General features: G+C 51.4%; 60 protein-coding genes and 4 riboswitches. Of the genes, 4 read left to right on the top strand and 56 right to left on the bottom strand.

What is annotated here, in order from left to right; all coding sequences use genetic code 11:
* Positions 1-105 precede the first annotated feature (105 nt).
* The 9 genes from IEX98_RS26280 to mazG form a co-directional block, all read right to left on the bottom strand.
* On the bottom strand, positions 106-264 hold the full coding sequence (locus IEX98_RS26280; protein WP_188892655.1) for a hypothetical protein: 159 nt from the start codon (positions 262-264) through the stop codon (positions 106-108).
* A gap of 78 nt (positions 265-342) precedes the next feature.
* The gene (locus IEX98_RS26275; RefSeq protein ID WP_188892654.1) at positions 343-849 is read right to left on the bottom strand and encodes a S1 domain-containing RNA-binding protein; all 507 of its coding nucleotides are present in this window, start codon (positions 847-849) and stop codon (positions 343-345) included.
* Between the two features lie 123 nt (positions 850-972).
* Complete coding sequence (locus IEX98_RS26270) at positions 973-1287, bottom strand: FtsB family cell division protein (RefSeq protein WP_188892653.1); 315 nt, start codon at positions 1285-1287, stop codon at positions 973-975.
* 44 nt (positions 1288-1331) lie between these two features.
* Complete coding sequence (yabQ, locus tag IEX98_RS26265) at positions 1332-1943, bottom strand: spore cortex biosynthesis protein YabQ (protein ID WP_229692406.1); 612 nt, start codon at positions 1941-1943, stop codon at positions 1332-1334.
* Positions 1940-2224 carry a sporulation protein YabP gene (gene yabP / locus IEX98_RS26260; protein ID WP_188892652.1) on the bottom strand — a complete coding sequence of 95 codons (285 nt, stop codon included), beginning with the start codon at positions 2222-2224 and terminating at the stop codon, positions 1940-1942. Before yabP ends, yabQ begins: the two co-directional genes overlap by 4 nt.
* 104 nt (positions 2225-2328) lie before the next feature.
* A complete protein-coding gene (locus IEX98_RS26255; protein ID WP_188892687.1) occupies positions 2329-2913 on the bottom strand; it encodes a histidine phosphatase family protein in 585 nt (194 codons plus the stop codon).
* 83 nt (positions 2914-2996) lie between these two features.
* Positions 2997-3275, bottom strand: coding sequence for an RNA-binding S4 domain-containing protein (locus IEX98_RS26250; protein WP_042171271.1), 279 nt, complete (start codon positions 3273-3275; stop codon positions 2997-2999).
* 3 nt (positions 3276-3278) lie between these two features.
* Complete coding sequence (locus IEX98_RS26245) at positions 3279-3551, bottom strand: HU family DNA-binding protein (RefSeq protein ID WP_042171268.1); 273 nt, start codon at positions 3549-3551, stop codon at positions 3279-3281.
* A gap of 210 nt (positions 3552-3761) precedes the next feature.
* Positions 3762-5237: a nucleoside triphosphate pyrophosphohydrolase gene (mazG, locus tag IEX98_RS26240; RefSeq protein WP_188892651.1), complete on the bottom strand. Its 1476-nt coding sequence runs from the start codon at positions 5235-5237 to the stop codon at positions 3762-3764.
* 134 nt (positions 5238-5371) lie between these two features.
* On the opposite strand from mazG, the gene IEX98_RS26235 reads away from it, so the two are divergent.
* Positions 5372-6583 (top strand): glycerate kinase, encoded by a 1212-nt coding sequence (locus IEX98_RS26235; RefSeq protein ID WP_188892650.1) that lies wholly within the window; start codon positions 5372-5374, stop codon positions 6581-6583.
* A gap of 1165 nt (positions 6584-7748) precedes the next feature.
* Here IEX98_RS26235 and IEX98_RS26230 read toward each other — a convergent pair.
* Positions 7749-9047, bottom strand: a complete 1299-nt coding sequence (locus IEX98_RS26230) for an alpha-glucosidase/alpha-galactosidase (RefSeq protein ID WP_188892649.1) — start codon at positions 9045-9047, stop codon at positions 7749-7751.
* 178 nt (positions 9048-9225) lie between these two features.
* On the opposite strand from IEX98_RS26230, the gene IEX98_RS26225 reads away from it, so the two are divergent.
* Positions 9226-10071 carry an AraC family transcriptional regulator gene (locus IEX98_RS26225; protein WP_188892648.1) on the top strand — a complete coding sequence of 282 codons (846 nt, stop codon included), beginning with the start codon at positions 9226-9228 and terminating at the stop codon, positions 10069-10071.
* Here IEX98_RS26225 and IEX98_RS26220 read toward each other — a convergent pair.
* From IEX98_RS26220 to IEX98_RS26045, 36 genes are all read right to left on the bottom strand, one after another.
* Entirely contained in the window at positions 10066-10887 is an 822-nt protein-coding gene (locus IEX98_RS26220) for a DUF3298 and DUF4163 domain-containing protein (RefSeq protein ID WP_188892647.1), read from the bottom strand. The two genes, IEX98_RS26225 and IEX98_RS26220, sit on opposite strands and share 6 nt — an antisense overlap.
* A 214-nt stretch (positions 10888-11101) precedes the next feature.
* On the bottom strand, positions 11102-11641 hold the full coding sequence (gene spoVT / locus IEX98_RS26215) for a stage V sporulation protein T (protein ID WP_188892646.1): 540 nt from the start codon (positions 11639-11641) through the stop codon (positions 11102-11104).
* Between the two features lie 364 nt (positions 11642-12005).
* Entirely contained in the window at positions 12006-12245 is a 240-nt protein-coding gene (locus tag IEX98_RS26210) for a hypothetical protein (RefSeq protein ID WP_188892645.1), read from the bottom strand.
* 16 nt (positions 12246-12261) lie between these two features.
* Positions 12262-13044, bottom strand: coding sequence for an ABC transporter ATP-binding protein (locus IEX98_RS26205; protein WP_188892686.1), 783 nt, complete (start codon positions 13042-13044; stop codon positions 12262-12264).
* A gap of 124 nt (positions 13045-13168) precedes the next feature.
* Positions 13169-13294: riboswitch (guanidine-I (ykkC/yxkD leader) on the bottom strand.
* A gap of 172 nt (positions 13295-13466) precedes the next feature.
* Positions 13467-15275 carry an allophanate hydrolase gene (atzF, locus tag IEX98_RS26200; protein WP_188892644.1) on the bottom strand — a complete coding sequence of 603 codons (1809 nt, stop codon included), beginning with the start codon at positions 15273-15275 and terminating at the stop codon, positions 13467-13469.
* On the bottom strand, positions 15272-18910 hold the full coding sequence (uca, locus tag IEX98_RS26195; protein ID WP_188892685.1) for an urea carboxylase: 3639 nt from the start codon (positions 18908-18910) through the stop codon (positions 15272-15274). The genes atzF and uca overlap by 4 nt, the downstream gene beginning before the upstream one ends.
* 13 nt (positions 18911-18923) lie before the next feature.
* A complete protein-coding gene (locus tag IEX98_RS26190; protein WP_188892643.1) occupies positions 18924-19589 on the bottom strand; it encodes an urea amidolyase associated protein UAAP2 in 666 nt (221 codons plus the stop codon).
* A gap of 36 nt (positions 19590-19625) precedes the next feature.
* The gene (locus tag IEX98_RS26185) at positions 19626-20342 is read right to left on the bottom strand and encodes an urea amidolyase associated protein UAAP1 (protein WP_188892642.1); all 717 of its coding nucleotides are present in this window, start codon (positions 20340-20342) and stop codon (positions 19626-19628) included.
* Between the two features lie 50 nt (positions 20343-20392).
* Positions 20393-20505, bottom strand: a riboswitch (guanidine-I (ykkC/yxkD leader).
* A gap of 53 nt (positions 20506-20558) precedes the next feature.
* Positions 20559-21359, bottom strand: a complete 801-nt coding sequence (locus IEX98_RS26180) for an ABC transporter permease (protein WP_188892641.1) — start codon at positions 21357-21359, stop codon at positions 20559-20561.
* A gap of 6 nt (positions 21360-21365) precedes the next feature.
* On the bottom strand, positions 21366-22379 hold the full coding sequence (locus IEX98_RS26175) for an ABC transporter substrate-binding protein (RefSeq protein WP_188892640.1): 1014 nt from the start codon (positions 22377-22379) through the stop codon (positions 21366-21368).
* An 88-nt stretch (positions 22380-22467) separates the two neighbouring features.
* Positions 22468-22586: riboswitch (guanidine-I (ykkC/yxkD leader) on the bottom strand.
* A gap of 180 nt (positions 22587-22766) precedes the next feature.
* On the bottom strand, positions 22767-22955 hold the full coding sequence (locus IEX98_RS26170; RefSeq protein WP_188892639.1) for a hypothetical protein: 189 nt from the start codon (positions 22953-22955) through the stop codon (positions 22767-22769).
* A gap of 12 nt (positions 22956-22967) precedes the next feature.
* Entirely contained in the window at positions 22968-23840 is an 873-nt protein-coding gene (locus IEX98_RS26165) for an SPFH domain-containing protein (RefSeq protein WP_188892638.1), read from the bottom strand.
* Between the two features lie 131 nt (positions 23841-23971).
* Positions 23972-24298, bottom strand: coding sequence for an alpha/beta-type small acid-soluble spore protein (locus IEX98_RS26160; protein WP_229692405.1), 327 nt, complete (start codon positions 24296-24298; stop codon positions 23972-23974).
* Between the two features lie 107 nt (positions 24299-24405).
* On the bottom strand, positions 24406-25104 hold the full coding sequence (gene urtE / locus IEX98_RS26155) for an urea ABC transporter ATP-binding subunit UrtE (protein ID WP_188892637.1): 699 nt from the start codon (positions 25102-25104) through the stop codon (positions 24406-24408).
* Complete coding sequence (urtD, locus tag IEX98_RS26150; protein WP_188892636.1) at positions 25082-25858, bottom strand: urea ABC transporter ATP-binding protein UrtD; 777 nt, start codon at positions 25856-25858, stop codon at positions 25082-25084. Before urtD ends, urtE begins: the two co-directional genes overlap by 23 nt.
* Positions 25830-26921, bottom strand: coding sequence for an urea ABC transporter permease subunit UrtC (gene urtC, locus IEX98_RS26145; RefSeq protein WP_188892635.1), 1092 nt, complete (start codon positions 26919-26921; stop codon positions 25830-25832). Before urtC ends, urtD begins: the two co-directional genes overlap by 29 nt.
* Positions 26922-26939: 18 nt before the next feature.
* Positions 26940-27845, bottom strand: coding sequence for an urea ABC transporter permease subunit UrtB (gene urtB / locus IEX98_RS26140; RefSeq protein ID WP_188892634.1), 906 nt, complete (start codon positions 27843-27845; stop codon positions 26940-26942).
* Positions 27846-27978: 133 nt separating this feature from the next.
* Positions 27979-29229 carry an urea ABC transporter substrate-binding protein gene (gene urtA / locus IEX98_RS26135; RefSeq protein WP_188892633.1) on the bottom strand — a complete coding sequence of 417 codons (1251 nt, stop codon included), beginning with the start codon at positions 29227-29229 and terminating at the stop codon, positions 27979-27981.
* Between the two features lie 322 nt (positions 29230-29551).
* Positions 29552-30622 (bottom strand): peptidylprolyl isomerase, encoded by a 1071-nt coding sequence (locus IEX98_RS26130; RefSeq protein ID WP_188892632.1) that lies wholly within the window; start codon positions 30620-30622, stop codon positions 29552-29554.
* 69 nt (positions 30623-30691) lie between these two features.
* The gene (gene mfd, locus IEX98_RS26125; RefSeq protein WP_188892631.1) at positions 30692-34225 is read right to left on the bottom strand and encodes a transcription-repair coupling factor; all 3534 of its coding nucleotides are present in this window, start codon (positions 34223-34225) and stop codon (positions 30692-30694) included.
* Between the two features lie 173 nt (positions 34226-34398).
* Complete coding sequence (locus IEX98_RS26120; protein ID WP_188892630.1) at positions 34399-34629, bottom strand: anti-sigma-F factor Fin family protein; 231 nt, start codon at positions 34627-34629, stop codon at positions 34399-34401.
* A gap of 64 nt (positions 34630-34693) precedes the next feature.
* Positions 34694-35254 (bottom strand): aminoacyl-tRNA hydrolase, encoded by a 561-nt coding sequence (pth, locus tag IEX98_RS26115; protein WP_188892629.1) that lies wholly within the window; start codon positions 35252-35254, stop codon positions 34694-34696.
* A 147-nt stretch (positions 35255-35401) separates the two neighbouring features.
* Positions 35402-36052: a 50S ribosomal protein L25 gene (locus IEX98_RS26110; RefSeq protein WP_188892628.1), complete on the bottom strand. Its 651-nt coding sequence runs from the start codon at positions 36050-36052 to the stop codon at positions 35402-35404.
* Between the two features lie 98 nt (positions 36053-36150).
* A complete protein-coding gene (glmU, locus tag IEX98_RS26105; protein ID WP_308421833.1) occupies positions 36151-37557 on the bottom strand; it encodes a bifunctional UDP-N-acetylglucosamine diphosphorylase/glucosamine-1-phosphate N-acetyltransferase GlmU in 1407 nt (468 codons plus the stop codon).
* 162 nt (positions 37558-37719) lie between these two features.
* Positions 37720-38004, bottom strand: a complete 285-nt coding sequence (spoVG, locus tag IEX98_RS26100; RefSeq protein WP_042171213.1) for a septation regulator SpoVG — start codon at positions 38002-38004, stop codon at positions 37720-37722.
* A 130-nt stretch (positions 38005-38134) separates the two neighbouring features.
* Positions 38135-38524: a RidA family protein gene (locus IEX98_RS26095; protein ID WP_188892627.1), complete on the bottom strand. Its 390-nt coding sequence runs from the start codon at positions 38522-38524 to the stop codon at positions 38135-38137.
* 53 nt (positions 38525-38577) lie between these two features.
* Complete coding sequence (gene purR, locus IEX98_RS26090; protein WP_188892626.1) at positions 38578-39402, bottom strand: pur operon repressor; 825 nt, start codon at positions 39400-39402, stop codon at positions 38578-38580.
* Between the two features lie 83 nt (positions 39403-39485).
* On the bottom strand, positions 39486-40340 hold the full coding sequence (ispE, locus tag IEX98_RS26085) for a 4-(cytidine 5'-diphospho)-2-C-methyl-D-erythritol kinase (protein ID WP_188892682.1): 855 nt from the start codon (positions 40338-40340) through the stop codon (positions 39486-39488).
* 128 nt (positions 40341-40468) lie between these two features.
* Complete coding sequence (locus IEX98_RS26080) at positions 40469-40654, bottom strand: small, acid-soluble spore protein, alpha/beta type (RefSeq protein ID WP_188892625.1); 186 nt, start codon at positions 40652-40654, stop codon at positions 40469-40471.
* Between the two features lie 149 nt (positions 40655-40803).
* Positions 40804-41079, bottom strand: coding sequence for a biofilm formation stimulator Veg (gene veg / locus IEX98_RS26075; RefSeq protein WP_188892624.1), 276 nt, complete (start codon positions 41077-41079; stop codon positions 40804-40806).
* Positions 41080-41279: 200 nt separating this feature from the next.
* A complete protein-coding gene (gene yabG / locus IEX98_RS26070) occupies positions 41280-42173 on the bottom strand; it encodes a sporulation peptidase YabG (protein ID WP_188892623.1) in 894 nt (297 codons plus the stop codon).
* A 75-nt stretch (positions 42174-42248) separates the two neighbouring features.
* Positions 42249-43130 (bottom strand): 16S rRNA (adenine(1518)-N(6)/adenine(1519)-N(6))-dimethyltransferase RsmA, encoded by an 882-nt coding sequence (rsmA, locus tag IEX98_RS26065; protein ID WP_188892681.1) that lies wholly within the window; start codon positions 43128-43130, stop codon positions 42249-42251.
* Between the two features lie 35 nt (positions 43131-43165).
* Positions 43166-43717 (bottom strand): ribonuclease M5, encoded by a 552-nt coding sequence (gene rnmV, locus IEX98_RS26060; protein ID WP_188892622.1) that lies wholly within the window; start codon positions 43715-43717, stop codon positions 43166-43168.
* Positions 43718-43918: 201 nt separating this feature from the next.
* Complete coding sequence (locus tag IEX98_RS26055) at positions 43919-45070, bottom strand: 3D domain-containing protein (RefSeq protein WP_229692403.1); 1152 nt, start codon at positions 45068-45070, stop codon at positions 43919-43921.
* Positions 45071-45326: 256 nt separating this feature from the next.
* Positions 45327-45534: riboswitch (cyclic di-AMP (ydaO/yuaA leader) on the bottom strand.
* A gap of 184 nt (positions 45535-45718) precedes the next feature.
* On the bottom strand, positions 45719-46492 hold the full coding sequence (locus IEX98_RS26050; RefSeq protein WP_188892621.1) for a TatD family hydrolase: 774 nt from the start codon (positions 46490-46492) through the stop codon (positions 45719-45721).
* 85 nt (positions 46493-46577) lie between these two features.
* Positions 46578-47873: an HD domain-containing protein gene (locus tag IEX98_RS26045; protein WP_188892620.1), complete on the bottom strand. Its 1296-nt coding sequence runs from the start codon at positions 47871-47873 to the stop codon at positions 46578-46580.
* Positions 47874-48153: 280 nt separating this feature from the next.
* Here IEX98_RS26045 and IEX98_RS26040 point away from each other — a divergent pair, with 280 nt between their 5' ends.
* The gene (locus tag IEX98_RS26040) at positions 48154-48408 is read left to right on the top strand and encodes an AbrB/MazE/SpoVT family DNA-binding domain-containing protein (RefSeq protein WP_028609554.1); all 255 of its coding nucleotides are present in this window, start codon (positions 48154-48156) and stop codon (positions 48406-48408) included.
* Between the two features lie 132 nt (positions 48409-48540).
* Here the strand turns inward: IEX98_RS26040 and rsmI are convergent, their stop codons facing one another.
* The 10 genes from rsmI to IEX98_RS25990 all read right to left on the bottom strand — a co-directional run bounded on the left by rsmI (position 48541) and on the right by IEX98_RS25990 (position 56094).
* On the bottom strand, positions 48541-49440 hold the full coding sequence (rsmI, locus tag IEX98_RS26035; RefSeq protein ID WP_188892619.1) for a 16S rRNA (cytidine(1402)-2'-O)-methyltransferase: 900 nt from the start codon (positions 49438-49440) through the stop codon (positions 48541-48543).
* Positions 49441-49464: 24 nt separating this feature from the next.
* Positions 49465-50175: a tRNA1(Val) (adenine(37)-N6)-methyltransferase gene (locus tag IEX98_RS26030; RefSeq protein WP_188892618.1), complete on the bottom strand. Its 711-nt coding sequence runs from the start codon at positions 50173-50175 to the stop codon at positions 49465-49467.
* Positions 50176-50240: 65 nt separating this feature from the next.
* A complete protein-coding gene (locus tag IEX98_RS26025) occupies positions 50241-50675 on the bottom strand; it encodes an initiation-control protein YabA (RefSeq protein WP_188892617.1) in 435 nt (144 codons plus the stop codon).
* 71 nt (positions 50676-50746) lie between these two features.
* Positions 50747-51550 (bottom strand): PSP1 domain-containing protein, encoded by an 804-nt coding sequence (locus tag IEX98_RS26020; protein WP_188892616.1) that lies wholly within the window; start codon positions 51548-51550, stop codon positions 50747-50749.
* 4 nt (positions 51551-51554) lie between these two features.
* Positions 51555-52532 carry a DNA polymerase III subunit delta' gene (gene holB, locus IEX98_RS26015; protein WP_188892615.1) on the bottom strand — a complete coding sequence of 326 codons (978 nt, stop codon included), beginning with the start codon at positions 52530-52532 and terminating at the stop codon, positions 51555-51557.
* 24 nt (positions 52533-52556) lie between these two features.
* The gene (locus tag IEX98_RS26010; protein WP_188892614.1) at positions 52557-53000 is read right to left on the bottom strand and encodes a YaaR family protein; all 444 of its coding nucleotides are present in this window, start codon (positions 52998-53000) and stop codon (positions 52557-52559) included.
* Between the two features lie 17 nt (positions 53001-53017).
* The gene (locus IEX98_RS26005) at positions 53018-53347 is read right to left on the bottom strand and encodes a cyclic-di-AMP receptor (protein ID WP_012772016.1); all 330 of its coding nucleotides are present in this window, start codon (positions 53345-53347) and stop codon (positions 53018-53020) included.
* A gap of 42 nt (positions 53348-53389) precedes the next feature.
* Positions 53390-54043, bottom strand: coding sequence for a dTMP kinase (tmk, locus tag IEX98_RS26000; RefSeq protein ID WP_188892613.1), 654 nt, complete (start codon positions 54041-54043; stop codon positions 53390-53392).
* A gap of 126 nt (positions 54044-54169) precedes the next feature.
* Positions 54170-55810: an aminotransferase class I/II-fold pyridoxal phosphate-dependent enzyme gene (locus IEX98_RS25995; RefSeq protein ID WP_188892612.1), complete on the bottom strand. Its 1641-nt coding sequence runs from the start codon at positions 55808-55810 to the stop codon at positions 54170-54172.
* A 92-nt stretch (positions 55811-55902) separates the two neighbouring features.
* Positions 55903-56094, bottom strand: a complete 192-nt coding sequence (locus IEX98_RS25990) for a sigma factor G inhibitor Gin (protein WP_188892611.1) — start codon at positions 56092-56094, stop codon at positions 55903-55905.
* Positions 56095-56324: 230 nt separating this feature from the next.
* On the opposite strand from IEX98_RS25990, the gene IEX98_RS25985 reads away from it, so the two are divergent.
* The gene (locus tag IEX98_RS25985) at positions 56325-56855 is read left to right on the top strand and encodes a transposase (protein ID WP_188892610.1); all 531 of its coding nucleotides are present in this window, start codon (positions 56325-56327) and stop codon (positions 56853-56855) included.
* Positions 56856-57671: the final 816 nt, after the last annotated feature.

The raw sequence follows: 57671 nt of genomic DNA, 5'->3' as shown, positions 1-57671 counted from the left end.
CAGTTTAACGTAGTCTGTCCAAAAGTTTTTTCCGACAAAATGGTCTACCCGCGCAGCGCTTGTCGCCTGTGTGGAAACGCTTGCCCCGCGCGGAGTTAAGCAGTCTTACCTGCCTATCGGCCTCTGGCCTGCTTCAACAAAAACCGTCGATGGCGCCTCTTTTTCATTGGCGAATGATGACTTCACGCTGTCGGTAATGACGAAGTTGCGCAGAAAATTTTTCCAAATCATCCATTCTCGCAGCTCTAATTCTGCCAAACTCATACCGCAACGTCCTTGAAGACAGTAAAAAAGCAGAACCACACGGGTTCTGCTTTCCAAAGAATTGTATAAAAAACCGATCTATACCCGTTTAGCTCCGCGTCCGCCGCGTTTGCCTTCGGTGTTTTTCTTCAAGGAAGAGATGCGCTCTTCGCTATCCTTCAAGAAGCGCGACATTTTATCTTCGAATGACGGTTTTCCGTAAGACGGTCTGCCAGAAGATGGCTTATTGAAGGGACGTCCGCCTCGATCTTGCCCGCCGCCGCCGCCTCCGCCACCGCGGTTGAAACGTTCTCCGCCGCCTCCACCACTTGGACGCGGTTCGCGTTGCGGCGGTTGTTGGCCCTCCGGCCGGTCAACTGCCTGTTTAATGGAAAGTCCGATTTTACCGTCTTTATCGACGTTGATCACTTTAACTTTGACGATGTCATCAATTTTCAGGTGATCCTTCACGTCTTTGACGTAATTATCGGCAATCTCCGAGATGTGAACGAGCCCTGTGACACCTCCCGACAAATCGACGAATGCCCCGAAATGCGTAATGCCTGTCACTTTGCCCTCTAACTTGGCGCCCACTTCAATTGCCATAAAATAAAATGTTCCTCCCTAAGATATTTGCTAATTAGCCTCACACCGTGATTATAACCGAACGGTTGAAGGCAGGTCAACAGACGTTCACCCGTTTACAGCGTCTATTTCGATACAGACGCTCTACTTGACGACTTGAATCTGCCGTTCGCCGTCCTTAACCATCCCTTGATCCTTTGTTGCGAGTTGTTCAATATATTCAGGATCGTTCAGCCGTTCGATTTGCTGCTGAAGCCCTTTTGTCTGCACAGTCGTTTCTTCCAATTGCTTCTGGGCCGCGGAAAGCTTCGTCTCCATCACCTTCTGCTCGTTCCATTGCCCTATGAAAGTATAAGCTGCCCAGCACATAAATAGAACACAGGCCATCCCCCAGATCCGAATACGGCGTCTGGAACCGGCGCTGATTATCGTCTTGCCCGTCGCTGCGGCTGTTGCCATTTGCTTACACCCTCCTTCAGGTCGGTCCGAAAAGCTTGAGGCCATCACTCCCGCTTGAACCATCTTTTCCATACATTCGTTAATCGTACCCGAATTTCCTTCCATCTCGCTGGAATTTGCCAGCTTTCAACGATCGGTCCCAGCCAGCGTCCCAGCGGACGAATAAGCGGACCAAGCATCCAGCGAAGCAAAAGCCAAAATGGACGAAGTAATTGTAACACAATTTTGAATAGGAAAATAGTGATCGCAGTCCCAATTCCAACAATTGCCTTGACGAGCTTGTACAGCAGAATAATCGGCTTCACAATAAGCAGATCCAAGCATTTGAGCACAAACAGGATGAGCTTGCGAACGGTCTCGATCACCCACTTCACGATGGCAATGACCGCTTTGCTCAAGAGCCAATAATAGCTCAGAACACCTATAAGCAAGCCAACAAACACATACGCCCGCACCTCGCCGTAGTTGCTGGCGTACAAGACACGGAAGATAATAAGAGCCGCGGCCAGCCAGTACACCATGTCGAGAACAGGAAGCCACCACTTCGGAAAGCGCAGCTCGTTCGATACGACTCGATAGCCGTCGAACACCGCCCCCATGCCAATGCCGGAGAGCAGCATCATCGCCATGGTGAACCATTGCATGCTTAACGTCACTTAAACAGCTTCCCGAAAAGACCCTTGGATTTCGAGGTGCCGGCTCCGTCCAAATAGGCGAGTGAATGGACGTATCCTTCGATAGCCACAAGACCTTGTTCCAGGTTGAGATGCTTAATATGCAGGTTTTGCCCTTTAATCGTCAGAAAACCAAGCTCCGTCTCCAGCAAAAACTCCTCGCTGTCGAAGCTTTCTACGTTCAATACGCCGGTTAATTCAAGCAGCTTGCGGTTCAGCATCTTTACTTCCTGACGCTTCTGCCCTTTGACTTGATCACTCATTCGACTTGTCCCTCCATCCGCTTCGAAAGCTTCGAAACATTGCTTGAGACTAGCCTATGAACAAGGGACAACCGTTAGAACTATTTTTGCTAGATTAGCATGGTTTAGTCCAAGTGCCGGGAACAATTGAACAGCTCACATGCCCAGCCTGCTTGATCCTCATCATTCTTGCAAATTGTCGTGATGGATGTATTGACGAGCGACTCGCCGGTATACGCTTCTGGAATCCACGTCTCCATTGCCCGGCCGATTAGAGCGCCGTGACTGACGACGAGCACATTTTGCCCCGGATGGCGTTCTGCGATTTCATCAAGCACCGCTGTCGCCCTCTCCAGCAACGATTCTCTTGTCTCCCGGTCCAGCTCCAGCTCTCGCCAGTTGTCGCCCCACTTCTGGATCCGTTCCGCCTCTGTGGTCCCTTCGGTTTGTCCGCCGTTCGCTTCGCGCAGCCGTTCGTCGAGTTTAACTTCGCCGAGCTGCAGCCGCCTTGCCACTGCCTCCGCTGTAGCACGCGCCCGCATCAAGTCGCTGGAATAGATCACATCCCACTTCTCCCCGCTAAGCCGCTCGGCCAGACGTTCTGCCTGCTGCACGCCCTCTTCATCAAGAGGAATGTCGGACTGCCCTTGCGCCCGCCCCTCTTTATTCCATGCCGTGCTTCCGTGCCGGATCCAGCCCATTCTCGTCAATGCCATTCTTATTCCCTCCCTATGCTTGGTAAAAAGCAAAAAAGCTGCCCGGCAAGCCTAAGCTTGCGGAACAGCCCTTCCAGCTACCAGCCGAGATCGTTCTCGCGCGGGCGCTGCTCTTCTCTCACTAGCGTGTAAAGCTCACCGGCTTCATCCTTACGAGTCGTATCCGCAATCCGTTCTACTCGAACGGTTACGTTCTTCTGACCGTACTGAATTGTGAGCTCGTCCCCAACCTTAACGGTGCTGCTCGCTTTCGCTTCGCGGCCGTTGATCCAGACGCGTCCTTGCTCGGACACATCCTTCGCGACTGTACGCCGCTTGATCAACCGGGACACTTTGAGAAATTTATCCAATCTCATGAACTACTTAATAGCGTCCTTAAGTTTGTTGCCTGCTTTGAAAGCAGGAACTTTGGATTCTGGAATCGTGATTTCTTTACCCGTTTGCGGGTTGCGGCCCACGCGGCCGGAGCGTTTGCGAGTTTCGAAAGTACCGAAGCCGATCAGTTGTACTTTATCTCCACCGGCAAGAGCGTCAGTTACTTCACCCAGAAAACCGTTCAGTACGGCTTCTACGTCACGTTTAGTCAAACCGCTTTTTGTTGCAATGTTGTTGATCAGGTCTGTTTTGTTCATTATTAAAATCCTCCTAATTTGAAATTGCCCTCAGTTCACTTTCGGCTGTCGGCATAAGCTAGGCCGTCTATCATCTGAGTGGTAATTTTTACTGTTAAATCCTTTATACGAAGAATACATATTCTGCTCGGCTGCAAGAAATCCTGCTGTTATTAAAAATTTTTTACCGAATCGTAGCGGAAAACTTCGATTGTTGACGAATAACGACTGCTATTGTCGCTTCGCCTCTTCCCACCAGCGATCCATTTCTGTTAGATCAGTCTGGTCAAAAGTTTTGCCGTTTATACGAAGCTGCTCCTCAATATACGAGAATCGTTTCTTAAACTTCGCATTCGTGCGGGAGAGTGCCTCTTCCGGATCAGCCTTGATGAAACGGGAAGCATTCACCACGGCAAAAAGCAGATCGCCAAGCTCGCCAGCCTGCTCCTCCGCGTCGCCTGTGCCGACCGCTTCGCGCAGCTCCGCCAGCTCTTCTTCCACTTTGCTGAGCACCGGGCCAAGCTCGTCCCAGTCAAATCCTACCTTCGCAGCTTTCTTCTGCAGCGCGTAAGCTTTCATCAGCGCTGGCAGATCGGCAGGTATGCCGTCAAGCTGAGACTTGCGGACCTGATCTGAGCCGTTGCGCTTCTTCTCCTCCGCCTTCATCTGTTCCCAGTTGCCAAGCGCCTCATCGGCGTTGTTGGCATCCCGGTCGCCAAATACATGCGGATGACGGAAAATCAGCTTCTCGTTCAATGACTCTATAACGTCATAGACGGAGAACGCTCCGTTCTCCTCCTCCATCTGGCTGTGCAGCATCACTTGCAGAACAACGTCGCCAAACTCCTCGCGCATACCGTCTGGATCGTCGTTATCAATAGCTTCGAGCGCTTCGTAAAGCTCCTCGATAAAGTTTTTGCGGATCGATTGATGCGTTTGCTCGCGATCCCAAGGACAGCCTTCCGGACTGCGAAGAATAGCAACAATCTCATGCAGCCGGTCAAAGGAGCGGTTGAGCACGGTATCTTGCTCCGTGCGCGGCACCCAGATCAGCGACAGATTGCCGAAGCCTTCGGTCCGGTCCAATTCATAGAGCGGGACCTTAACGATTGTCTCTTCCCCCGCCACACCTAGTGCGTGACCCACTACAACTTCGAAATCATCGGGGTAACGCTCCATCAGTGCGAGCTTCACATCGGAGGCGGTGAAAGCATCATAAACCTGGCCTATAAGCGTATGAACGCGCGGCTGAAGCTGAGAAGCTTGCAGCTCGGCGGCATCAAGCAAGGCGAAGCCTTCGATCGGATCGAAGCCCAGCCGGACGAAAGCTTGATCCAGGAAGCTTTCGCCGCCGATGATCTCAAGCACTATGCCAGCTTGCGGACAGCGCTCGCGGAGCAGCTGCACCGTGCGTTCAGCCACCATCGGGTGGCCGGGAACGGCGTAAAGCACCGATCCGCCGGCGCTTGCTTCGTCGATTAGCTGCTGAGCAATCGCTTCGTACACCTCAGGGAACGTTTCATGCTGTTCATACACGCTGTCGAAGGAGGTGAAGGCTAGCTTCTCCTCCTGCAGCAGCGCCATTACCGGATGATGCTCCGTGCGTACATAAAGACGCTCAGCGGACTGCAGCCGGCGCCATACGCCTAACGTCAATTGATCGGAATCGCCGGAACCGAGGCCGACGACCGTAATCGAATGTGTCAATGTCATACTCCTCCTTGCCTAATGGCAAAATTACGCTACAGGTAGTATACCATTGCTTGCGGCCCAACTCTAAATTTGGAATACTGAGAATAACATAACCCAAACAAAAATGCGAGAAAAGGCGGTGTCCCCCGATGAAAATCATAGTTGCACCCGACTCCTTCAAAGGCAGCCTGTCCGCCGTTGAAGCCGCAGCCGCCATCGCCCGCGGCGTAAGGCGCGCCTTGCCGCACGCGGACGTTGTGGAAGCGCCCGTCGCCGACGGCGGCGAAGGTACGCTCAGCTGCCTGCTTGCCGCAACCGGCGGAGAGCGCGTGGAAGCCCAGGTGCTCGGCCCAATGGGCAAGCCTGTGCGCGCCGCTTATGGGCGGCTGGGGGATGCTGGTCGGCAGACCGAGGATTGGCCGGAACCAGAAACTGCCCTCACCCGACATAATGCGAAGGTTGGTGACACAGCTGTTATCGAAATGGCTGAAGCGTCCGGTTTGACCCTTGTGCAGCTCGATGAGCGTAACCCGTTGCTCGCTTCTACCTATGGCACAGGGCAACTGCTGCAACGCGCACTCGACGACGGCTGCCGTCGTTTCATACTGGCGCTTGGCGGCAGCGCGACGAATGACGGTGGCGCAGGCATGCTGCAAGCGCTTGGTATGAAGCTGCTGGATCGAGAGGGCAAGCCCTTGGCACCTGGAATTGGAGGCGGCAGATTAATCGATATCGCCGCCATTGATGACAGTGAATGGGATTCACGTATTGCCGAATCCACCTTCATTATCGCCACTGACGTTGGCAGTCCTTTTGTCGGTCCGAGCGGCGCATCGCAAGTATTTGGCCCGCAAAAAGGAGCCGACCCAGCCATGGTTCGGCAACTCGAGGAGGGCATGACCGCTTGGGCTGATCGGATCGCCGGGAAAACCGGCGTCAGCTTGCACGAGCTTCCCGGCGCGGGAGCGGCCGGCGGTCTAGGCGGCGCGTTCCTCGCCTTCTTCCCCGCAGCAGCAAGACGCGGCATCGACGTCGTCATGGACTATGCGGGGCTTCGCCGCCGGCTTGACGGGGCGGCGCTCGTATTGGTCGGCGAAGGCCGGATTGACGGCCAGACCGCCGCTGGAAAAGCGCCTATGGGCGTGGCGCATGAAGCGAGGCGGCTGGGTATTCCGGCCATTGCACTGGCCGGATCGGTCGGCGCGGGCATTGAGCCGCTGTACGATGCAGGCATCGTGAGCGCCCACAGCATCATAAACGGCCCAATGACGCTGGAGGAAGCCATGTCGCGAACGGCTGAGCTGCTGGAGCAGACTGCGGAACAAGTGGTACGAACTTTTGCAGCAAACCTGCCATCCTAGCCATGTGTCCCTACTCAAACTAACTAAAAAAAGAATAATCCTCCTGAACCAACTAACGTCTGGCCGGGGCGTGGAACCTAAAAGAGTGAGCCCAAAACTAAACCAATGTCAGGTCAGGGGGCGAAACCCTAAAGAACAAATCACTTAAACCAAACTAGTGGGACTAGGAAGTGAAACCTAAAAAGCGAACCACCTTCGCAAAATAACGAAGGCAAGTTCGCTCTAGACCATGTGAGCAACCACCACACATATCATTAGCGAACCTTTCTTCGCTACTCGAGAACCTAGGTTCGTGAATTGCGAAGTTTGGTTCGCTATCCCATACTTCGACCACATATCAAGCCTCATTAGCGAAGATTGGTTCGTTATTTAGCGAGCCTGCTTCGCTAACCTGCAGAAGCCATACCCAAACGGCAATAGGACCTTCATTTAGCGAAAACAGTTTCCCCAGCTGTGGTCGTCCAATGTCATGCAACTCCACACCGCGCACTGCTAACGAATCTGCTTCTCCATCCGCTCAAAACAGACCCATTAAGCTCAACCAAAACGCGCAAAACAGCCAACCCCAAAACCAATTAGGACAGACCACAGCGCGAAAGCTAAAAGAGCGAACCTCCTTCGCAAAATAACGAAGGCAAGTTCGCTCTAGACCATGTGAGCAACCACCACACGTATCATTAGCGAACCATTCTTCGTAATTCGAGAACCTAGGTTCATGAATTACGAAATTTGGTTCGCTATCCCATACTTCGACCACGCAGCAAGCCTCATTAGCGAAGATTGGTTCGTTATTTAGCGAGCCTGCTTCGCTATGCTGCAGAAGCTTTGCCAACAACATGTGACCGTGCGCCGGAAGGCGCGCGCGATGCCAGCACGGCATTAGTGCCTTCATTTAGCGACCACAGCTTCCTCAACTGTGGTCGACCACCGTTATTTATGCAGCTCCACACCACGCACTACTAACGAATCTGCTGCCTCATCTGCTCAAAACAGCCCCATCAAGCTCAACCAATCAACCAAAACACCTAAATCACCCAACCTCCAAACCAATTAGGACAGACCTCAACGCCCAACCCAAACAAAGGCCGCCCGAGCAGGTGACACGCAAGGCAAAGTTCGTTGCCTTGCGTGCTTGTCCCGCCTAGAGCAGCCTGGGAAAATCATGTTACTTAAAGGATGGCAGCCAGCTGCCGTGCGCTTCGATCAAGTCGTCGCAGAGAGATACGATATCGTCGAGCGACAGTTCAGCCGCAGTATGCGGATCGAACATCGCTGCGTGGTAGATATGTTCTTTTTTGCCTGTAATCGCCGCTTCGATTGTCAGCAATTGCGTGTTAATGTTCGTGCGGTTAAGCGCAGCGAGCTGCGGCGGCAAATCGCCGATAAAAGTTGGCTGGATGCCAGAGCGGTCTACCAGACACGGCACTTCGACGCATGCTTCTTTTGGAAGGTTCGTAATGAGCCCCGTATTCATCACGTTGCCGCCGATTTTGTACGGAATGTCCGTCTCCATGGCTTCCATGATGTGCGAAGCATATTCTTCACTGCGCTTATGTTCAACCTTCTTGTCAGAAAGCATGGCGTCACGCTGCGCTTCCCAGCCTTTGATCTGGTCGATACAACGGCGCGGGTATTCGTCGAGCGGAATGTTGAACCGGTCCACGAGCTCCGGATAGTTGCGCTTAATGAAATACGGGTGGTATTCGGCATTATGCTCGGACGATTCCGTTACGTAATAGCCGAATTTCAGCATCAGCTCAAAACGTACCATGTCATGATGCTTCTCCTTCTGCAATTCAGCAGCACGGCGCTTCATTTCCGGATACAGATCAACGCCGTCCTTCGTTGCTTCCAGCAGCCAAGCCATATGGTTGATACCGGCGATTTTTGTCTTCACGCCTGTTGTATCCATACCCAAGTGCTCGAACAGATGCGGCACGCAGCCTTGTACGCTGTGACAAAGTCCAACGGTGTTCAAGCCTCCATAGGTAGTCAGCACGTTGGTCAATACAGCCATAGGATTCGTGTAGTTCATGAACAGCGCATCCGGGCATACTTCTTGAATATCTTTGGCAAAATCAAGTACTACCGGAATAGTGCGCAAATTGCGGAAAATGCCGCCGATGCCAACAGTGTCGGCAATCGTCTGACGCAAGCCGTATTTCTTCGGAATTTCAAAGTCCGTAATGGTACAAGGATCGTAGCCGCCTACTTGAATGGCATTAACGACATATTTTGCACCACGCAGTGCTTCTTTACGGTCCGTGTAGGTTTTGATGACACAGGTGCTGCCGATCGATTCCTTCATATTAAGAAGCAATTGCTCCGACTCGCGCAACCGGTTGTTATTGATATCGAACAATGCCAGCTCGAAGCCTTGAAGCGCTTCCGTCAGCATGACGTCACCGAGAACGTTTTTAACAAAAATCGTGCTGCCTGCGCCTAGAAACGTAATTTTGGACATTTCATTCGCCTCCGTCTTATCGTTGGATTTAATACCTTTACTATAAGGCCGAGAGGCACTCGCGAACATGGGTTAAATCCCGAACTACATGTCATAATTCCTTTTCATTGCGTGATTTCACGCATAATACTATAATAATCCATGTCATAATATTGGTCACTTGAGGGGGGACGCAGCAATGGAGATTTATCAGAAAAAAGAGCCGCCGCAGCGGCAAATGGAGCTGCGCCTGCGCTTCTTCGGAGAAGAGCATTGCCAGCCCCTTCATAGCTGGGGGCCCGGTCTGCGGGACCTGTACATTGTCCATTACGTACACAGCGGCAAAGGACAATTCTCGACTGGCGGAGAGACATATAAGCTCACAGCAGGGGCAGGTTTTCTAATCACACCAGGGACACTCGTTCATTACACCGCGGACGATACCGACCCTTGGAGCTACAGCTGGATCGGTTTCGACGGCCTCCATGCCCGAGCTTTCTTGCAGCGCGCCGGACTAAGCGTATCACAGCCGATTTTCCACGCCAATAACGGAAACGATGCGGAGAATAACTGGTTCGAAGATGCTTACCGCCTTCTGATGGACGCTTACCAGCGCGAATCCAGCGATATATGGGAACAGAGCGTCCTATACCGGTATATAGCAGAGCTTGTTGAATGTTCGGAAGCCCGCTCCCCGGAGCCCAAGCGAGCAAATTCAAAAGAAGTGTATATGAGCCAAGCGATCACCTATATCGAAAACAGCTATAGCCAAAAAACGACCGTGCAAGACATCGCACAAGCCGTCGGTCTCGACTCGACTTATTTATCAGGCCTTTTCAAGCAGCAATATGGACTGTCACTGCAACTATTTTTGCTGCAATTCCGGATGAATCGCGCCGTGGAGCTGCTCGCTAACCCGGATCTTACGGTCAGTGACATTGCCCGATCCGTCGGGTATACCGATCCGTTTCTGTTCAGCAAAATGTTCAAAAAAACGATCGGAATCCCTCCTCGCGCGTATCGGGAGCAGCTGGATAAGTTATAAATTCCGTTCCGCTCCCTTCACTTGCACATCGATAATGCCGCCGGCAAACGGGGCGACCTCGTATTCCTGGAACAGCAAGTACACCTTGCCGTCTGCCAGATAGAAATCATGTGCGTTGGTCAATGCGAAGTTCTCGACATCTGTTGCGTTAAAACGGTCGGGATCTTCTGTGAAAGCTTGCTTAAGCGCCCCTTCACCGAGCTCTTTGTAGCGGCTGCCGAGCACTTTCTCCAGTGTCAACAGCTCCGCCTCTTTATCATTGCTTACATTATAAGTATCGACAAGTGTGCCTCCATGAGCCCCTCCGCTATATAAGTAGGTCTGAACCGTCAACGAAAGCTTCCCTCCGGCCGAACGACTGCCATCTGACTTCAAGGCATATTCCAGCTTCATTTCATACGGATGGAAGGTATAGCCTTCAGCCGCTGCATCATCTGCAGCTTCCGCTGCTTCCTGCTTCAGCAGCTTTAGATCTTCCATCGCCTGATTTTCCAGCTTCGCATTTAATTGCGCCTGATAACGCTCGTCAGCCATTCCAGCAATGACGGGAATGCTCAAATCGACCTTATAGAGATCAGTCGTGTCATGAATCGTCTTGGCGCTGACAGCAACTGCTGCAGCCTCCTGCTTCAATTCTTGCTTCTGAGCCTGATCCAGCTCCGTCTGCGTCTCGGCTTGACTCACATTGTGAACGATGGCTGCTTCGTCAGGCAAAGGAGATACGGCCGGATTTCGGGAAAAAGCCGGGGATGCCATTACGGCAGGAATCGCTATGGCTGCAACGGCGAATGCCATCATTTTAAACGGAAACTTCATATGGAATACCTCCAGGTATGGATTGATTAAGGGTATGGTGTCGGCAAGCTAGTCTCTGATATTTCCAATTAAAGCGGCTTGTCTCCACTATAGCTCAGTCCAAAGAGGCAATCGTTACAATAAGGTTAAAAGGAATGCGAGCAAAAAAAGACCCGGCTCCCGATATGCCGCATCGCCGCGCACCGAAAGCCAAGTCTCGTCCATTCTCTTCAATTTATTGCTCCATTTGTTTGGCCAAAAAGCCTGCAGCCGTCTCGGCCATCTTCGTCTCCATCTGAGACATTTTCACACTCTCGTCCTTGCTGAGCAACACGACCGTACCGATCGGATCTCCGCCAGCTACAATTGGCGCAGCCACATAAGCGGAGTAAGCATCTTGCACATCCTTGACGATTTCATAGGTGCCTGCCGCACCTTCTGAAGTCTTGCGGTTTTCCATACAAGTCTCCAGAAGCGAGCCGATCTGCTTATCCAGCAGCTCTTTCTTGGATGCCCCTGCAACGGCGATAACCGTATCGCGATCGGTAATAAGCGTGACATGATTCGTGCTTTCAGACAAAGATTCGGCATACTCCTTCGCAAAGTCACCAAGCTCGCCGATTGGGGAATATTTCTTCAGTATAACTTCACCGTCGCGGTCTACGAAGATTTCGAGCGGGTCGCCTTCACGGATACGCAATGTACGGCGAATTTCCTTCGGAATCACCACACGCCCGAGATCATCGATTCGACGTACAATTCCAGTTGCTTTCATTTCATGTTGCCCCACTTTCCTAGAGGATTTTGAGTCGACTGGATATTTAGGCTATATGCAAGCCTTGAATGACTTGCCTGCCCCTTGCGGTAAAAATACATGTAGCGTACAGCTAACGGATACGTTCGGGCGATGAACAGCTTATTTGAACATCGGACGATGCGGGCTGTCCTCGAGATCGAGCGAGTTCGATAACGAATTCGTTGTGAATCTGACCATAGTATTCATCGGCTCCCATTTTCTTATACACAATACCATGGCAGCAGTTGCGCAACTTGCGGTCTCGCTTCAACAATGTCCGTTCTTCCAGCATTCCCCGAATACCTGTAGAGCTTGCATGACTTATTCGATTCGTCCGTATCTTTTAATCGCGCTTTTTTTCTTCCCGATACCAAAAACATCCTGCCTCTCTGGAAAGAGCGGCAGGATGTCTGGCGAGCAGTATTCTGGCAGTAAGGCCTAACACTTTAAGCAAAATCGGACGCCAACCGCGGGACGGTGCGGCAGCGGGTGAAGCAGCCTCGGTCGTATTGGAGTTAGATGACGCTCCATTAACGCTTTCCAATTCATTCATTGACTCCGGTTTCGTTACGCTAGCTTCCATCTGCTGCTCCTCCTTATTAATCATGCTTCAGCAATCCGGCCAATTCACGCTTTAACCCTAGAAACTCCGGGGTCTCTCGCACATCCGGCGCAAGCCGGTCCGGCAGCTGCACCTTGAATTCCTTCAATATCCGGCCCGGTCCCGCGCCCATCACAACAATGCGCTGCGACAGAAAAATCGCTTCATCAATGTCATGGGTGATGAACAGTACCGTTGTCCGCTCTTTTTCCCAAACCTCCAGCAGCATCTCCTGCATCTCCAGCTTCGTCTGCGCATCGAGCGCGCCAAACGGTTCATCCATCAGCAGCACCTTCGGCTTGTTAGCCAGCGCTCTTGCAATCGCTACCCGCTGCTTCATCCCTCCGGATAACTGCTTCGGAAACGCTTTGTCGAATGACTCCAGCCGAATCGTTCTCAGCCACTCATTGGATATTTTCCTGCGTACCAGCGTCGGAATACCTTTCAGCTTCGGGCCGTATTCGATGTTCTCTCTTACAGTCAGCCAAGGAAAAAGGGTATACCCTTGAAAAACCATGCCCCGATCGGCGCATGGACCGATTATGGGTTCGCCATCGAGCATCAATTCGCCTCCGGTTGCCTCATCGAGACCAGCCACCATACGAAGCAGCGTCGACTTGCCGCAGCCGGAAGGACCCAAAATCGTTAAAAACTCATTGGATGCAATGGTCAAATGAATGTCTCTTAGCGCCTCGAACCGGGACTTCTTCGTCTCATACACTTTTTGAACCCCGGAAATTTCAATTCTGCCTCGTTCAACCATGGTGTCCGCAAGCTTCATTTCCTCCGTTTGAACGGCTGCATCCTTATTCACATTAAGCTTCTTGGCTGCCTGCATGGTCCATGCCTCCATCCCTCGTCGTAGAGTTGCATTATTCGAATAGCAAAAAGCCCGGGAGAAAGTGATCTCCCAGGCTTTTATCCTTCCGTGTATATAGAAGGGCCGCCGTTGCGGGTGATCGCCTGCTATACGCCGTCTCTCGGACCAGACTTGAGCAGCTCAGCCCAACGGAACCCTAGACAACTTTGCCGTTCCCGGTTCATCAATTAACCGGCAACCTTTATTTTATTATTCCTGTCAGCTAAGTTAACTCTCTTTATCATTAGATTAAAGCAGACCCGCTGCTTCGTCAATATTTATGTTAGGTATTCTTACATTTAAATTGAAATTAACCATTAATAAAGAGAATTACCTCACACCTTTCAAACATATCGCCAGCCGCCAGAAGCTGTAATATCCTCGGCTCCTTGAGCAGCGTATCCTTCACATATAAAGCCCGGCACTGCCGATCCGTCCTCAAGCTCTATCTTGCCGATACCGAGCGGTGCCGGAATGGACGCCACAAACTCACCGAACCTTTCGCTCGGCATTTCCCATAACTCTATTTCGATCGAGGAACCCCCTCTATCCACCTTAATCATGCCAGGCTTGGCGGGCACTGTTGGCAGCTTGAACAGCTTATAATTGGCAGCCGATCTCGTCGTACGAATATATGCCGCTTCGCAATTCAGCATCTGCTTCTCCAAAGGAAACCCGCGCATGTGAAGGCCGCATACCGCAATAAGCGTAGTCGCCAACTTCCCACTCAGCAGACTAAGTTCACGATCTACAACAACTGAATCGTCACCCGAAACATGCACAGGCACCTCTACTTTCATAGCCCTCGCCGCAGCTCCAACAATCAACCCTTCATCCTCCGCCAAAGCGAATAACGTAATGCCAAACGGCAAGTCCGCTTCCGCTTCACCTGCCGGAATGGCGACAGCGCATAGATCGAGCAGATTGCAATGATTCGTATACAATCCCATCGCGCTGTTAGTTGCAACAGGGTTCAGACGTACCTCTTCACGCGTCCACGTACCTCCGCAGGTCGGCATCACCAGCACGGCATCCGCCAACAATTGGCGCACCTCCAGCTTGAAGCCTGCCAGCTTGTGCATCGCCCGGAAGACCGACGCAGCCGTCAACGCATCAGACCCCCCCGAACGAAGCACCTGCTCCGTGACCGGAAACACCGTTCCCGGCTGACTCGACTCGACGAAGCCTTCCATTTCTGCCCAGCGCTCAGCAATCCATGGCCCATCGTATAAAATCGCCGCAGCCTCCGAGAATAGCGCATCGTCGATATACTCAATTTGCATACCAAGCTGTCCCTGCTCCTCCAGCCTATTGAGCCGCGCTACCTCCGCATCCCAAGCTTTGCTGTATACATCCGCAAAGGAACCGTAAAAACTCGGCCGATTCTTCGGTAAATAAAGCTTTGACGGTAACTTGGCAGCCGGCTGAGGCAGATTACGTGACCAAGGATCGGAGGCGTGGGCGCCGCGCGCCACTTGATCCACCGCAAGCACATCCTCCAAGGTATGGGCGAATACAGTCACGCAATCCAAGCTTTCACAAGCCGGAACCACCCCTTTGACTGGCCATGCGCCGAGGCTGGGCTTGAAGCCAATCAAGCCATTCAACGCAGCCGGCACGCGGCCGGAGCCTGCCGTATCGGTGCCCAGAGCAAATGCCGCATGACCCAGCGCAACAGCTACCGCCGAGCCCGAGCTTGAACCGCCGCTAATCAACTCAGGGCGAAGGGAATTGGCTGTCTCGCCGTATGGACTTCGCGTTCCGACAAGCCCTGTCGCGAATTGATCAAGATTCGATTTGCCAACCGGTATAGCTCCCGCTTCTACCAGCCGCTCCACGACAGCCGCATGATGAGCAGGCAAAAAAGTATATTCGGCACAGCCCGCCGTAGTGGGCAGACCCGCCACATCCATATTGTCCTTAACCGCGAATGGAATGCCCCAAAGCGGTGCATCAGCGGGAGCCAGATCGGCCAGCCGGTCCAGATAAGGCCGGATGTGCGCGATAGACGGCGGAGTGATCCAAATATTTTTAGCTTCATCCGCCTTAGCACGTTCCACAATATTTGCTATAACAACTTCTGGTGTAAGAAGTCCTGCTGCATACTGCTCCTTCAGCCACCCGATAGATAAAGTGTTTGGTAATTCCGTCATCCTGCCACCACCCCAATTTCTGTCGTAATGCCGACGATGAGCTGCCCCGTATGCACTTCATCGCCCGACTTGACGAAGACGGACGCTACAACACCGTCACAGGACGCCTGCTGCGAGAATTCCATCTTCATGCTCTCAATAATAAGCAGCGTGTCGCCTTTCTTAACCGCCTCACCCGGTGACACTAGCACCTTCCAGACACTTCCTGGCATATTGCAGCGCACCGCTTCCGTACCCGATGGAAGCGTCTCTTCCTCCTCCAATTGTCCCGAATCGCTATCGGACACATATTCAGCCAGACCAAGCGCCTTCCAGCTCTCCCTTTCCGCTGCAAAAGCCGCACGCTGCTTCACGCGGAACTGTTCCACATTGACCTCAATCTCTTCTAAGAAAGCCAGATACTCCCCTAAATCAAAAGTTGTTTCCACAATATCCGCTTCATAGCGGCCGCGCGGAAAATCTTCGCGAAGACGAAGCAATTCGTCGGCACTTACCGGTAAAAACTGAATCTGATCGAAGAACCGGAGCAGCCAAGGCTTGCCCTGCTGAAAACTTTCCGTCGTATGGAGTTTGTTCCACATCTGGATCGTCCGGCCGACAAATTGATAGCCGCCAGGCCCTTCCATTCCGTACACGCACATATAGGCGCCGCCTATGCCAACCGCATTCTCCGGCGTCCAGGTACGGGCCGGATTGTACTTCGTCGTTACGAGACGGTGGCGCGGATCCATCGGCGTTGCCACAGGCGCGCCCAAATAAACGTCACCAAGGCCCAGTACGAGATAACTCGCGTCAAACACGATACTCTGAACCTCGTCGATACTGCCTAGCCCGTTAATCCGGCGAATGAACTCGATGTTGCTCGGACACCACGGCGCATCAGGCCGCACCGTCTGCTGATACCGATCAATCGCAAGCTGAGTAGCCGGATCATCCCACGAGAGCGGGAGCCGGACGATTCGCGAAGGCACTTGGATCGACTCCAGCGGCGGAAGCTTACTGTCGAGTTCAAGAATGATACGGCAGGCTTCGCCCACCGTTATTCGCGAGCGATCCACATGCACTTGCAGCGAGCGGATGCCCGGCGTCAAATCCAGCACAGGAAGGTGCGCACAATCGCGAATGGCATCCATTAAGACATGCACTTGGAAACGCAGCAGCAGATCAAGCTCCAACGCGCCATATTCGACGAGCAGATTCTCGTCGCCGCTGCAGCGGATCGCAATCGGAAAACGCCGCCCCGCGGATTCGTTCACTAACAACGGGTAAGATGGCGCCAACAATCGTTCAGGCTTGGGCGGCAAGCTTAACTCGGCAAGCGCAGACCATTCTCTGCGGCCTATCGCTCGAAGATTGGCCTCTTGAACATTACGCAGCGCATCTGCCTCCTCCAGCGTCAGCAGACGGAAGCTCACTTTATCGCCGGGATGCAGTTGACCCAGCTTCCAGAACTCTGCCGAGGCTGTCGTTACCGGGCAGACGAAGCCGCCAAGACTTGGCCCGTCCGGACCGAGCAGAATCGGCATATCGCCGGTCAGATCAAGCGTTCCAATCGCATACGCATTGTCATGAATATTAGAAGGATGAAGCCCTGCTTCACCTCCATCCTCTCGGGTCCATAGCGGAGCCGGTCCGATTAAGCGCACACCGGTCCGGGAGCTGTTGAAATGCACTTCCCATATCGTCTCGGTAAGCTGTGTCAAATACTCTGCCCGCAAAAATTCCTCCGTGCAATGCGGACCGGGAATAACACCAATCGTCCACTCCCGGACCACAGCCGGGAGGAACGACTCTTCAATATGACCACTCCAAGGCGGCGGCTGATGACCGCCATTCACCCGCAACACATCACCCGCCCGCAGCGCCCGGCCGCCGTGGCCGCCAAAGCCCCCTAGCGTAAAAGTAGCGGAGCTGCCCAATATAAGAGGCATATCCAACCCTCCCGCGAGCTGCAAATACGTCCGCAGCCCTGCGGAAGCCTCACCGAAGCGAAGCACCTGACCCCGGTCAGCGCGCACCGGCCGGTAGAGCGGAACAGGCTCGCCATCCAGTTCGGCACCCATGTCCGCACCGGTGAGACAAAACCATATATCGTCGCGGAACTTATAGGCGCCGCCGCGCAGCGTCAGCTCCAGACCAGCCGCATCGTCGTCATTGCCAAGCAGCTTGTTACCAATCCGGAACGAGAACGGGTCCATCGGCCCGCATGGCGGCACCCCTACATCCCAATGTCCAACCCGGCCAGGAAAATCCTGCACCGTCGTCTGAACACCTCCGTCCAGCACTTCAAGCGCTGCCTCAGCCGGAGCAAATCCCTCCAGCATTCGCGTGTAGACCAGACCGTCCCGGCATTCAGACTCCTGAAGCAGCGCCTGCAAGTATTGCAGATTGGTTGTAATGCCAAACATCCTTGTTTCGCCCAGTGCAACTAGAAGCTTCTCTATAGCCTCTTCGCGATCCTTACCGTGTACGATGATTTTCGCCAGCATCGGATCATAAAGCGCTGTAATTTGAATACCATCCCTCACCCAACTTTCATTACGGGCATTCTCGGAAAATACCGCCCGGTCTAGCTGACCGGCGCTTGGACGAAAGTTCTGCAAGCAATCCTCGGCATAGATCCTTGCCTGCATACTGTGCCCCTCGGGTTTCGGAACCAAAGCCTCCACCCCCCGCAATTCCCCTGCCGCTTCGCGAACCATCCACTCAACAAGGTCGATGCCCAGCACTTCCTCCGTCACACCGTGCTCCACTTGCAGCCTTGTATTCACTTCGAGGAAATAGAAGGAGAAGTTCTCAGGATCATATAGATATTCCACCGTCCCGGCGCTGCGGTAGCCTACTTCAGCAGCAAGACGTGTAGCGGAAGCAAGCAGTCCGGCACGCACCGCTTCCGGCAGATTCGGTGCCGGACTTTCCTCAATTACCTTCTGATTGCGGCGCTGGATGGAGCAATCCCGCTCCCCAAGCGCAACAACCTCGCCAAATTCGTTGCCGAAAATTTGCACCTCGACATGACGCGCTCTGGCGATATATTTCTCCAAAAACAGGCCGCCATTCTTGAAGTTCGTTTCGGCCAGATGACGCACGCCGTCATAAGCGGCGATCAGCGCTCCCTCATCTTCGCACACTCGCATACCAATGCCGCCGCCACCGGCAGTGCTTTTCAAGATGACCGGGTAGCCGATTCGATTCGCCTCACTCAACGCTTCCGCAAGCTCCGTAATGAGCGGCGTGCCCGGCAGCATCGGAACTCCCGCCTTCTCTGCCAGCTCCCGCGCGGAATGCTTCAGCCCGAACTGCTCCATCTGCTCCGGCGTCGGCCCGATGAACACGATGCCTTGTTCACGGCAGGCCCGCGCAAAATCGGCGTTTTCACTCAAAAACCCATAGCCGGGATGGATCGCCTGCGCCCCCGTCTCAATAGCCGTCTTGAGGATGAGCTCCGCATTCAGATAACTTTCCTTAGCCGGTCCATCGCCGATCAACACCGCTTCATCCGCCTCATCGACATGACGACTGTCTTGATCCGCTTGTGTATAGACAGCGACGGACCCGATGCCGAGCCGGCGCAGCGTTCGCTCAATTCGTACGGCGATAGCACCGCGGTTAGCAATTAGCACTTTTGTAAACATCATGTACTCCCCCTTAGCGAACGTCTGCTTCATTCTCCCAAATCAAGACGCGAATCGGCGTCGGATTGTAGCCATTGCAAGGATTGTTCAATTGCGGACAATTGCTGATCAAGACCGTCGTCCGGCAGAGCGATTCAAGCTCCACGTACGCCCCTGGTGACGATACACCGTCATCAAACTTCAAACCGCCATCACTCGTTACCGGTACATTCATAAAGAAATTGATGTTCGGCGCAAGATCACGTTTCGAATACGATCCGCCCCGCTTCGCCAGCTGCAGCATAAACGTATCCCGGCAGTTATGCATATGAAGCTTCTCATGCGCGTAGCGGACGGTATTGCTCTGAGCCGAGCAAGAACCGCCTACCGTATCGTGTCGGCCGCAAGTATCAGCAACCATTCGAAGAAGCGCCTTCCCAGACTCAGCACGCAGGACGGACCCTGCCGTCAAATAAATATTTTTTTGCCCGGCAATTGTCGCCACCGCACTATAGTGGTCCTCCGGATCATCCGCATCGTAAAATATCGTGTCCGCCGCCTGATTTCCTTCCATATCCACGATTCGCAGCACCTGTCCGGGCTTCAGCTCATACATCCAGCCGTCCCCCGCCAGCACTGTCGCCTCATAGACCGCATTCGCCTCATCTCTCACGCTTTCTACCCGATTAAATACCGCCATCGCAAACTTCCTCCCTCGTAAAATGTTCGATTCTAGCTAAATGCCGAGCAGCATCTGGTACTCCCAAGTATTTTCGAACGCCCTTACGTTCTCCGGGCGATAATGGACACAATAGTCGGTGTCCCTATCTACCACATTCGCTTCTGACACTTCAACCAGCACAGGAACAGAAGGATAGACAACGCGAGAATCCAGCGGATTCGGCGTGTTCGACAGAAGCAGCAGCACATCCATCTCCGTGCGGAGCGTGACCGTTGCCCCCGCCGGACAATGAAGCTCGTCATAATGCATATCGCCTTCTTCGTCACAACTAACTTTGGAAAATAAGTTGACGACCGGCATCATATCCCGCATCCCTAGTCCGCTGCGCACCAGCTCGACTGCGAAATTTTCCTGACCACTTCGCAGCCAATCATTGCGCTGCTGCTGATAATTCGTCAGCCCGTATTTCGCATCCGTCAGCGACCGGCTTGTGTAACCAGCTATCGGATCATGCCAGCCCAAGCTATCCTCCACAATACTGGCCAGAACACGGCCGTTGTCGCTCATCAGCGTATGCCCCCGCGTCAAACGCGCTGTATATTGCGCCTTCAACGTATCCGGCATATTGTAACGCTCCGTCAAATCTCTCGCATTGAACAGCAGAATCGATACGTTCGCCCCCGCCTCCTGAGCAGTAAATCGAACGAGCCTCCCTTTGCCGATATTTCCCGACCACTTGCCGCCCGCTTCTATCGTTTTGCTCCACATCATGCCGTGTTCCTCCCGCTTGTTTAAAATAGAAAAAGCCGAGGAGATGCTTGATCTCCCAGGCTTTTATCCTTCCGTGTTATATGGCAAAGCGCCATACGCCGTCTCTCGGTCCAGTCCTGACTGAACGACCCCATTCATCAGCGGAACCCTAGACAACTTTTTTTGTTCCCATTTGCTGCTTAACCGGGAACCTTTATTTAATTGTTCAATCAGCCGCTATGCCCAAGGGAAAAACCGCTTGTTCATGAAGGCGAATATGCGATCACTAATGAGACCAAGCAAACCAATAACGATGATGCCGACAAAAATTTGATCCGTATTCAAAAACCGCTGCGCCTTCATAATCGCATACCCCAAGCCGCTGTTGACGGCCACAAGTTCGGCTACAACCAGATACGTCCATGCCCAGCCGAGAATGAGGCGAAGCGTATGCATTAATTGCGGCTGAATGGCCGGGATCAGCACCGTCTCAATGGCCTTCCAGCGGCTTGCCCCCAGCGTGAAGGAGGCTTGCAGCAAGTCATGTGACACCCGGCGCGTGTTGTCGGCTACCATGAGTACGAGCTGGAAAAAGCAGCCGATGAAGATGAGCAATATTTTCGCCCATTCGCCGATGCCTGCCCACACCATAATGAGCGGAATGAAAGCGACCGCCGGCATGTAACGAATAAACTCCATAGGCGGCTCTACCACAGCTTCGCCGTATTTGAACGTCCCGGCAAATAGGCCAATCGGTATGCCGACGATGCAAGCAAGCAGGAAGCCGGCCGAGACGCGGAACACGCTAATGCCGATATGATGCCAATACGCCTCTGTGCCAAGCTGCCTGAACAATTCCATTAACACTTGATGCGGCTCCGGCAGAAAAACCGGATTGACGAGCTTCATATAACTGAGCACCGACCAGATCAACAGCAGCGTTAGGAAGGAAGCTCCTGCTGTCAGGGCAAATGGCTTTGCTCCTATTTCTTTGAAGATTTGCATACGATACGGCTTGCGTCTGTTGACCCGTTTCATCTCGCATCACTTCCTTGCTGCCGTATTTTTAACGAATTGCGAGTCGAACATGACGCTTACATCCTTGATCTCATCAACCATATCGAGCCCCTTCAAGAAAGCCGCCGTTTTCCCTGCCGTATATTCAAGCGACGTAAACTCATCCCGCTTCTCAAACGCATGAAGATTATCCTCTACCGAGAACAGCTTAATACTGTCCATACCAAGCTTGAAATCATCGGGAGACGTCTCCGCCTTCTCCGCAAGCAAGGAGATGGCCTCCTCCTGATTTTCCTGGAAGTAAGCGACCGCATCGAACCAGGCATCTACGATTTTCTGAATCTCTTCCGGCCTTTCCTTCACCATCTTCTCCCGGAATACGAGCAAGTCAGGAATGAGCCCCGGCGTATCCTTGGACGAGAACAACACCTTGCCCTTTCCTTCCTTCACCGCAATCGTCTGGAAAGGCTCCCACAGCACCGATGCATCGGTTTTACCGGATATAAAAGCAGGACCCGCGTCGTTGACGGTCATATTGACGTAATTAATATCCGTTTCTTTCATGCCGTTCTCCGCGAGAGCGGTCAGCAGCAGCAGATGATCTACCGTTCCCAGCTCGGTCGCAACGGTTTTACCTTTCAACTCTGCAATGGAGCTGATGTTCGCTTTGCTGACAATGGCATCCCCGCCAAAAGAATTATCGTTCACAAGCACTGCTTTGAGCGGGATTCCTTTGGAGATCGGAGCCAGCGTATCGCTGAGCGTCTGGCTGTTAGCGTCAACCTTGCCCGTCGCTAGAGCTTGAAGCGAGTCACTGTAGACGGGGAAAAACTCCAGCTTAACTTGAACCCCGTGCTTTTCGAAAAAGCCCTTTTCCTCCGCCAGATACCACATATACCAGCCAGGCCAAGGACTGAGCGCAATTGTAACCGGACTTCCCGCTCCTCCAGAAGCTTTAGAGCCGCCTCCGCAGCCAGCAATGGTGAACATCGCGATCACAAGCATCAGGCTGCACAGTCTCTTCATCGTCAACTTTTCCATTCTCCCCACTCCTTGTCTATTTCGCTCCGAACAGCCAATCGCCGCTGCCCTTCGGGCTCTAAAATAAACAAAAGCCTGAGAGAATTTAATCTCCCAGGCTTTTATCCTTCCGTGTTATACAGCCCGATCAGACTGTACGCCGTCTCTTGGACCAGCCTTGATTCTCTGCATAAGCAAAGCCTCAACGGAACCCTAGACAGCATTTTCGCTCTCATCCTAATCAAATATGAGGACAGAGCCTTTATTTAATTGTCAGAAAACCTAACGTTTAATCGTAGTATAGTGGCGAACGTATGGATCTGTCAACATTAATGTTAGATTATATTACATAATATAAATAAAAAAAATGGCCGAATCATTCCCATACAGGAACAATCAGCCATCCTTTTATTCTTCTTGTGATTTTGGTTTGCTGGAGGAAGGCTTCGGCAGCCTTCCCGCTTTCCCGAGCACTTCCCTGAGCAAAAATTCGATATGGCCGTTGACGCTGCGGAATTCGTCATTTGCCCATTGCTCCAGCGCACGGTGAATATCGGGATCAAGGCGCAGCGCGAAAGCTTTCTTTTCTTTCCCCATCCCAAATCTCCTTTAGGTATAAAGGGATCCAGTATTTATGACCGGTGTTGCCGCGCGGTCCGAAACGATGGCCACCATCAGATTGTTCACCATCGCCGCACGTCTCTCCGCATCAAGCTCGATCCCATTCTCAATTAATTGTTTCAAAGCAGAGTCTACCATGCCAACCGCGCCTTCGACAATCTTTTGCCTAGCAGACACGATCGCAATTGCCTGCTGCCGCTGGAGCATCGCGCTTGCAATTTCCGGCGCATAAGCCAGGTGCGTCAGTCTCGTCTCCAATACTTTCACACCCGCCACGGACAAACGTGTCTGCAGCTCTTTCATCAGCTCATTCGCCACTTCGTCAGCATTTCCCCTGAGCGACAACGCTTCTTCGTTCTCAAACGTATCATAGGCATATTGAGCTGCGGTATGCCGAACCGCCGTCTCGCTTTGTATCGCAACGAATTTCTCATAATTGTCGACATCAAAGCTTGCTTTAGCCGAGTCCGTCACTTTAAATACAACAACCGCACCGATCTCGATAGGGTTGCCTTCCGCATCATTAACCTTTAGCGTCTGGCTATTGAAGTTGCGTACCTTTAGCGAAACCGTACTCTTGTTCGTGAACGGCAGCACCATCCACATCCCGCTTCTAGAGACCGTCCCAACATACGAACCGAAAAACGTAATGACCTTGGAGTCATTCGGCTGCACGATCGTCAGCGACGACACCGCTACAGCAAATACAGCACCAAGAATAATCCCTAACACAATGAAGACTGTATTCGTTTCGGTTGATGTCGAACCGGCTACAATGAGCGCTACTCCGCCAGCAATTGACGCTAATGCAATGAGCAGCGCCAGAAACCCGTTAACATGCCATGCTTGCTTTTCCTTCATAGAACCAGCCCCTTATATTATTTTGATATTATTATGATATCACTTTTTACATTATAAGTAAACCATAAAACAAGCCGTCCCTCCGATTCGCTGCTGCGATCTTCAGGACGGCCTGTTATTCAGCTCCATATTTATTGTCTGGCTAACTTCTCCTGCGCCAGCCGGATCATCTCGCGCACCATGGAGCCTCCGATTTTCCCGCCTATCTGACCGGCATCCTCCGTCTTCAAATCACCGTTATCTCCTGACTTGAGCGGAATGCCCAATTCGCTCGCCACCTCATACTTTACGCCATCAGGATTATTCGGATCAACCGTATATCCTTCTTGCCGCATCACATCGGCTTTGAAGTTCTGCATCGCCTGCCTGGCCCCCGGCACCAGCAGCCTTCGATTTCTTCTCGCCACGTTGTCACCACCTTTCACTTGCCTATCGTTTGTCACGTCAGTTACCTCCATACTTTTCCCTACCTCCTTGCATTTATGAACAGCAATAGCCTGCCTCTTCGCGAAAACGTCTTTCAACGTTTCCATGAAGAGGCAGGCCGTCACTTACCGCTTACCGTTTACACCGTCAGGTACTTCTTAATGACATCATCCGTCAACGATTCCAAGCCGCCCTCCCAAGCGACTGCACCCTTCTCCAGCACATAAAAATAATCGCCGACGCTTTTCACAAATTCCAAGCTTTGCTCCACAAGCAAGATCGCCGTTTTTCCATCTGCCTTAATCGATCGAATGACATCGCGGATATCATCGACGATAGACGGCTGGATACCTTCGCATGGCTCGTCGAGCAGAAGCACCTCCGGCTTCGATGCGAGCGCTCGCGCGAATGCCAGCTGCTGCTGCTGCCCGCCGCTCAAGTCGCCGCCGCGTCTGGCGTACATGGTTGGCAGCACGGGAAACTTGGCGATCGCCTCTTGCGGAATCGACTTCGCATTTTTATCACGAGCCGCCTCTAAGCCGATCAATATATTCTCATACACGGTTAACTGTCCGAATATTTCACGCCCCTGCGGCACATAACCAATGCCGCTCTTTGCGCGCCGCCCCGGCGCTTGCTTCGTCAATTCCTGCCCATTGTAGGAAACCGCGCCTCTTCGAGCCTTAAGCAGCCCCATAATGCTTTTCATAAGCGTCGTTTTGCCAACGCCGTTACGGCCAAGCAGACAGACGACCTGCCCCGGCTTCACCTTTAGTGACACATTGCGAAGAATAACACTCTCGCCATAACCCGCTTCAAGCTGTTGAACGGCTAACATCCGCATCCCGCCTTTTTCCCAAGTAGACTTCAGCCACACGGTCATCCCGCTGCACTTCCTCCATCGTTCCTTCCTTGAGCAGCTTCCCCTCATGCATGACCGTCACCTTGCTCGCAAAATTACGGACAAATTCCATGTCATGCTCCACAACAACGATAGAGCGCTGGCGTGATATTTCGATTAGCAGTTCTCCCGTTTTATCCGTTTCCTTATCCGTCATGCCGGCAACCGGTTCATCAAGAAGCAGCACTTCCGGCTCCTGCAGCAGCATCATGCCAATCTCCAGCCACTGCTTCTCGCCATGTGACAAACCGCCTGCGCGCCATTCCGCCTTATCCTGCAGCCCTATCATCTCTAATTGATGCTCAATTCGAGCAGCATCCTCTGCCTTCATTCTCGCAAACAGAACGGTAAATACGCTACGCCGCTGGCGCATTGCGATCTCCAGATTCTCAGCCACTGTCATCGACGGAAATATGGAAGGCGCCTGAAATTTGCGTCCAATACCGAGCTCAGCGATCTGATGCTCTTTTTTCTTCGCGATATCGACAGATTCCTTGAACGTAACGCGGCCGGAAGTCGGCCGCACTTTACCGCAGATGACATCAAGCATCGTCGTTTTCCCGGCGCCGTTTGGCCCGATCAGGAAGCGCAGTTCCCCTTTTCTGAGCTGCAAGCTCATGCCTTGCACCGCCTTGAAGCCGTCAAATTCCACTGTCACCTCATCACACTGCAGGATACTCGACTCTATCATGCTCTGGCTCACTCCTTCTTTTGCCTTTGCCTAGCTTGAACTTGCTCGCAAGTCCCATCAGCCCGTTCGGCAGGAATACGACCACCACAATAAATACCGCCCCGAGAAAATACGTCCAGCCTTCCGGATACGTCGTACTGAACTCACTCTTCGCCCAGTTCATCAGCACCGCACCTAACGCTGCTCCAATCAAGGTGCCGCGTCCGCCAATCGCAACCCACAGCACCATCTCAATAGATGGAACGATTCCCATCATCGACGGGGAAATGATGCCGACGTGGAGTACAAACAGCATGCCAGCGATGCCAGCCAACGCAGCGGAAATCGTGAAAATGACCATTTGATAGACAGCCGGATTGTAGCCAATGAAGCGCACCCGATTCTCGCCGTCGCGAATTGCGCGCAACACCTTGCCAAACCGGCTCTTGACGATATAGCGGCAAAGGATAAAAACAGCGATTAGCACCGCCGCAGTAATCCAGTACAGCATCCGCTTCGTATCGGAGGATGCAATGGACTGGCCGAGGATTTTGCTATAGCCGGTAACGCCGTTCGTCCCGCCAGTATACGCCTGCTGACCGACGAGCAGCGTCGTCGTAATAATAACCAAGGCCTGCGTCAGAATCGTAAAGTAGACACCTCGAATCCGGTTGCGGAACGTGAAGAAGCCCAGGAAAAGTGCGAGCACTGCCGGTATGAGAATGCCCATTAGCACTGCGAACCCAAAGTTTTCGAACGGCTTCCAGAACCACGGCAGCTGATTCAGCCCGCTCCAGCCCATAAAGTCCGGCAGCTTGCCGCCGCCCGCCTCCAACTTTAAATACATTGCCATCGCATAAGCACCAAGACCGAAGAAGATGCCATGACCCAAGCTTAAAATACCGGTAAACCCCCAGATGAGATCCAGCCCCAGCGCCACAATAGCGAACGCGAGAAACTTCGCAAGCAGGTTCAATCGAAAATCACTTAAAAACATTGGAGCCGAGAATAGAGCGGCAGCCGCGGCAGCATATCCGATCAACAGCCAAATTCGTGCGGGCGTTAATTTTTTCAGCGTCAACATCCGTCTCCCCACCTCTCTCTATGAATCAAGCGAACGCGAGCGCATCGCCACGAACCCCATCGGTTTCCATTGCAGAAAAGCAACGATACAGAGGAATACGAGCACTTTGCCGAGCGAAGCATTCGTCCAATATTCGAACATCGTGTTAAATATACCGATCCCCATTGCGCCAAGCACTGTGCCGACCAGCTTGCCGACACCGCCAAGAACGACAACCATAAACGCATCGACGATATAGTAAGTGCCCAAAGACGGCCCAATAGGACCCAGCAGCGTAAGCGCACAGCCAGCGATACCTGCTATGCCAGAGCCGATCGCAAAGGTCATCGCATCAACGCGTCTGGTCGATACGCCAAGACAAGCGGCCATATCGCGATTCTGCATCACGGCACGCATTCTGCGCCCCTCAAGACTGCGGTAAATGTAGAAGTACATGGCAAGCAGGCATAAAGCAACAAGGCCAATAATGAACAATCGCTTATAAGGCAGCACGGCACCCAACACCTCTACACCGCCATTAAGCCAAGACGGACTCGTAACCGCAACATTTGGCGCCCCGAAGATCGATCTCGCCAGTTGCTGGAGCACCAATCCAACGCCCCAGGTGGCCAGCAGGCTGTCGAGCGGCCTGCCATAAAGGAACCGAATGAGGCTCATTTCTAAAATAAGACCAAACACAAAAGCAATAAGGAAGCTGACCGGAATCGCCAGCACAAAATACCAGTCGAAAAGCGATGGCGGCAATACGTCTTTGAAAATATTTTGCGTTAAATAGGTGGAGTAGGCGCCAATCATTATAAGCTCTCCATGCGCCATGTTGATGACTTTCATCAATCCGAACGTAATAGCGAGACCTAATGCAATGAGAAGCAGAATCGAGCTGACGCTCAGCCCGTTGAATAACTGCAGCGTAAATACTTCCATATGCCTTCAACTCCTTCATGATTTGCGCAGCGCTGCCCATTGTAACAACAGAGGGAGTATCCATTGCCCTAGAATACTCCCTCCGCTTGTTACCGCTTATGTGACGTGATGCCGAGCGCTGCCGCTTAGCCCGCTATTCCGTAGGCTTGATGCTTGCCGCCCAATCATAGCCTTTCAAGTAAGGATCCGGCTTCACCGCTTCACCGGAATTCCACAGCTCCTTGAACTGCCCGTCAGCTTGCACTTCGCCGATCCGCACCGTTTTGTAAATATGCTGCGTTTCGCCGTCGATCTTCACTTTGCCTTCCGGCGCATCCCACTCCAGTCCCTTCGCCGCTTCCTTCACTTTGTCGACATCGGTGGAGCCTGCTTTCTCTACAGCCGCTTTCCAGAGGTAGACTGCCGTATAGCCCGCTTCAATCGGGTCAGCCGTCACTCTATTCTCGCCGTACTTCTTCTTATAGTTGGCAACGAAGCTTTTGTTCGCCGGCGTGTCTGTCGTTTGATAATAATTCCAGGCTGCCAAATGGCCTTGGAGTACATCGACGCCGATGCCGCGGATTTCTTCCTCCGCTACAGATACAGACAATGTCGTCATGTCCTGCACAGTAATGCCTGCATCCTTCAACTGCTTGAAGAAAGCGACGTTGCTGTCGCCGTTCAACGTGTTGAACACGACATCCGGCTTCGCAGCTTTGATTTTACTAATGATCGTACTGTAATCGGTATGGCCAAGCGGCGTGTATTCCTCACCAGCCAATTCTCCGCCTTTCGCTTTCAGCTGCTCCTTAATAATCAGGTTAGCTGTGCGCGGGAATACGTAGTCCGAGCCAAGCAGGTAAAACTTTTTGCCGCGATTCTCTAACAACCAGTCAACTGCGGGTACGATCTGCTGATTCGTTGTCGCTCCTGTATAAAAAATATTGGGAGAGGATTCAAGTCCTTCATATTGAACCGGGTACCAGAGCAGGCCGTTCAATTCTTCAAATACAGGCTTCATTGCTTTACGGCTGGAGGACGTCCATCCGCCGAATACAGTCGCGACTTTATCTTCGGAAATGAGCTTGCGCGCTTTCTCTGCGAAGGTCGGCCAATCCGATGCGCCATCCTCTTCTACCGCTACAAGCTTCTTCCCAAGCACGCCGCCTGCGGCGTTGATCTCTTCAATCGCCATAATCTCGGCATCGCGTACCGACACCTCACTAATCGCCATCGTACCGCTCAAAGAATGAAGTACACCTACCTTAATCGTATCGCCTGATGCCGCCCCCGAATTGCCTCCTGATGTAGTGGATGCAGGTTCCTCATTGTTTCCGCAGGCTGCCAGCACCATGCTAAGCACCACTGCAGTGAGTCCCATCTGATAAAACCATTTCTTTTTCATCTCTCCACTCCCCAATTCTTCTATAAATTTTATCTAATGACGAACATTTACATGGAATGTGTTTCCAATGTTCGCATCCTTATTATAGGGGGCGGCCAGATTATATGTCAATATATATAACATCAAAATTTTAAAAGGGGACGTTTGTCTCATGATCACTGATAAATAGGGCATTTTTCGCTTGCTTTCGTCATTCAACCTGACGCAACGACCCTTGAATCTTATTTATATATTACATAGATATGACGCAAATGCTGAAAACTTGAGAAAGAAGCCAACAAAAAAAGGACCGCCCGCATGGGCAGTCCTTTTCAATCCGCTATTATTTTGCGTCTTCAGGTTTTTTCGTAGCTTCCGGTGAAGGCGAAGCCGATGCATCCGGAGATGCAGATGGCGACGGCTGAGGAAGCGTAATTTTCAAATCCTGCTTCGGCATTTCATCCTTCATGAACGTGTTCATATGCTCGTAAGCAACAGCGCTCTTCACGGATTCTTTCGTTTTCTCGTCGAGGTCAGCGTAAGCTTTCACGTCGCGTTTCTCAACCTTGATGACATGGTAGCCATACTCGGTTTCAACCGGATCGCCAATTACGCCTACTTTTTGCTCAAGGGCAGCTTTCTTGAAGCCTTCTACCCAATCACCTGCATTGGCATTCTCATAGAGGCCGCCTTTGTCTTTGGAGCCCCCGTCTTCGGAGTATTTCTTCGCAACTTCATCCCAGCTCTTGCCGGCTTCCAATTCCGCTTTCGCTTCTTTGGCAAGCTTCAGAGCTTCTTCCGGCTTATGCTTCTCTTCACCTGTCGATGGGTCTGTAGTCGTCACCAATACGTGGCGAACCGTTACCGGGTTGTAATTGCCGCCGTTTTTCTCATACTCGGCTTTAATTTGTTCCTCGGTCACTTTGGAGTTCATATGCTCTACAACGACGAGCATCAAGCCCAAATACGTCTTAACGTCGGCGTTTGTCACTTTTTTATCATCCAGCGTTTTTTTCAAATCAGCATTTTCTTTGATCGCCTTTTCGAAATCCTTCATTTGCTTGTCTGTTTCTTCGGCAGCTTTCTTCACGTTCTCTTCAGTAGCTTGTCCAGCAAGCACTTTGTAGGACACGAACTGCTGAAGCAATTGTTCCTTGAATTGCGGAATCGCCAAAACTTGCTCATATCCAGGCTGCATAATGTTGAATACGCCCAAATATCTGTCGAACTCAGGCTCCGTTACCGTACCATCTTTATAAGTGGCGATTACTGTACCTTCTCCCGCCCCTTTAAACGTGGTGCCTGTCCCTTCATCCTTCTTGCCGCAAGCCGCCATAACCGTCATGACGAGCACTGCCGCGATTACAAGCAGCGCGCTTCTGCGCCATGCCGATTTGCGTGTACCGTGCAACATGCTGAATCCCCTTTCAAAATAGGAAGTTGTTAGTATTGTAACAGAAAACGTCATCGCAATGCGAATTTTCTATCCCGATGTCGCATCCTGCAGCGCTTCCGCGCCAATCTGAGCCTCTTGAAAAGACTTCAGGAACCGCTCAAGCAATTGCAGCTTCTGATCCATCTCCAGCCCTTTGCCGCGCAGCAGCAGGGAAGGGTAATCATCCTGCACGCCATTGCTTAGACGGAACCGGTTCTCGAAGGCCACGCAAAGCTGATCGACCTTTTTCGAATCGATCCGTTTTTTCTCGCGCGCCGCAAATTTGACGATCAGATCGTCAGCCTTTTGGCTAATTTGCTCGATGCCGTACATAGCGCCGTACACCTTCAAGCGGGCAACCGACAGCAAATTATCGACAGCTTGCGGCAAATTGCCGAACCGGTCCATAATCTCCTCCGTTAGATCATCCGCTTCATCGAATGAACGGACGGTCGCGACCTTCTTGTAGATCTCGATCTTCTGAATGCTGTCGTAGATGTAATCGGACGGCAAGTACGCATCGATGCTCACATCGATCAGCGTGCTGACCGAACGCTCTTCCTTCACTTCAACGCCTTCCATCTCCGCTTTCCGCTTCGCAATCTCGTCCGCGAGCATTTGCGAATACAGATCGAAGCCGACCGAGGCGATATAGCCGTGCTGCTCCGCTCCGAGCAGATTGCCCGCTCCGCGAATGGCAAGGTCGCGCATCGCGATCTTGAAGCCGGAGCCCAGCTCGGTAAATTCCTTAATGGACTGAAGCCGCTTCTCCGCTACCTCCGTCAGCACTTTGTCGCGCTGATACGTGAAATAAGCATAAGCAATCCGGTTGGAGCGTCCAACCCTGCCCCGCAGCTGATAGAGCTGGGAGAGGCCCATTTTATCCGCATCATGCACGATCAATGTATTTACGTTCGGAATATCGACGCCCGTCTCGATGATGCTCGTGCTGACGAGCACGTCCGACTCCCCGTCCAGGAAGTCGAGAATCGTTTTTTCGAGCTCCTGCTCGGACATTTGGCCGTGGCCTACCGCCACCTTGGCATCCGGAACTAGCGAATTGATCAGCTCCGCCATCTGGTAGATGCCCTGCACCCGGTTGTACAAATAGTAGACTTGGCCGCCGCGGGCGAGCTCGCGCTCAATCGCCTCGCGGACCAGTGACATATTATACTCCACGACATAGGTCTGAACCGGGAACCGGTTTTCCGGCGGCGTCTCTATGACCGACAAATCGCGCACGCCAAGCATCGACATATGCAGCGTCCGAGGAATCGGCGTCGCCGTCAGCGTCAGCACATCGACATTCGTCTTCAGCTTCTTGAGCTTCTCCTTATGCGACACGCCAAACCGCTGCTCCTCGTCTACGATAAGCAGTCCCAAATCTTTAAAAATTACGTCCTGCGACAGCAGCCGGTGCGTGCCGATCACGACATCGACCGTACCCGCCTTCAAGCCTTTCATCGTCTCGTTCTGCTCTTTGCGGGAGCGGAAACGACTGAGCACTTGAATATTGAACGGATAGCCGGAGAACCGCTCACGGAACGTCTCGTAATGCTGCTGAGCCAGAATCGTCGTCGGCACGAGGATCGCCACCTGCTTGCCCTCGATCGCCGCCTTGAATGCTGCGCGAACCGCAACCTCCGTCTTGCCGTAGCCGACGTCGCCGCACAGAAGCCGGTCCATCGGCTGCGACTTCTCCATATCCTTCTTGATCTCTTCGATCGCCCGCAGTTGATCCCGTGTCTCATCGTAAGGGAACATGGCTTCGAATTCGTTCTGATAGGCCGTATCCAGGCCAAAAGCGAAGCCCGGTGCAGACTGACGCTCCGCATACAGCTTGATCAAGTCGTCAGCGATATCCTGAACGGACGAACGAACCTTGTTCTTCGCCCTTGTCCATTCGCTTCCGCCCAGCTTGTTGATCTTCGGCTCCTTCTCTTCCGAGCCGACGTATTTCTGAATCATGTCTACCTGCTCAATTGGTACGGACAGCTTGTCGCCGCCCGCATAGAGAACATGCAGGTAATCCTTGTGTATGCCGCCAATTTCCAGCGTCCCGATGCCGACATATTTGCCGATGCCGTGATTCTGATGCACCACGTAGTCGCCAACCTTCAGCTCGGTATAGCTTTTAATCCGTTCCGCATTATCAATTTTCTTATCGACGCGGCGCGCCTTCCGCTGCTTCTGCGTGAACATCTCGCCTTCCGTAATGACAACCAAATGCGAAGAAGGCAGCTCAAAACCAGATTGCAGGTTGCCCTCAATCAACTTAGGCGGCTCGATATTATAGTCCTGCAATACACGGCGCATCCGGTCCATCCGTTCGGCATTGCCGGCCAGCATCATGACATTAGCGCCCGTCTTGCGCCAGCGATCCATCTCGGCCTTGAGCACATTCATCTGACCATGAAAATTCTGCATCGCCCGGCTCGTCATATTCAGAATGTTCTGCGGCTGCGTATGTGGAATTTGGCGCAGAAAGAGCGACAAAAACAACGTCTGGAACGAGCGGTGATGCAAGATTTCATCCGAAGCACGTGCAAGCGTAAAGCCCGGCAGCGACTTGCCATTAGTGAGCAGATGCATCGCCCATTCCGATTCATCGCGTTCGAGCTGCTTGCCCGTCTCAATCAGACGAGTTGGCTCATCCATAATGAGCAGCGTATCATCCGGAAAGTAGTCCAGTATCGTCTGGCGCTCCGGGTACAGCAAAGAAATATATTTATAAATTTCAGAGAAATAAACCTGTTCCCGCAGCTTGTCAATCTCGCCGCCGATTTCACCGCGAAGACGCTCCTTCGCCGTCCGGTCCGTCATCTTCTCGAGCTGCTGCGACAGCAGCAAAGCCGCATGATCAGCAGCTGCTTTGAAGCGGCGCTCATCCGCCAAAATTTCCTGACACGGAGGAACCGTCAGCTCCTGCAAGTTACCCAGCGAACGTTGGTCGCCGGGATCAAAAGTACGGATCGAATCGACATCATCGCCAAACCATTCAATCCGGTAAGCCGTTGCCGACGTCAGCGGATAGAAATCGACGATACCGCCGCGAACGCTCATTTCACCCTTGGATTCAACCCGGTCTACGCGCGTATAGCCGATACCGGCCATTTGACGCAGAAATTGCTCAATAGCGAGCTCGTCTCCGACCTTCACCTGGATTTTCGCTTGAGCCATTACGCCCGGTACAGGCAAATAACGGCGAACCCCAGAGAAAGGCACAACAACGATCCCGCGGAAGCCTTCGGACAGCCTGATCAGCACGTCCATGCGCTGCGCCAGCGTCTCAGGACTCGAGATCGCCGCTTCAGCAGCTACAAGCTCATTGGCGGGATATAACAATACTTCATTTGGAGAAAAGCATTCCTGCAAATCCTCCGCTATTTTTTGTGCGGCGTACATATTATGCGTCACGACAAGCATCGGACGCTCCACGTCCAATTTCACGGCTGCAACGAGCACTTGTCTAGAGGAGCCCGCGAGCCCCGACACCATCTGCTCCCGCATCCCTTTGCGGACACCGGCGATAATGGACTGAACGTCCGGATCCGCAGCAAAAGCCTGTACTAATGCTTCCAATCGTTAAGGCACCTCGTTTCTAAACCGTCCATTGGCGACAAAAGCTCGTTCGCAAATTAGCGTCTTCTGCTATTTGCGAAGCCTTTTATTCCAATCAAACAAGCTTTCTGCAAACAATCGAAAAGAAGCCTCAGCGTTCGCTAAGGCCTTGCCATACCATTCATTTCCACGCCCTACTGCAGCGGGCTTGTGACCAAATTCAGCTCAGGATTAGCGTCAAGCGCTTCCCGGCAATAGTCGCAAATCACTTTAACCGTCACATCTCCGTTTGGGTTATACGCTATTATATCGCTGCGTTCTTCGGGGGTCAAGAAATGGAAACCGAGCTGCTGCTCGGTTATTCCGCTTTGCTCGATGGTCCCCATCGATGTGCGGCAGTGCCTGCAAATATAGTTTACAGCCATATGTATGCCTCCTGAAGAGTCGTTATACCCTTCAGTATGCCCGGCTTTGGCGTAAATTAACGGCTTAGCGGTTAAACTTTGCCATCGTGTTGTCAAAAGAATTGCTCAGCGAATATTCAATCGCGTCACACGCCTGCTCGACCATCGCCTTCAGCAGCTCATGCTCGCTCTTCGGAAAGTTGTCGAGTACATAATCCACGATGCTGCGGCCCGGCTGCGGCCGCGAAATGCCCATGCGTACCCGGTTGAACTGCTGCGTACCCAAATGCTGAATAAGCGATTTAATGCCATTGTGCCCGCCAGCGCTTCCTTGATAGCGCAGCCGGATCTTGCCGATCTCGGTATCCATGTCGTCATAGACGATAATACCGTCCTCCCGATCCGCCTTGAAATAATCCAAGAAGCCGCGAACCGATTCACCCGATAGATTCATATACGTCATCGGCTTAATGAGAACAACCTTCGTTCCCTTCACGTTGCCTTCGCCAATGAGCGCCTTGCATTTATTTTGCGTGACAGCGATGTCCCAGCGTCTTGCCAACTCGTCGACCACCATGAAGCCGACATTATGCCTCGTATTCTGATAAGCGGCGCCGGGATTCCCCAGCCCTGCAATCCACTTCATACCTTCGTCTCCAATCTTGCTAGTTGTTGTCCTTCTTCATTCTACACGATTAGCGGCTATCCCTGCACGCACCTTGGAAAACAGAAAACGGCATCTGCCCTAAGCCTTTATCAAAGGCTGTAGGGCGATACCGCTTGTTAGGCGAAATTAGGCGAAATCTACCTCGTGCATTTGAGCTTCCTCGGAACGCGATTCCGCCTCAACCCGCTCGACTTCAGCCGCTTCCGCTTCTTCCTCTGTCAGTTCCTTCTGCGGCGCCAGTACGGTCACGACGACTTGTTCAGGGTCCGAAAGCACCTTAACACCAGATGGCGGACGTACATCGCGGACAAGCAAGCTGTGCCCAAGCTCCAGATCGGCGACATTGATCTCCAGCGCCTCTGGAATGCTGCCTGGCAAGCATTCAACCTCCAGCTCATGCAGCAGCACTTGCAGAATACCACCTTGACCAACGCCATTGGCCTCGCCAACGAAATCGATTCGCACCTGCGTCCTTACTTCCTCGTTCATATTGATTTGACGCATGTCGATATGAAGCAGGCGGCGCGACAGCGGTTCACGCTGCACTTCGCTGATCATGACCGGCTGCTTCCCGGCACCAGGAATATCAAGGTCCAGCACCGCATTAGGGTGGGAGCGCAGCAGCGCAAGCACCTGCTTCTCTTCCAATGCAACCGCAGCCGGTGCAGCCAATTGCTTTCCGTATACGACACCCGGCACTTTGCCGCTCTCTCTCAACTGGCGAAGCGCACCTTTTGTTCCAATTGTTCTCTGCTCAACATTCATCGGTATGGACATTTATCGGAACCTCCTAGTAAAGTCATATTCCGTATAACTGTACCCAAACCGGCAAAGAATTAACCATATTTTTTCATTCTATTAGCGAAAGTCAGAGGCTACTCGGACTTTGCCTTCTTCGCATTTTCCTTCTTCACTTTAGCCCGTGCCCGGATTTTATCCGCATAACCCGGCTTATTCACTTGACGTTCACGCGCAATGGAAAGATCGCCAGCAGGCACATCATGCGTGATCGTAGAGCCGGCTACCACATAAGCACCGTCCCCGATTTTCACAGGTGCGATCAGATTGACGTTGCTGCCGACAAAAGCGTTGTCGCCAATCTCCGTTACGAATTTATTGTAGCCGTCATAGTTAACCGTAATAGCGCCGCAGCCAATATTGACGTCCTTGCCCACCTTAGCGTCACCAACATAGCTCAGATGCGAGACTTTGCTGCCGTCGTCAAGCGATGCATTTTTCAATTCAACGAAATCGCCAACTTTGCAGCCGACACCAAGCTTCGAGCCTGGACGAAGGTTCGCATAAGGCCCTACCGAGCTCTCGTTGCCGATGACCGCTTGATCCGCCACCGAATACTTCACTGTAACGCCGTTGCCGATAACGGAATCCTGAATATCCGCATTTGGTCCGATTACACAATCTTCCCCAATAACGGTCGAGCCGCGCAGAACGGTGCCTGGATACACGATCGTATCCGATCCGATACGCACATCCGCCTCGATATACGTTGAAGCAGCATCGATGAGCGTCACGCCTTCAAGCAGATGCTTGCGGTTAATCCGCTGCCGCATATAGCCCTCTGCTTCCGCAAGAGCGACCCGGTCGTTGACGCCGATCGCTTCCGCCAGATCAGACGTGCAGTAGCCCTGAACGACCTCGCCTGCCCCGCGGAAAATACCGATAACGTCAGTCAAATAAAATTCGCCTTGAGCGTTGTCGTTCTTTACTTGAGCCAATGCCGCGAACAGCTTTTTATTATCGAAGCAGTAGGTGCCCGTATTGATCTCTTTCACAGCCGCTTCTTCCGGCGAGCAGTCCTTCTGCTCCACGATGCGCTCTACGACATCACCGCCGCGAATGACACGTCCATAGCCGGTCGGGTTGTCAAAGGATGCTGTCAGCACGGTAGCCGCCGCACCTGTAGCGCTGTGAAGCTCCAGCATCGATTGAATCGTCTCTGCCCGCACAAGCGGCGTATCCCCGCAGATAACGATCGTCGTGCCTTCCTCCGAGCCCAGTAAAGCTTCTGCCTGACGAACCGCATGACCGGTTCCGAGCTGCTGCTCCTGCAGCACGTATTCCGCTTCATCGCCAAGATAGCCTTTCACGGCTTCCGCGCCATGCCCGACGACAACAACGGTACGCTCGCTGCGCGCCTCCTTCACTGTATTCCATACGTGGCCTACCATCGGCTTGCCAGACACCTGATGCAGTACTTTATATAATTTCGATTTCATCCGCTTGCCCTGTCCAGCTGCAAGCACAATCGCCATCACTTTCAACCGTAATTCCTCCCACTCATTGTGCGCTTTGTTCTTTTGAATATATCCCATTACAGACAAAAAAGAAAGAGAGCCTTCCGGCTCTCTTTCCTGTGACTCCCAAGCATCAATCGGCCTAAACCGTGCTGCCCGGGCCTTATCCATAAAGCGATTTGAAATAGGCTATGCGCCCTCTTCGATTGCTACTTCCTCCGTTGCAGCGCGCTCGTATTCTGCGAGCACAGCAGCTTGGATTTTCTCGCGAGTAGTCGAAGAAATCGGATGCGCGATATCCCGGAATTCTCCATCAGGAGTCCGCTTGCTAGGCATTGCAACAAACATTCCATTGTTACCGTCAATGACACGAATATCGTGAACGACGAATTCATTATCAATGGTAATGGAAGCAATAGCTTTCATGCGTCCTTCCGAATTTACACGGCGGAGTCTTACATCAGTAATTTGCACTTGTGTTCACCACCTTTGCCTATCTGAGACTTGGTGTATACTTCCACGTTTTTATGCAAATTCCTTCTAAAAATTTGGCAAAATAATGCACTATTTAAAATATTTTTTTTAGTTTGAATCTTTTTCGTTTCTATTCGACAATTGTCGATGCAATGACCTCTATTTCGACAAGAACATCCTTCGGAAGCCTTGCCACCTCTACGGCCGAGCGAGCCGGTTTATGGTCTCCAAAATAGGATGCATAGATGCCGTTGATCGTTGCAAATTGATTCATATCTTTCAGAAAAACGGTCGCTTTCACGACGTCCTGGAACGTCGCTCCCGCTTCAGCCAAAACTTCTTTTAAATTTTGGAAAACTTGATGCGTTTGTTCTTCAATGCCGCCTGCTACTAATTGACCGGAAGCATCCAATGGAATTTGTCCCGATGTGAACAGCAATCCGCCCAGCTTAATCGCTTGCGAATAAGGTCCAATCGCTGCAGGTGCTTTATCGGTAGAAATTACTTGCGGTTTTGTCACTTCATTCCCCAGCCTTTCACGGTTAGCTTGAACAGGAGCATCGATGCATCCCGTTATTTGAAATAATTGCCTAGCACTACTGTCGCTTGCTTCGTCTTCATATCGACTGCCGTCAATTTAGCCAGCGATACGTAATCCTCCAATAGACGCTCCTCCAGCTCCACTTCGCCGGACTCGACGAATACGCCAACTCCCGCTACGGTAGCTTTGAATTCATAGAGCAAATCCATCATGCCTTGAATCGTTCCGCCTGCTTTCATGAAGTCATCGATAATAAGTACCCTCGACTGCTCCTTCAATGCGCGTCTGGCCAGTGACATCGTCTGAATCCGCTTGTTGGAGCCGGAAACATAGTTGATGCTGACCGCAGAGCCTTCCGTCACCTTATTGTCCCTGCGTACGATAACGACCGGCAGGTTCAAGCATGAGGCTACCGCATACGCGAGAGGAATACCTTTGGTCTCGACCGTCATAATCACATCAATATTGCGGCTTGCAAAAGAGGTCGCGAACATCCGCCCCACATCGGCAAGAAGGTCCGGCTGACCCAGCATATCCGTCATATACAAATAACCGCCCGGCAGCACCCGTTCTGGCTGCTCCAATTGGCGGCAAATATTTTTCATAATCGAAAGGGCGGTGTCGGTGTGCATCTTAGGCGTATATCTAACGCCACCCGCTGCGCCCGCCAGCGTGTTCAATTCGCCAAAGCCTTCTTCCTCGAACACTTCTTTTATGATAGCCAAATCTTCGCTAATAGATGATTTCGCAGACTGATAACGATCGGCAAAAGCTGTCAACGATATTAACGTGTGAGGACGACTAAGCAAGTATTGCGTCATTTCTACTAGTCGCGCACTGCGCTTTAATTTTTTCAAAGCCATCTCCCTCCCACTAAACCCGAATAATATATAGACAATATAACATTTTTATACGGATTTAATCAAGATGAACGTCATGATCATGTAAGCATTCTTACCACGTATACCTCTTTGCAAAATCCTCGAAGCCCATTATAGATGCGGGCAAGCTTGGCTTCCTTCGAAACCAGGCCAAAAACCGTAGGGCCGCTGCCTGACATCAGCACGCCATCGGCACCCAATCGCTGCATGCTTTCCTTCAATTGAAGCACTTCGGGATGAAGCCCCAGCGTCACGTTCTCCAGCACGTTGCCGAGACCGTCGCATACGTCATTGAACGAGCCTCGCTCGATCGCAGATACCATATCCGCAGCCGACGGATGCGTCTTGAGCTCGTTTGCCCGAAACTTGCCGTACACGTCTGCAGTCGATACATTGATCGGAGGCTTGGCCAATACGACCCAGCACTGAGGCGGTGTTGCGATCGGCTCCAGCTTCTCTCCGCGTCCAGTAGCAAGCGCAGTGCCTCCCGTTACGCAGAACGGCACGTCCGAGCCCAGCTCCGCGCCAAGCTTGCACAGCTCGTCCTCCGGAATTTGCAGCCCCCATAGCCGGTTCAACCCCCGCAAAGCAGCGGCGGCGTCGCTGCTGCCGCCTGCAAGGCCTGCGGCAACCGGTATTTTTTTATCCAAATGAATATATACGCCTTTGCGTACATCATAGCGGTCTTTAATGAGCTTAGCGGCCTGGAAAGCTAAATTCTTCTCATCCAGCGGTATGTACCCGGCCTGACTCGAAATAATAATCGTATCCCGCGGCAGCTCCTCCATCTCCAGGCGATCTGCCAAATCGACCATGGTCATTATCATCTCGACTTCGTGGAAGCCGTCCTCGCGCTTTCTAAGCACATCGAGCAGCAGATTGATTTTAGCCGGCGCTTTCTCATATATTTTCATCATAAGCTCTCCCGTTCGTATCGTTAGCTTAAGCAACATTATAACAAACGGACACAAGAAAAGCTAAGAGACTGCGGCTGCTTTCCTGCGCCGTGCCCTTAGCTTGTGAATTGCAGCTTTCTCCGCCCTTACGGACGGTCGGATTTGCTCGCGGCAGCTTGCTCGGCAAGCTGTATGGCGCGCTTGACCATATTGCCCGCTTCCTTCGTCGTAATCCCGCCCCAGCCCTCTTGATCCACTTTATTCGCGAAACCAAGGTCTTTGGCAAGCTCATATTTCAACTGCTCCGACATGACGGATCTTCTGCGGCTCATTGTATCGGTCGCCCTCCTTAGGAATGGGGTTGCTGCGCTTTAGTATGCGCCGGACATTCCTCGTTCATGCCTCGCAAGCTTCATGAAAAAAAGGACGCGAATGGGAATCCATTCGCGTCCAACAAAATGGCCTTTCGGCATCTATAGCTCTATTGCTGCATATGGGTAATACGGACTTGACCTTCATCATTGCATACGGTCACTTCCACCGACTCCGTCAGTATATCCGCATAACTGTAAGAGACACGCTTAAAGGCGTGAGACTCCTGATCCAGTTTTACAATGAAAACAGAAGGGTAGATTTCTTCCAACGTACCGGTTCGTTCGATGGTCTTTCGACGGCCACCGTTTGCTCGAAGACGGATTTTGGAGCCAACGTGGGCTTCCAAATTTCGTTTAATTTCCAATAGCGCATTTTTTGCCATTGTCCACTACCACCTCTTTCCTTGTCCATTATAACCAAAAAGAGGGAGGTTGTCAAACAAAGCGAAATATTATATCAGCCAGTTTATTTGTTTGTCAACGGTATTTTTTCTTATTTTTCTAATATGACGAATAATGGACAATTTAAATGGGCACAGCTCCACGACATCCCAGATGCAGAGCCTTTTCTGGATGGAAGAGATTAGGAAGTTGTCTTCAACAGGGAGGCTGCAGCAGCTGCTTTCGGCTTAGGCAGACCTACCCGGCATCGGCCTATCGTCTCAATTCCGCCTACACCGTCAATACCGCTTATTGTGCCGTGCACAACGTCGGATAAATTAATGGTCTCGCGAATAGACGTATAGCTGGATTTGATCGCAATATAGACCGGATCAAGGGCATGAATCAGAATGCGCCCGGGCGAGCTTGCGAAATTGGAGCCAGCCTGAAGAAGCGCCTCGAAATGCGACTGGCAGGCCCCCGCTATGACGACTAAGCCGTCACGGTTCTTCTCATATTCCCGAGCAACGTGAACGGCATTGACGAAGCTCTGCGAGTTCTTATAGCTGCCCAGGCTGTACAGGTCGCCATTAGCATGGCTTTTCAGTACACCGTCATGGCCAGTGATAACGACGATATCGGGCTTCACCTGCGGCAGCAGACGGTAGAGCAGGTCTGCCATCTGCGATTCATGAGCGTGTACGCCATGCGCAGGCACCTTCATCGCCTCGTATAGCTGCATGCTTTTGCGTAAGTAATTGCCATCTCCATCGAGATGGAGCACTTTACCCGGCATCTCGAAATAAGGTTGCGCTTGCTGTGCAGCCGCCAGCCTGATTTCGTCCACGGTATGCACGGACTGCTGCTCTCGTTGCTGCCGCATACGTTTTAGGGAGTCATTTACTTTAATACGCACTTGCTGGGTTGCTCTCGTCGATTCGGGGTCGCGTACAACCGACAAATCGGGAATCGGCGCATCCGCAAGCAATCGATAGTCCGTGCCTTTCAATAGGGCTCGCTCGGATCGAACATCTTCAACTCGGAACAGCACGTCACCGCCATACGATTTGCGGACGACCAGGTCCCCTTGCTTCATGGGTAAATCACCTCTTCGTCTATCGTATGGATGTAACGCGCGGAGTGTGCGAATGTCTTTGTTAATGGGCCGATGCTAGCCTCTCCAGCCTGCCTCCAGGAAGGCCCGGCTTATGCGGGCGAACTCCTCCAGCGATAACGTCTCTCCGCGCCGTACAGGATCGATTTCGCAGCCATTCAGCAGCTGTGTCAATTCCTCGCGTCGCTCTTTGCCGACGAGCGCCGTCAGATTGTTCGCCAGCGTCTTGCGCCGCTGCGCGAAGCTCGCCTGTACAATGCGGAAGAAATGCGCCTCATCCGGCACATCAACAGGCGGTTTATCCCGAAGCGCAAGCTTAATAACAGCCGAATCAACGTTTGGCTGCGGAATGAACACCGTATGCGGCACGAGGCAAACGATCTGCGGCTCGCAATAGAACTGTACCGCTACGCTCAAGCTGCCGTACTCCTTGCCGCCCGGCTTCGCCGCCATGCGCTCTGCCACTTCCTTCTGGATCATAACGACGATATTCTCCAGCGGGAGTTTCTCCTCCAGCAGCTTCATCAGAATCGGAGTCGTCACGTAATAAGGCAAGTTGGCCACGACGCTCACTTTGGACACGTCCGCAAACTTCTCCTCGAACAGCTGCTTCAAGTCGAGCTTCAGCACGTCGCCATGAACGACCTCAACATGGGATTCTTGAGCAAGCACATCACGCAAAATCGGAATAAGCCGCGCATCGATCTCCACGGCAGTCACTTTAGCCGCTTCAGCAGCCAGATGCTGCGTCAGTGCGCCAATGCCCGGTCCGATCTCCAGCGCACCCTTCGTCTTGTCCAAACCGGCTGCAGCCACAATCTTATGCAATATATTTTGATCGATTAAGAAATTCTGTCCCAAGCTTTTCTTGAACGAGAACCCGTATTTCGCAATAATTTCTTTCGTCCGCTTTGGCGTCGCGACTTCTAACGCCTTCATAGCTGGACCGTTCGTCTCTTGTCCGCTCACACCGCTCACTCCTGTCCCTGTTCCATTTTACGCAGAGCTTCCACAAATTCCGTACGGGAAATCCGGAAGCTTGTACAACGCTTGAAAAACGTCTTGCCGTTGGCGTAGCCGATGCCGAGCAGCTTCCCCATCCTCAGTCTGCGATTGGCTGCATCGGGATGTACGATCAAGCCTGCACCCATCAGATCATCCCAAGTAATTTCTCCTGCACCCTCACCCTCCGGACTTTCAGTCCGCAGCTCAGAGAGCGCCTGCCGGATTGCATCCGGGCTCGCGTTCTCGATGCCGATGTCGCCCTTGTACAGCGCCTTCTCCTGCGGCAGAAACGCATGCTTGCACCCCGGCACCCGCTTCGCCACGATTTTACGGATGCGTTCACCCGCATGGTCGGGATCGGTAAATATAATAACGCCGCGACGCTCCTGCGCCAGTTCAATTCGGCGGAGCACCTCCTCGCCAATCGCCGAGCCATTCGTCTCGATCGTATCAGCTTCTACCGCACGCTTCACGGCTACTGTATCGTCCTTGCCTTCAACTACGATAATTTCCTTAATCAACGATTTACATCCCTTTCTTGCGCCGCCTGATCTTTTCTTCATGACCGGCATATTTTATGCCATCGAACCGCAACATTGCAGCGACGGCCGCCGTCTAGACTTATATACGTGAAAATACAAAAAAGAAGAGGCAATGCCCCTTCTTATCATATAAGGCTTTATAAGTTTTTCCAATACAAATCGACTTATATTCCTTGCACGCTAGCTTGATGTCGGTTTATTTGGTCCAAGAACGTATACGGTGTATCCCTTCTTGCGCCCAAACTTATTCGCCAGCTTGGAGCTGTCGAAATAAACGTCAATCTTGCTGCCCTTAATGGCGCTGCCCGTGTCTTCCGCGCGGCGGAAGCCGATTCCTTCGATATAGACCCACCAGCCGATAGGAATGACTTTCGGGTCGACCGCGATCGTGCGGCCTTCCTGAACCTTCGTCCCGGAAGCGGTAATGCCGAATTGCGGATGGCTCTCGTCTTTGCCCGTAGACTCCATGTCTGCGGTATAGGCCGTCAGCGTTACATTATTCAATATTTTCTTGGCTTTGAACGAAACACCGCGTTTCGTGAACGTCGCCAGAGTAGCGCCGCCGTTATTGGATAACGTCTGCACTTTCGGCTCTGGTTTTTTCGTTCCGATCGCAACAACCTGGTTGACCGCTTTCGCTTCAACGACTTTGTTTACGATCTTCTGGGATACGAGAACTCCATTCTCGTATTGCCTTTGTACATGTTCGACTACAAGACCCTCTTTGCCGGTCTGCACCAGCTTTTCCTTACCCTCTTCGAGGTTCGGGTCTTGCTTCTTCACGATCGAGAATGGCGTAACTCTCTCCGATTCAGACACCTTCGTATCAACGCGAGTGACGGTAACCGTCATCGCATTAGCAACCAACGTGCTGAGAGAAGGTGTTACCCGATCCTGATCGCGCACAGCAATATTTAATTCTCCGATCGCTGCTTCGACTGTCTTCTCCGTCGTGTACACCGTTGATGTCTTGCCGTCCGCTACTACAACGAGCGGTACCGCGAGCTTAACCTCGATTCGGTCACCGTCTTTGATTGACGCATTGAGAGGTACTGAGACCTTGTCATGCGGGCCAATCGTAATAGCTTGTTCATCCAGTAGGCGTTGCAGGACCCATTGCTTCGTTTTCACAACGGTTTCTTGTCCATTCACCACTACGGATACGCTTTTGTCAGCCGTTCCGTACAACAACACCAAAAACATGAAAGTCATAGCGATTGAGATAATGGCACTCAAAAGAATCAAACGCAAGTTTTCATGCTTCCATCGCAATGCGAAAGACATGCTGGATGATCGTTTCCCATGGGTCTCCTTAGCTTGGATAATGCCCACTTCATCGGTCCTCCTTCATAGCCCCGCCGCCTTTGTGTGACGCATGATCATAATAGACGCGACTATTAAGTATATTGGCGTGCAAGCACGCTCCAGTGCATTTCCTATGTTCTCGCAGCCTCCCACCCCCTGAGACTTACCCTATGTCGACCTATTCCGAGTTATTCAGAAAAGAAAAAGAAGCCGTCGACAGAGGATCTGTTTCGTGGCTTCCCGGATTGTCGTTAGACTTCAGGAATGGTGAATGCACGAGATTGATCGCTCTCTATTTACGCTTACGAGGTTAGCTGTCGGATTCGGGCAAGAGAGCTGCCCTATCGACGATCGAATGCTCATGGCAATCGCCGCCAAATTCACCCCATTGAGAAACTTCAAAAGCTCGTCACTGCGAAGCCGTCGATGGCTGCAGATTCGATGCCTGGTTCCCCCGCTTTCCGGTTCCGGAAATTAAGCGTCAACTGGAAATCCAATACAAAAACTTAAAGCTCTGAAATGAATCATACCTTCACGGGCCACCTGTTGTAAAGAAGCGATAAAAGACGATTTTAGCTAAATTTCTGGATTATGACGGAAAAGAGAGCCGATTTTCGCAATAAAAATCAGTTTTATCGCTTGAAAGGTCTCTCAATCTTTGTTTTTTGGCCTTTTTTATACAATACCAAAACATTTTTTACCGTTTTCCATCGTAATTTTTGCAATTTCATCCACTGTTTTTCCTGTTATTTCTGCTGCGGCCTCCGCCACATAGGTTACAAAAGCAGTCTCATTTCTCTTCCCTCTAAATGGATGAGGAGACAGATAAGGGGAATCCGTTTCGATCAAAAGCCGGTCTAATGGAACCCTTTCCAAAACCTCTTTCGGCACCCTTGCATTTTTGAAAGTAACGGGTCCGCCGAATGAGATATAGAAGTTCATATCGAGGCATTTTTGAGCTGTTTCCCAGCTCCCGGAGAAGCAGTGCATGACCCCTCCAACCTCTGCCGCATTTTCTTCCTTAAGCAGCCTGACAATATCCTCATGTGCATCCCGATTATGGATGATAATGGGCTTGCCTACCTTCCGTGCGAGCCGGATTTGCTCCCGGAACACCCGGTGCTGAACGTCTTTGGGCGAAGTATCCCAATGATAGTCCAGTCCGATTTCTCCGATTGCTACCACTTTCGGATGCGAGCATAACTCTTCGATCCATTCCAGGTCCCCCGGCTGCATTTCGATGCTGTCTACCGGATGCCAGCCAACGGCTGCATAGACGAAATCATACTGTTCCGCGAGCGCCATCGTCGTCGGGATCGTCTCCCGGTTAAAGCCGACATTGATCATTAAATCTACGCCAGCCTCCCTCGCCCGATTGATCGCTTCGGCGCGGTCGCTGTCGAATTTGGAGCTGTCCATATGCGTATGAGTGTCGAATAAAGAAATCATTTTCAAACCTTCTCCTTCTATATATATGTAATCAGAAACGGCTGTCCCAATCATGGGCCGGCAAGGCCGTTCTTCTGTTCAACGTCTAGAGCTTGAATAGCTCCCTTAAAGCAGGGCTAAGTTTGGTTCCAGCCTCGATAAGCGGCTCCTCCGGATAATACAAATGATACTCGCCTTGATGAAGTCCGGTGATCGATCGCACAATGTCGGATTTAGCGGAGATTTCGGATAGACGATCTTGCTCGTCCAGCAGCAAAATCGGCGTTTTCTCCTCTTTTCCACCCTTTTTCGAGTCAGGACGGTAGACGTCATACGGCTGGTCAAACGGGAAATCGATCTCCATATGATACTCCGGATTTAAGCCGATTGAAGTGAACTGCAAACTTATTTCTTCTAATAAAGTATCGTCAGGATTGGTCATCGTAATGTACTTGTACAGACGGCGATTTAAGAACCGGTTGCACAGCTCGGCAAGCAGCGCATCCTCCTCATCCTCCCAGTGGAGAAATGCAGCCTGCACATATGCCTCATCCAGCTTTAAGTAAGACTTCACCGTAATGGTTCCGTCCAGCAATTGCTTGATCGGTCCCGGCATCCATTCGAACTTATAATCCTGCTCGAACAGCTCTTTCGCTCGGCGGAAAATCTGCCGTAAAATGATTTCCGAGCTTCTTGTCACGGGATGGAAGTAAATCTGCCAATACATCTGATACCGTGACATCAGATAATGCTCAACGGCATGCATGCCGCTTTCCTTGACTACAATTTTGCCCTGAACGGGACGAAGTACGCGCAGTATCCGTTCCAGGTCAAAATTGCCGTAATGAACCCCGGTGAAATAAGCATCCCGCAATAAATAATCCATCCGGTCAGCATCCATTTGGCTGGAAATGAGACTGATGACAATCGGATTCGGATACGTTTTCTGAATGACTCCAGCTACTTTTCCCGGAAAATCATCGGCTACTCGCCTCAGAACGCGATTAACCTCTGTATCCTCCAATAAAATGTTGCAGGTCCATTCCTCATGATGCGTATCGAATACCTCTTCCAGCGAATGGGAAAAGGGACCATGGCCTAAATCGTGGAGCAGCGCCGCACATAAAGCTAGCAACTTCTCCTCTCTTGGCCAGCCAGGATAATCGTTGCGTTCAAACTGGGAAATAATTTTTCTCGTAATCTCATATACTCCAAGCGAATGGGAGAATCGGCTATGCTCAGCGCCATGGAAAGTTAAGTAAGAAGTTCCCAATTGACGAATGCGCCTTAGCCGTTGAAACTCTTTCGTGTTGATCAAATCCCAGATCGTCTGATCCTGCACATAAATGTATTTGTGGACCGGATCCTTGAACACTTTCTCTTCGGTTATATACGGATTCATTTCGCCAATTCAACTCCTTTTGTTCATATTTTCGACACAATGCTATGCTAAAATGTCGAATAGTGTCGTAATTTAGTTTCCAAAATGTCGAAGCTGTTGTATTCTATAGTAAGATTAATATGACCTTACTATATAGTCAAATCCAATGACTTCTTGTAATCATTCTAATAATGATGGTTGACTATTCTGGTAATCGTTGGTATTATAGTAGACACAAATAGAAAAAATATGTCGAATAGTGACGAAATCAAATCACTTTTTGAGAGGGGAAACAAAAGCTATGATGAAATCTACAGGTATTGTTCGTAAGGTTGACGAATTGGGTCGCGTTGTTATTCCAATTGAGTTGCGCCGCACACTCGGAATCGGTGAGAAAGACGCCCTCGAGATTTATGTGGATGGCGAACGCATCATGTTGAAGAAATACGAGCCGGCATGTATCTTCTGCGGCAATGCAGAGAACGTATCTTACTTCAAAGGTAAAATTGTTTGCCATATTTGTCTATCGGAAATGCCGACTCCTGTGACAAAATAAGAAATATAGGTTATACTAGAAATACTTCACTTGTTAATTCTAACCTTTTTATACTCCTTTATGCCTTCCTGTGCTAGAACCCGGCCAGGAAGGTCTTTTTTTACCCAAAAAAGCCTATAGCGCAGCGATCGATTAACGATTCACTGCGTTATAGACATCCCGCTTCGGTAAACCTCGATCAACGGCAGTTAGCTTAATCGCTTCCTTCCGGCCATGCTCCGCCTCGTAATGCGCTACATGATCCTCTAGCTCCAGCGATTTCCACCATACTTCCGCTTCTTCCTCTGTTACGGATGATCTTCCCGCTTCCGCTGCAGCGTCTGCGCCTTCTATAATGAGACAGTACTCTCCGAGTGGCGGATGCTCCTGTATCCAGGCGATGCATTCCGATAGAGTTCCCCGTGCTGCTTCTTCATGCCGCTTGGTTAATTCGCGAATCATCGCTATCCGACGATCACCCAGTTGCTCCAGCATCGCTTCCAGTGTCTTACGCAGCCGATGCGGCGATTCATAGGTCATCAATGTGCCGTTTTGCGATTTCAGCGCACTTAGCCACTTCGTTAGCGACTTTTTGTCCCGTGGCGGAAATCCGGTGAAGACGAATTTTTCTGTCGACAGACCCGAAATGATAAGCGCCGACAGGGCTGCGTTCGCTCCCGGGATCGGTACGACTTTAATGCCTGAGGCTATTGCGTCTGCTACAAGATCAGCACCAGGATCGGAGACAGCGGGCAAACCTGCATCGCTAACTAGGGCAATCGATTGTCCCTCTTCCAGTAGCCGGATCAGCTCTGGACCGCTTGCTTGCTTATTATGCTCGTGATAGCTGACAAGCCGCGTCGCAATTTCAAAGTGAGTGATCAGCTTCCGTGTCTGGCGCGTATCCTCCGCCGCAATTAATGATACTTCCTTGAGGGTGCGAATCGCGCGAAATGTCATATCCTCTAAATTACCGATAGGAGTGGCTACCAGGTAGAGCGTCCCTTTTATTTCTTGGCCCTGATCTGAAAAGCTTTTTTGTATGCTTATCATCTGTTCCCCACGCTCCTTTGCATCTTACTCATAGACCATAATAGGAGGCAGCACTCTAAGCTCTGGCCTTCCATCGCGAATTGCTTCTATTAAAACCATATTCGCCTCGCCTTTAGCATTCGGATGAATAAATTGCACCCGTTTCGGTTCAAGCCGATATTTGCGCATCGTCTCCATAATATCGATAAATCGGGAAGGACGATGCACCATAGCTACCTTACCGCCTGACCGGACAAGTCTGGCGCTAGCATGAACGACGTCTTCCAGCGTACAATGCACCTCATGCCTGGCAATCGAATAATGTTCATTTTCATTGGAATCGCCGGCCTGCACCGCCATATAAGGAGGATTAACGGTAACCGCATCGTAGACGCCGTTGCCCGCTTCCTTCATATATTGACGAAGATCGGCTTCGATAATCTTAATTTGCTCGTCCAGCTTATTCATAGCGACGCTTCTGCGGGCCATATCAGCCAATCTAGGCTGAATTTCTACTGCGTCGATGCTCGCTTTCGTCCGCGTTGTCAGCAGCATCGGAATGACTCCGTTGCCTGAACAAAGATCGATGATCCGTCCGCGCTTCGGAACCGTTGCAAATTTGGAGAGAAGAACGGCATCGAGCGAGAAGCTGAACACTTCCCGGCTCTGTATAATTTTCAAGCCCGTCTCCGTCATTAAATCATCAATTCGTTCATTCGCTTCAAGTTTGATCTCCATCTGCTCTTCCACGTCCATATAGCTCCTCTGACATAAAGATACCGTCCTCTTCTTGCAAGGACGGTATGCATTAAAATGTTCGGTTATTTATTCAAAAAAGATAAACAGAACAAGCAATCGCCCTCTGTCCGAAGATGTCCATAATACACATTGCAAATATGGAAACCTTCATGGTACAGTCTGGCCAAATTGTCATGGCCTTCCCCCACCGCTTGCTGCGAGGATTCGAAAGGGTCGATCCCATCCGAATGGTCTACCGTAATCGCTTCATAAGAAGCAGCTTCGGTCTGCCGTTTCGGCTTGGCTCCCGCAGTCTCCGTTCTCGCCGCGGATGCTGCTTGCTCTGGAACCGTCTCGCGTTTTAAAATTTTACGCAGCTGGCTATTTTCCAAGCTTAGTCGCTTATTCTCCTCCAGCAGCTCTTTGACTCGCTGCTTCAGTGCGCCTAATTCGGTATGGAATTGTCCCATCCGAGTATCCAGCTCATCCATTTGTTCGAAGATCTCTTTTTTCTCCAAGTTTCCACCCCAGAGCATCAAACATAGTTAAGCATAAACGGCGATCGCCGTTATTGGCTGCAAAGCCTTTCTTATTTCACTACGACATCATCCATCGAAAGTTCCTTCGCTTTGCCCGATACGTCAAATAGCTGGACATAAATCGATTTCGTGGAAGCATTGATGCCAGTAACCTTGCCTTCTCCGAAAGATGTCACTACAATCTTCCCAACAGCGGGAAGCTCTTCGCGAATGCTTTCATAATTGTCATGCTCGTACTTCAAGCAGCACATGAGACGGCCGCATAACCCGGAAATTTTCGTCGGATTGAGCGATAAATTCTGATCTTTGGCCATCTTGATGGATACGGGCTCAAAGTCTCCCAGCCATGACGAGCAGCATAGCACCCGTCCGCATGGTCCGATTCCGCCAAGCATCTTCGCCTCGTCACGCACACCGATCTGCCGAAGCTCGATCCGGGTGCGAAACACGCTGGCCAGATCCTTTACCAGCTCGCGGAAGTCAACTCGGCCTTCAGCTGTAAAATAAAAAATGATTTTGTTGCGGTCGAAGGTGAATTCGACGTCAACGAGCTTCATTTTCAGCTGATGATCCTTTATCTTGTCCAAGCAGGTAGCAAACGCATTCTTAGCTGCGGAGCGATTCTCTTCCACAACCTTGGCGTCTACATCGCTTGCGATACGAATCACTTTCTTTAACGGGAGGACGACATCTGATTCACCGACTTCTTTTTGTCCTACCACAACTTTACCGTACTCGATACCCCTTGCCGTCTCGACAATGACATGCTGGTCCTTGTCCACCGGATGCAAGGCCGGATCAAAGTAGTAAATCTTGCCCGCTTTCTTAAAGCGGACGCCGACGACATTATACAAGGATTTAGCCCTCCTGTAGGTTTACCAATAATTGCTCCAATGCAAGTTGAGGCGCTACATTAGAGCGTATGCGCTTACCTGCTTCCAGCGTATGCTCGATACAGGCCACCCATCCCTCGATCGGACGGCTGAACGCATGCTTGCTTATCCATTCCAACTGATCTATATAAACGATGCTTTCTTGTCTTCCAGCTTGAAATTGAATCATGTCCTTGAACCATAAAACTAATAGGGATAGCAACAGCTGCGGATTGTTCGCTAAATCCGTCTTAATATACTGCTGCTGAATGGAAATCATTGCCGCGGTGAATCGGGTCAGACTCTCCTTCCCTAATTGTATCACTACGTTTCTGATTTCTGCAAACTGATTCTGCTGGATGATTTCTCTAGCCCCATCCAATCCGGAGCTGAGTTGCACCGCCGCGCGGGCTAGTGTCGGGGATATTCCTTCATCTATCAAAGCCTGCAGCATCTCATTTGGCGAGAATGGCAGAAAAGGCACCCACTGCGCACGCGATCGGATCGTTGGCAGGACGGCTTGTCCATTATCGGTAATTAAAATCGCTACAACCGGCGATAACGGTTCTTCCAAAAATTTAAGCAAGCTGTTTGCGGCTTGAATCGTCATTTTCTCCGCTCGCTCGATGATGTAGATTTTGCGCTTCGTGCCGCTGCCCCGGTAGGCAAGCTCGCGCTGCAGATCGCGGATCTGTTCGATCTTGATCGATTGCCCGTCAGGTTCTATCCGCAGCAAATCCGGCTGGTTGCCGTTCTCGAACTTGCGGCATTCCAGACATTGGTCACAAGCGTCATCTCCGCCTGAGGTGCAGAACAACGCTTTCGCGAATGCCCGGGCCAGAGCCATCCTTCCCGTTCCGGAAGGTCCGTTAAATAAATAAGCATGCGATACTTTGCCGCTTTGAAGCGCATGCTTTAGTATTCGCTTCGCTTTCCATTGTCCGGCTACTTGTTCCATGCTCATTGCACTTCGCTATCCTTCCTTCTTCTAAAACAATAGATTAATGAGCATGCCGCGGATTTCGCCAATCCGGCCGAGCAGCTCAATACGTCCCTGTTCGCTGTCCAGCAGCTCTTCAGCCATGGAGACAAGCGCCTCGTCAATCTCGTCCAGCAGCTTGTACCGTTTCGTCCGGCCTCTGCGGTCGAAACCGCGAAGCTCCTTCAGTCCAATGCCCCGGCGAACCGTATCCTCCAGGAAACGCTTAACCATCTGGCGATAGAGCTTAAGCTCGCGGACGGTCATCGTCCTTGCGAGCCTCTCCCCCTGATTATGAATATCCTGCAGCTTCTGCTGCAGCTGATCCTGCGTGCGCTGCGCTTCCTGCTGCACCATGGCGTCGGCGAAGTTTCGCATCTGCACCGGCTTCGTCGCGGCATCAGCGTTCGTGCGGCTTTGCCCCAGCGGGCGATAACCTGAATCAATCTTCATCGCTGCTCACGCCCATTTCAGAAATGTTCGAACCGTTCCACCGGTACGACGAATACGGCTGCGCCGCCTACTTGCACTTCAACAGGGAATGGAATATAGGAATCCGTTGAGCCCCCGATCGGCGAGACAGGTGTAACCAGTTGATCTCTTACTTTGCAATTGGAGCTAATGACTTGAAGCACCTCGTGAACACGCTCATCCTCAATCCCGATCATGAATGTCGTATTGCCTGCTCGAAGAAAACCGCCTGTACTGGCAAGCTTGGTCGCTCTGAATCCATCCTTCACCAACGCATTGGACAACCGATTGCTGTCTTTATCCTGCACGATCGCAATGACTAATTTCATCCTCATACCTCCTGTTTTAGATGATCCTATCGTTCTTGCTTCTTACACCCCGCCAGCAGCGAAAAAGGAGGCGAATCTGGCGTCGATAACCGCCATAGCTTCCTGATAGACAACCTCTGCGGCGTTCTCCGCTTGAAGCTTAACGATCCGATCCGGATATTGCTCCAGCAACAAGCGATACCCTTCGCGTACCTTCTCATGGAAGGCAAGCGATTCCAGATCGAGACGGTTTACTTCCCGTTCAGCGGATTGACTGATCCGGTTTAGCCCAACTACAGGGTCAATGTCCATGTAGATCGTCAGATGAGGCATGAGACCATTAATGGCAAATTGATTAATGGACCATACTTCATCCATTCCTAACCCCCGGGCATGGCCTTGATAAGCTAAGCTGCTATCGACGAAGCGATCGCAGATGACGATCTTGCCGGCTTCAAGCGCTGGCATGACCTTCTCGACAAGATGCTGCCGGCGTGCCGCTGCATACAGCAGTGCTTCCGTCCGGGCATCCATCTCTGTGTGACTGCGGTCCAGAATAACCGCGCGGATCTGTTCGGCGATTGGAATACCGCCCGGCTCACGTGTGATCACGGCGGTTTTCCCCCGCTGCTGCATCGTATGCGAGATGCGCTCGATCAGTGTAGTTTTGCCGGAGCCTTCTCCGCCTTCTATTGTAATGAAAATTCCCTTGTTCAACGTCTTATGCTCCTGATTCGTAATAAACCTTCTATATCAAAGGCAATATGTCTTGCCTTACTACCATTCTAGCAAAGCCTATACCCATGTCAATGAGAATTGCCTCATATTCCTTAACATTTCCCATCACTCCTGTACTTCTATCGTCTGCATGGACGGGTCTGAAGCTCCTTGGAACTTCGCTCCGTGCTTGGCAAGGTGACTGATCTGACGAATGGAAGCCTCCGTTATTCTTTCTCCCGCATACAGCACAGGAATTCCTGGAGGATAAGGGACTACCATCTCAGCAGAGCAGCGGCCTGCCGCCTCCGCTAGCTTTACCCGGGCAATAGAGTTTGTCCTTGCAAAAGAAATCGGCTCCGTCACCGCTTGAACTGATGCTAGGTTGTCTGGTTGATCTTCGGTTGCTTGATTCTCTGTTTGATCCTTTGCTTGAACTTCTGTTTGAACTTCTATTTCTGTCTGTAATGATTTCAAATCCCCTTGTACGATAGGATGACTCGACATCACTAGTGCTGAATTTGCGTCCCGCTCTGGTAATAGCTTAGGTTGAGCCTCAGGCATAATTGGTGTTGTCACAGCAAAGTTTACGATACGTGCTTCGATTATTTCGCAGGCCTTAATTAAACGCTCTACATCCTGCATCGTGGTCTGAATACCGAATACTAGTACAACATACCGGGGGTCGGCCATCTCCGCCCAGCAGCCTTGCTCTTCGAGCAGCCGCTGCAGCTCAAATCCGGAGTGATTGCCAGTCGTATCGGTAATAAGAACGCGAAGCGGATCAAGCTGGTCATAGGCTGAGGATCGATCCTCTGGATGAAGGGTTGCCAGCCACTTTGGATTTCGCTCCGCTAACCAGTTTCTAAAAACCGCTGCAGCTTGAATGCCCGGTTCAAACCATCCTTCACGGTGGCGTTCAATCATTGCTCGGGAAATATCTAACGAAGCCATGATCGGAAAAGAAGGACTAGAGCTCTGTACAGTGGCCAGCGCCTGCCGTACAGCAGCTCTCGGCAGCCTCTCTCCTTGCATGTGGAGCATCGCGCCCATCGTGAGTGCAGTCAGCGTCTTATGCGTAGACTGCACCACCCCATCGGCCCCTGCCCCCACAGCAGATTCCGGCAAAAGCGGATGAAAGCCGTAGTGGGCGCCATGCGCCTCGTCTACTAGCAGCATTTTACCCTCTGCATGTATGAAATCTGCATACGGCCCCAGCCTTGTGCTCATTCCATAGTAGTTCGGATTGGTGACGAAGACGGCTTTTGCCTCCGGATATTGAGCAAGCGCTTGGCTAACGGAAGCCAGCGATGGCAGCGTCGCAATTCCCGTACGCTCATCGATCTGTGGCATGATGAACACCGCACGCGCGCCTGCCAGCTTCAGCCCGTTAATCACGGATTTATGAACATTACGCTGAACGATGATGATGTCGCCTGGATCGCATACGCCGAGCAGCAGAGCCAGATTTCCTGATGTGCTGCCGCCTACGAGGAAGCAGGTTTCTTCAGCTCCAAAGCAAGCAGCAGCCAGTTGCTGGGCTTCCGCAATAGCAGCCTCTGGATGATGTAAATCATCGGTGGCGGAAAGCTCCGTGGTGTCCAGCTGCATAATAGCTTGAAATGCGGCTTTTTCCGGTTCGATGCTGCTGCTAGAGTCGTCGCCAAAAATTGAACCATACCGATGGCCCGGCACATGGAAGCTTGCAGGCCGTTGATCGGCGAGCTTCCTCAGCGATTCGAATAGCGGTGCATGTAATCGGTTCATAGCAGTTGTTGTTTCCTCTCTATTTGCGTCTTTCTTCTATTGTATCTCAAATTTGTGGCAAAAAAAGAGCGGCTTCTGGCAACAGAGTCCGCTCATGCATTTTTTTCGATAAAGATTTGTTTCATCTGATGAATGAAAAAAGGATATTTAGCGTCCTGTACATCGGTGCGAACCATCTCGGCCTCGCAGCTGTCGCATATAAATTCGGTTACGATGCAAATCCCTTCACCCTCGGCCTTGTGTTGGCCGCATATAATACAGTGCAGTCGGCGATCTTCTGACATCACGCTATTCCACCTTCCTGTATATCTATATAGCTACTATTATGGCATATATTCTAGTGGTTTATACTTCTTTCATAGTCCATTTTCAAATATTTCTATATCGTATGCGGCATCCGCCCATTTGGTGATTACTATCGCAGCTGTTTTTTATTGTGATGCTATGGACAGATATTGCGATTAAGCCGATATACTATTAGATACTTTTTTTGTTAAAGGGGGAACGTTAACCGGTGCGCCAATCGTTATCCGATCAATCTTCCGCTACCGTGTACCAATATAGACTTGTCAAAAGAAAGCTGATTCAGCCTGAGCTCGTATCCAGCCATATCTTGACCGCTGCTATTCTTTTTGGATTTGAATTGCTCGTATATGGAATGCAGGGTGTGTTCAGCTGGCTGTTCGGCTTCGCTGTTGTACAAGTCATTCACCTAGCCATCTTGCTGCTCACATTTATTAGAGTGGACGAAGCTGCCGACCGTAAATGGAAGTGGGGCATTACGCCTCCCTGGTTCGGCTTCAAGCCGGCAAATGATATTCGGCTAAAGCTCTTCCGACGCGTCCACCGCCACCTCTTCTGGATCGGCCTGTGTGTCGCCTGTATTATGTATCCTTGGCTGCATGAATCGCTTATGATCAGTATTATCTTCTGGCACTTCTGGCTGCTTGTTCCCCGTATGCTGCTGTCCTTCGTCTTCCGCCGCCAGGAGAAGGATGGCGTACTCCGCCTGCAAAAGTTTGAGGCTTCCTATTATCATCGGTAGACTCAAATGTGATAGCCTGCCTTGCCATGCTGGAACTATGGCAAGGCAGGCTGTTAGAGCAAGCCTCCGCTGCGCGAAACGGCCCATGCTGCCATTCTTGCTTCGTCTCTCCGTCACTAACCCGACTCCTTCAATCTATCGAAGCTTCAAAAAGTCAGCCTGGGCTCGTTTCGCTCCGTTTCTGCTTTAACACACTAATTTTTGAGAGCGTTGCTTGGTCCGCCAGCGTTTCACGCTCAAACGGGGAAACAAAATGTAAAAGTGCATTTTGTTTGACTCTTTTTCGTCTAAAACGGGCATCAAAATGCAAAAGTGCAGTTTGACTCGGCTTTTTGCGATGATTTCGGCGAATTTTACCCATTTCACCTGCACTTTTACATTTTGAAGGCGATTTTAACGATTTTTAGCCTGATCAAAATGTACTTTTGCATTTTGATCAGGCTTAGGGATCGTCTGCAACAACTTTCTGCCTGCATGTCCCAGTAACGTCGGATGTTGGAGTAAGAGTCAGCGCATTCGGTTACTTTGTGGGGATCTATTAGAGAACTGAAAAGGTACGCTAGACGGAAGAACAGCTGCCATATCGAATCCTTGTTACTTCACTACATCCCGACGGAGAGGTTAGAGCGCTTCTTTGCTATTAAGCGATGGAGGTCAAATGGTTAGAAATTTGAGGGCTGGAGGTTCTAGAAGTCGATAATACTTGTGAGGGTAACGTTAGTGTTCGGTTTTCTGTGTACACAACAAAAAACCTGCCGCAAACATGCGGCAGGCTTCTCGTGCTTGGCGACGTCCTACTCTCCCAGGACCCTGCGG

Origin of the sequence: Paenibacillus radicis (ex Gao et al. 2016) (assembly GCF_014641555.1) — a bacterium.
Lineage (GTDB): Bacteria > Bacillota > Bacilli > Paenibacillales > Paenibacillaceae > Pristimantibacillus > Pristimantibacillus radicis.
The sequence above is the reverse complement of the archived record's forward strand: the minus strand, read 5'-3'. Positions and strand labels throughout refer to the sequence as shown.

Bases quoted from the DNA above. Each gene is read 5' to 3' on its own strand.
- IEX98_RS26245 (WP_042171268.1), bottom strand. From the start codon at position 3,551: ATGAACAAAACAGACCTGATCAACAACATTGCAACAAAAAGCGGTTTG.
- atzF (WP_188892644.1), bottom strand. From the start codon at position 15,275: ATGACGGAATTACCAAACACTTTATCTATCGGGTGGCTGAAGGAGCAG.
- IEX98_RS26180 (WP_188892641.1), bottom strand. From the start codon at position 21,359: ATGAAACGGGTCAACAGACGCAAGCCGTATCGTATGCAAATCTTCAAA.
- IEX98_RS26110 (WP_188892628.1), bottom strand. From the start codon at position 36,052: ATGTCCATACCGATGAATGTTGAGCAGAGAACAATTGGAACAAAAGGT.
- yabP (WP_188892652.1), bottom strand. From the start codon at position 2,224: ATGAGTGATCAAGTCAAAGGGCAGAAGCGTCAGGAAGTAAAGATGCTG.
- IEX98_RS26205 (WP_188892686.1), bottom strand. From the start codon at position 13,044: ATGAAGCTTGCGGACACCATGGTTGAACGAGGCAGAATTGAAATTTCC.
- IEX98_RS26250 (WP_042171271.1), bottom strand. From the start codon at position 3,275: ATGAGATTGGATAAATTTCTCAAAGTGTCCCGGTTGATCAAGCGGCGT.
- IEX98_RS26280 (WP_188892655.1), bottom strand. From the start codon at position 264: ATGAGTTTGGCAGAATTAGAGCTGCGAGAATGGATGATTTGGAAAAAT.
- IEX98_RS26190 (WP_188892643.1), bottom strand. From the start codon at position 19,589: ATGGCGGTATTTAATCGGGTAGAAAGCGTGAGAGATGAGGCGAATGCG.
- urtA (WP_188892633.1), bottom strand. From the start codon at position 29,229: ATGAAAAAGAAATGGTTTTATCAGATGGGACTCACTGCAGTGGTGCTT.
- IEX98_RS26030 (WP_188892618.1), bottom strand. From the start codon at position 50,175: ATGGACGTGGAAGAGCAGATGGAGATCAAACTTGAAGCGAATGAACGA.
- rsmI (WP_188892619.1), bottom strand. From the start codon at position 49,440: ATGATAAGCATACAAAAAAGCTTTTCAGATCAGGGCCAAGAAATAAAA.
- IEX98_RS26220 (WP_188892647.1), bottom strand. From the start codon at position 10,887: ATGAAGTTTCCGTTTAAAATGATGGCATTCGCCGTTGCAGCCATAGCG.
- urtE (WP_188892637.1), bottom strand. From the start codon at position 25,104: ATGTTAGCCGTTCAACAGCTTGAAGCGGGTTATGGCGAGAGTGTTATT.
- IEX98_RS26275 (WP_188892654.1), bottom strand. From the start codon at position 849: ATGGCAATTGAAGTGGGCGCCAAGTTAGAGGGCAAAGTGACAGGCATT.
- pth (WP_188892629.1), bottom strand. From the start codon at position 35,254: ATGAAGTGGATTGCAGGGCTGGGGAATCCCGGCGCCGCTTATCAGAAT.
- IEX98_RS26120 (WP_188892630.1), bottom strand. From the start codon at position 34,629: ATGGCTGTAAACTATATTTGCAGGCACTGCCGCACATCGATGGGGACC.
- rsmA (WP_188892681.1), bottom strand. From the start codon at position 43,130: ATGAAGGCGTTAGAAGTCGCGACGCCAAAGCGGACGAAAGAAATTATT.
- IEX98_RS26165 (WP_188892638.1), bottom strand. From the start codon at position 23,840: ATGAAGGAAAAGCAAGCATGGCATGTTAACGGGTTTCTGGCGCTGCTC.
- yabG (WP_188892623.1), bottom strand. From the start codon at position 42,173: ATGAAGCAAGGGGACCTGGTCGTCCGCAAATCGTATGGCGGTGACGTG.
- IEX98_RS26010 (WP_188892614.1), bottom strand. From the start codon at position 53,000: ATGAAGATTGATTCAGGTTATCGCCCGCTGGGGCAAAGCCGCACGAAC.
- IEX98_RS25990 (WP_188892611.1), bottom strand. From the start codon at position 56,094: ATGTCAGAAGATCGCCGACTGCACTGTATTATATGCGGCCAACACAAG.
- IEX98_RS26230 (WP_188892649.1), bottom strand. From the start codon at position 9,047: ATGTCCAAAATTACGTTTCTAGGCGCAGGCAGCACGATTTTTGTTAAA.
- IEX98_RS26225 (WP_188892648.1), top strand. From the start codon at position 9,226: ATGGAGATTTATCAGAAAAAAGAGCCGCCGCAGCGGCAAATGGAGCTG.
- urtD (WP_188892636.1), bottom strand. From the start codon at position 25,858: ATGATAGAGTCGAGTATCCTGCAGTGTGATGAGGTGACAGTGGAATTT.
- IEX98_RS26210 (WP_188892645.1), bottom strand. From the start codon at position 12,245: ATGGAAGCTAGCGTAACGAAACCGGAGTCAATGAATGAATTGGAAAGC.
- spoVT (WP_188892646.1), bottom strand. From the start codon at position 11,641: ATGAAAGCAACTGGAATTGTACGTCGAATCGATGATCTCGGGCGTGTG.
- IEX98_RS26170 (WP_188892639.1), bottom strand. From the start codon at position 22,955: ATGGGGAAAGAAAAGAAAGCTTTCGCGCTGCGCCTTGATCCCGATATT.
- IEX98_RS26050 (WP_188892621.1), bottom strand. From the start codon at position 46,492: ATGATTTCTTTATTCGACACTCATACGCATATGGACAGCTCCAAATTC.
- IEX98_RS26235 (WP_188892650.1), top strand. From the start codon at position 5,372: ATGAAAATCATAGTTGCACCCGACTCCTTCAAAGGCAGCCTGTCCGCC.
- IEX98_RS26045 (WP_188892620.1), bottom strand. From the start codon at position 47,873: ATGAATCCGTATATAACCGAAGAGAAAGTGTTCAAGGATCCGGTCCAC.
- holB (WP_188892615.1), bottom strand. From the start codon at position 52,532: ATGAGCATGGAACAAGTAGCCGGACAATGGAAAGCGAAGCGAATACTA.
- uca (WP_188892685.1), bottom strand. From the start codon at position 18,910: ATGTTTACAAAAGTGCTAATTGCTAACCGCGGTGCTATCGCCGTACGA.
- IEX98_RS26080 (WP_188892625.1), bottom strand. From the start codon at position 40,654: ATGAGCCGCAGAAGATCCGTCATGTCGGAGCAGTTGAAATATGAGCTT.
- urtC (WP_188892635.1), bottom strand. From the start codon at position 26,921: ATGTTGACGCTGAAAAAATTAACGCCCGCACGAATTTGGCTGTTGATC.
- ispE (WP_188892682.1), bottom strand. From the start codon at position 40,340: ATGAAAATATATGAGAAAGCGCCGGCTAAAATCAATCTGCTGCTCGAT.
- IEX98_RS26185 (WP_188892642.1), bottom strand. From the start codon at position 20,342: ATGATGTGGAGCAAAACGATAGAAGCGGGCGGCAAGTGGTCGGGAAAT.
- IEX98_RS25995 (WP_188892612.1), bottom strand. From the start codon at position 55,810: ATGAACCGATTACATGCACCGCTATTCGAATCGCTGAGGAAGCTCGCC.
- IEX98_RS26270 (WP_188892653.1), bottom strand. From the start codon at position 1,287: ATGGCAACAGCCGCAGCGACGGGCAAGACGATAATCAGCGCCGGTTCC.
- IEX98_RS26130 (WP_188892632.1), bottom strand. From the start codon at position 30,622: ATGTTGCACGGTACACGCAAATCGGCATGGCGCAGAAGCGCGCTGCTT.
- IEX98_RS26160 (WP_229692405.1), bottom strand. From the start codon at position 24,298: ATGGAGGTAACTGACGTGACAAACGATAGGCAAGTGAAAGGTGGTGAC.
- IEX98_RS26040 (WP_028609554.1), top strand. From the start codon at position 48,154: ATGATGAAATCTACAGGTATTGTTCGTAAGGTTGACGAATTGGGTCGC.
- IEX98_RS26005 (WP_012772016.1), bottom strand. From the start codon at position 53,347: ATGAAATTAGTCATTGCGATCGTGCAGGATAAAGACAGCAATCGGTTG.
- IEX98_RS26175 (WP_188892640.1), bottom strand. From the start codon at position 22,379: ATGGAAAAGTTGACGATGAAGAGACTGTGCAGCCTGATGCTTGTGATC.
- veg (WP_188892624.1), bottom strand. From the start codon at position 41,079: ATGGCAAAAAATGCGCTATTGGAAATTAAACGAAATTTGGAAGCCCAC.
- urtB (WP_188892634.1), bottom strand. From the start codon at position 27,845: ATGGAAGTATTTACGCTGCAGTTATTCAACGGGCTGAGCGTCAGCTCG.